The organism is Bradyrhizobium sp. ARR65, from assembly GCF_000472385.1.
Lineage (GTDB): Bacteria > Pseudomonadota > Alphaproteobacteria > Rhizobiales > Xanthobacteraceae > Bradyrhizobium.
In genome coordinates this window covers 1-55,443 of record NZ_AWZU01000011.1, presented here as the reverse complement: position 1 = coordinate 55,443, position 55,443 = coordinate 1, and the positions used below count along the sequence as shown (strand labels likewise).

Sequence of the window (55,443 nt, the reverse complement as noted above, 5' to 3'; positions counted from 1 at the left end):
CGTCCGCCAGCGTCCGAAAGGTTTCGCCTTCAGGCTCGATCGCGGACATCGTCGCCTTCTCCGGCAGAAATGCCAAGCCGTGACCGCAGCGGGTGCACGTGCGGTTTTCGAAATAAAGGACGTTGCCGCAGGCCTGACAGACGAACAGCTTCACGGGACCGATCCGGCAGGTGAATAATTTGCAGCGCGCGCCCGGCAAAGACGCGGATCGGGCCGACATGGTTCCGTTGCCGCGGAACGATTTGCCAAGGCCTGCGTTTTCTTGTGTGCGTTTCCCCAACGCAAGAAGAAGGCCCCGCCGATGGCGCTCCCAGGCAGAGCGACGGCGGGGCTTATGTTTGGCGTATCTCATTTTGATGGATTGCACCGATGGCGCTTTACCGAGTGAGGCCGACGCGGACTGACGAGGAAATCGCGAAGGCGATTTCGCGCCACGCCAGCCCCGCTTACGAAAAGGCTGCCGAAACACTGTCCTGGGGCGCCGACGAGCATGTGCTGATCGCGCTCGCCGCGGGCTTTTGGCTGTATGCGCGAGGCTGCGGCGAGCGCGCGCGGGTGAGCAGCAATCACCTGTTGTTAACCACTGCCGTGGCGACGGTGCTGCCACATCTTCTGAAGAGCGTGTTCGACCAGGAGCGGCCCGACCGGCGCATCATCCGCGGCCATCTTCACGGCATCCCGTTTTCCGGCAAACCGTTCGACGCCTTTCCATCCGGCCACGCCATTCATGTCGGCGCGCTTGCCTCCGCCGCGACCGAGCTGCCGCCGCGCCAACGTAACCTGGTATGGGGCATCGGCGCGGCCCTGGTCCTGACGCGGGTGGTGCTGCTCGCGCACTGGCTGAGCGATGTGCTGGCGGGGCTTGCCATTGGAGGGCTGACCGAAAGGCTGCTCCGGTTCTGGACCGGGTACAGTTCCAAACCCGAAGCATGACGGATAGAACTGCGCCTGCAATTGTGTGACTATTACCCCTCCGGGGGACAGCGCATGAGCAATGCGGACAGCACTAAAGAGATTCTGGCCGAAGCCGCCGCCGCCGAAAAGTTGCGGCTGCACTTGCAGGAAATTGCCCGCGAGCGCGACAGAGCCCATCGCGCGCTGCAGGAGCGCGAGGCTGAATTGGCGCGCATTCAGCGCATCGCGCGCGTCGGCGGGCTGGAAAGCGACCTGCGCGAGGGCGTTCGCAATCAGCGATCGCCCGAATACCTCCTGATCCACGGCCTGCCGCCGGAAGCGGCCAATGAGACCTATCAGGACTGGGTCAAGCGCATCCACCCTGACGATCGCGCAGCGACGGAAAGGCGTTTTCTAGAGGCCATCGCGGGCACGGCTGAGGACTACACAGCGGAATACCGCATCGTGCGGCCGAATGACCGCCAGGTCAGGTGGATTCGCGTGGTCGCCAAAATCGAGCGCGATGCCGAAGGGCGCGCGATCAGGCTCGTTGGCGCCAATATCGACATCACGGACCGCATGCTCGCGCAGGCGACCTTGCGCGAAAGCGAGGAACGCTTCCGTCTCATCGCCAATAGCGCGCCGGTGCCGATCTGGGTCACCAAGCTCGACAGGACGCGTTCCTTCGCCAACCAGGCCTATATCGACTTTCTCGGCCTGCCTTACGAAGAAGCGATCAAATACGACTGGCGCAAGGCCCTGCATCCGGATGATCTGCCGCGCATACTGAAAGAACAGGTCGCCGGCGAATCCTCGCTCAAGCCGTTCGTGCTGGAGGCGCGTTACAGGCGTGCCGACGGCGAATGGCGTTGGCTGCGTTCGGAATCGCAGCCGCGCTGGGATCCGACCGGCAAGCATATCGGTTTCATCGGCGTTGCGCATGACGTTACGGTCGCCAAGCACGCCGAGATCGAGCTGCGGCGGCTGAACGAGACGCTGGAGCAGCGCATCAAGGAGCGCACTGCGCAGCTCGAAGCCAACGAAGCCAGGATGCGGGCTATCCTCGAGAGCAGCCATCAATATCAGGGCCTGCTGAGCCCCGAAGGCATTGTGCTCTACGCGAACAGGACCGCGCTTGCCGGCATTCGCGCCACAACCGCCGACGTGATCGGCAAGCCATTCTGGGAAACACCCTGGTTCACCGCGACGGAAGGCGCACCTGAAACAATCCGCGATGCCTTTGCCAGGGTGATGCAGGGCGACGATATCCGCGCCGAGATGACGCTGCGCCTGCCGATCGGCGAGCGCCATTTCGATTTCACCATGCGGCCGGTGTTCGATCAGCATGGCGCCGTCACCGGTGCCGTGCCCGAAGCGGTCGACACCACCGAGCGCCGCCAGGGCGAAGAGGTGCTGCGCCAGGCGCAAAAAATGGAGGCGATCGGTCAATTGACCGGCGGCGTCGCCCACGACTTCAACAATCTTCTCACCATCATCCGCTCCGCCACGGATTTCCTGCGCCGGCGCGATCTGCCGGAGGAACGGCGCCGCCGCTATGTCGAGGCGATTTCGGAGACGGTGGAGCGCGCTTCCAAGCTCACCACCCAATTGCTCGCCTTCGCCCGGCGCCAACCGCTCAAGCCGCAGCTCTTCAACGTCGGTACCGAGGTCGAAAACGTGGCCCAGCTCATTCGTCCGCTGGTGGGCAGTCGCATTCAGATCACGACCGAAATCGCCGATGCCAAAAGCTTCGCTGTCGCCGACATCGCCCAGTTCGAGACGGCATTGATCAATCTCGCCGTCAATGCCCGCGACGCCATGGATGGCGAAGGCCACCTGAAGATCGCGGTCAGTACGGTCGGGCTGATCCCGGCGTTGCGCGGCCAGGCCCAGCGTCACGGCGACTTCATCGCCATTTCGGTTGAGGATACCGGCGCCGGCATTGCGCCGGACCATCTCACCGCGATCTTCGAGCCGTTCTTCACCACCAAGGAAGTCGGCAAGGGCACCGGTCTCGGCCTCAGCCAGGCCTTCGGGTTTGCCAAGCAGTCCGACGGGGACATCGCAGTTGCCAGCACACTGGGCCAAGGCGCAACCTTCACCATCTATCTGCCGCAGGCGGAGGCGCCAGCCGACGCCGCGCAGACCGCCGGCCTCGGCAACGAGCCCGCAACCAGCGGCCGCGGCTATCGCGTGCTGGTCGTCGAGGACAATGAAGAGGTGGGGCGCTTCTCCACCGAACTTCTGGAGGATCTCGGCTATGCGGTCAGCCGCGCTGACAATGCGGCCACGGCACTGAGGATCCTTGCCGAAGACGAGTTCACCGTCGATCTCGTGTTCTCCGACGTCATCATGCCCGGGATGAACGGCGTCGAACTCGCCGGCGCCATCCGCGATCGTTATCCGGGATTGCCGGTCGTGCTGACGAGCGGCTACAGTAACGTTCTGGCCGAGAACGCCCATCGCGGATTCGAGCTGATTCAAAAGCCTTATTCTGTCGAAGCGCTGTCTCGCATCCTGCGCAAGGCCGTGGCAGGCAAGATAGCGGCCGTGCGTTGAGAGCGCTCGCCCTGGAACAGAACGCGGATGTCTGAGGCGCAAGAGCAGCAATGCCCTCCCTTCGCTCCCGACTGCTGGCTCTGTGGATCATGCTGGTCATCTCCGGCGCGGCGACGGCCTACCTTCTCGTCGAATCCTTTCAGCAGACGGCAAATGCACGCGTCGCGCGCGCCGAGGAGCTGGTGGCGCGGGCCTGCCGCGACATCGCCGACCGATATCAAGCCTCCACTTCGGATCGGATCGGCCCGGCGATCGATGACAAGCTCAAGCAACAGCTTGCGGCCTTGGTCCAGGCGGCTCTCGCGACGGCCATTGGAGTCGAAGGCGGCATCTGGCAGGCGGACGCAGGCTCGCTCGCCTATGCCTTTCCGTCCTATGAAGGCACCGGCCCGAAGACCGATCTTCCCGCGGCCGAGCTGAACACGATTCGCGAGATCAACGCCGAAGCGCTGCGATCCGGGCAGCCGGCCGGGCTACGACAGCCGTCGCGCTCGCAAACTCTCCTCGTGCATGCCTGTCCACTGCGCGGACCGTTGCAAGGCGCTACCGCCTGGACGATGACGCGCGTGTTCTCCGCGGCGGGTCCGGCCTACACGCAGTTGCTGGCCGGGCTGATCGTCCTCGCGCTGACCATTTTCGGTTCAGCCGTCTGGCTCGCGCGCGTGCTTGTGTCCTGGTCACGGAAGATCGCGCTGTTGGAGGCGGCGCTTGGCAAGAGCGACAGCGGCGCGGTCGATCTGCCCAAGCTTCCGCACACGCATGAACAGGAACTCGACCGGCTGGTCGACGCGCTGAATGAGACCGGCGAACGGCTTGCGCTGGAGCGCCGGCGTGCCGCCACGGCTGAACGGCTGGCCGCGGTCGGGCGGTTGTCCGCCGGCCTTGCCCATGAGATTCGAAATCCCATTGCCGCAATGCGGCTCAAGGCCGAAAACGCACTCGCCTCTTCGGACGACCGCCGCAAGACCACGGCGCTGCAAACGATCCTTGCCCAGGTCGCGCGGCTGGATGCATTGCTGCGCAATCTCCTGCAAATGACTCAGGCAGGCGATCTCAAGCCGCAAGATATCGAGCTCGCCGCCTTCGTCCAAGGCACGATCGAACCCCATCAGGAGCTCGCGACGGCAAAGGGCGTCACCTTGCAGGCCGGAACTTTGGATGCCGACAATCCACTACCCCGCTTCGATCCCTTCCAGATGCAGCGGACTCTCGATAACTTAATCCTCAACGCGATCCAGAACACCCAATCCGGTGGTCGCATCACTATCGACGCGCTCCATCGCGGCGATAAACTGGTGTTGCGGGTCACCGACACCGGCCCCGGCGTCAGCGAAGACATCCGCGAGCGCCTGTTCGAACCGTTTGCGACCGCGCGGGCCGATGGGACTGGTCTCGGACTGGCGATCGTGCGGGAAATCGCGGGCGCTCACCGCGGAGAAGCACGGCTTGCGCCGACAGCATCCGGCGCATGTTTCGAGATCGAGGTGCCATGGCGAACGTCCTGATCATCGACGACGATGCAGCCTTGCGCGAGGGACTCGCGGAGACGCTGAGCGATCTCGGCCACGAAGTGCAAACGGCCTCCTCGGGCCGCGAGGGTCTGGCCGCGCTCTCCGACGAAGTGGATGCCGTGCTGCTCGACGTCAACATGCCGGGCATGGACGGCATCGAGGTGCTCAGGCGGATCCGATCGCGCGAGGCCCCGCCTGCGGTCGTGGTGTTGACCGCCTTTGCCAGTGCGGAGAACACGATCGAAGCGATGCGGCTCGGCGCATTCGATCACCTCACCAAGCCGATCGGACGCGAGGAGCTGAAGCAGCTCCTGGAGCGCCTGCCTTCGCGACGGCGCGCAGCGGCGATCGCCGGCAAAACCACTCTTGATGCGCTGATCGGCCTGAGCGAAGGCATGCGACGGGTGCAGAAGCAGATCGGACTTGCCGCCGACAGCCAGTCCACGGTTCTCATTCTGGGCGAGACCGGCACCGGAAAGGAGCTGGTGGCGCGCGCGCTGCATGTACATAGCGCGCGCAAGAACGGCCCGTTCATCGCGGTCAATTGCGCCGCCATTCCCGAGGACCTCTTGGAAAGCGAGCTATTCGGCCACGTAAAGGGCTCGTTCACCGGTGCGACCAGCGACCGCTCGGGCGCGTTCCGCGACGCCGAAAATGGCACGCTGTTTCTGGACGAGATCGGTGACATGAAGCTCGCGACGCAGGCAAAAATCCTGCGCGTGCTCCAGGAGCGGATGATCACGCCGGTCGGCGGCAAGCCGATCCGGACCACGGCCCGCATCGTCGCGGCGACACACCGCGATCTGGCAAGGCTGGTGGCGCAAGGAGCGTTTCGCGAAGATCTTTATTACCGTCTCAACGTCGTTCCCGTCGCCATCCCGCCCTTGCGCGAACGCGCATCCGACATCGTACCGCTCGCCGAGCACTTTCTCGCGCTATCCGCCTCGCCCGGACAGCCGATCAAGCAGCTTAGTCCGGCCGCGATCGACAAGCTCACGCATCACAGTTGGCCGGGCAATGTCAGGCAACTCCGCAACGTCATCGAACGGGCCTGCGTGCTGACCAGGGGTCACGTCATCGAAGTCGATGATCTCGACACCAGCGCTGCGGATCATCAGCCGGTTTCGACCGCGTTACCCGAGAGCGATCTGCCGGCGGCGGTGGCCAAACTCGAGGAAGCAATGATCCGCAAGGCGCTGGACGCTTGCGGCGGCAATCGCACCGAAGCGGCGCGACGCCTCAATATCAACCGCCAGCTTCTCTACACAAAAATGCAGCGCTACGGCCTTGTAGGGAGCGAAGCGTCAGCAAATCCGACGCCCGCCGTCGGGAAAGACGACGATTGAGCCGCCTCGCCCGCGGCTAACCCCTTGAAAAACAAATACCTTCTCTCTGGCACAGCAGTTGCTGAACCGCTTGTATCGGCGACGTCGTCGCCGCTTCGAAAAGAGGAAAGTCATGCATTGGATCGACCCCAACTGCCTGCCCGAGGTGAAAGGCGTAATCGAACGCTTCGTGCTCAATCCGCACGGCGAGATCGACGGCTTCGTCATGACCGGCGCGAACGAAGCGCTCACGCTCGTTCACACGCCCCCACATCTGGAGACCGAACTCGTGTCCCATGTGAAGCCGGGTGACGCGGTCAGAGTCCGTGGCGTGCGGCCGCGGGGCGCAGCCCTGCTCGCGGCCGTCGCGGTTACCGCGCCGGATGCCACAGAGATCATCGATCGCGGACCGGATCATGACCGCGAGCCGCCCAAGCTCGAGAAAAAGAAGATGTCGGCTGCAAGCGCGGTACGACTGTCGCTGTTCGGCCCCAAGGGCGAGCTTCGCGGCGCGCTTCTTGCCGATGGCACGGTCATCCGCATCGGGCCGAAGGAGGCCAACGAGGTAGCCGGGCTTCTCGCGCCGGGCGCGAGCGTGGCGGTCAGCGGTGATGGCGCGGAAACCAAACACGGGCGCATCATCCACGCCAAGGAAATCGGCGCCGCCTTGAGCGAGCTTCGGCCGATCACGGCCGAAAAGCCGAAGCCCAAGCCCAAACATGATGAAAAGCACGGCCACAAGCACGATCACGGCGCGCACGCCTGAGGCAGGCGCTCATCATAACTGATCCGTCGAGGGCGCGAGGTTTCAACATGGCAGCCGATTCCGTCACCAAACGGCGTGCGACCTGCGCCCTCGATGCCGCCAATTTCTTTCTCGCCGATGTGCGTGACGGGCTGGGTCCGTATCTTGCGATATATCTCTTGACCGAGCAGAAATGGGACGAGGCACACATCGGCCTCGTGATGTCGATTGCGACCGTCGCCGGCATTATCGCGCAGACGCCGGCCGGCGCGCTGGTGGATGCGACACGCGCAAAGCGTCTGGTGATGGTCGCCGCGGCCCTGATCCTCACCGGTGCCTGCCTGCTGTTGCCGTCGTTTCCGAACTTCTGGCCGGTCGCGATCTCGCAAGGCATTGCCCACGCGGCCGGCGTGATCCTCCCGCCTGCGCTGGCTGCGGTGTCGCTCGGCGTGGTCGGCACCCACGCCTTCACCGCGCGGATCGGTCGCAATGAGAGCTTCAATCATGCCGGCAACGCGACCACGGCAGCCCTCGCAGGAGGAGCCGCCTATGTGTTCGGTCCGCAGGTCGTATTCTGCCTGCTCGCCTTCAATTCCCTCGCCAGCTTCGTCAGCGTGCTCGCGATCCCGGAAAGCGCAATCGACCACGATCTCGCGCGCGGCCTGAATGAACATGGAAGCAAGGTCAGCGGCGCAAAGGGAGAGCCCTCGGGGTTGAGCATTCTCCTGACCTGCCGCCCGCTCCTGATCTTCGCCGTCTGCGTGACGCTGTTCCATCTCTCGAACGCGGCGATGCTGCCGCTGGTCGGACAGAAGCTGGCGCTGCAGGACAAGAATCTCGGCACCAGCCTGATGTCGGCCTGCATCGTCGCCGCGCAAATCGTGATGGTGCCGATGGCGATGCTGGTGGGTGCGCGCGCCGACAGATGGGGCCACAAGCGCTTGTTCCTCGCCGCGCTCCTGATCCTCCCTCTACGCGGGGCGCTTTACACCCTATCCGATGACAGGGCGTGGCTCGTCGGCGTGCAACTGCTCGACGGTATCGGCGCCGGCATTTTCGGCGCGATTTTTCCCGTCATCGTGGCGGATCTCACGCGTAACACCGGACGCTTCAACGTCGCGCAAGGCGCGATCATCACGGCACAGAGCATCGGGGCCGCGCTCTCCACCGCGCTTGCGGGCGTGGTGGCGGTCAAGGCCGGCTACAGCGCGGCGTTTCTCACCCTTGGCGCGGTGGCGGCGGTCGGCTTTGCCGTGTGCTGGCTGCTGCTGCCGGAAACGCGCGAGAGGTCCGACGAAGACGCATGCCGATTGGGGCAGACAGAGCTGCCCGCATCCGCTATCGCTGCCGAATGATTGTTCGCAACTTGCAGGAGACGACGCGAGAATGACGCCGCATGACGTGCTTTTGGCCTGGAGCATCATCATCCTGGCGACCGCGGGCGTCATCGTTAGGCCCTTCCACCTGCCGGAAGCGATCTGGGCGGTTGCGGGCGCGGTCGCGCTGGTGCTGCTGGGGCTGCTGCCGTGGGGCGATGCGCTCCGCGGCGTGGGCAAGGGCCTCGACGTCTATTTCTTCCTGATCGGCATGATGCTGACGGCCGAACTCGCACGCTGTGAGGGCCTGTTCAATTACCTCGCGGCCTTTGCCGTCGACCATGCACGCGGTTCACCCCGGCGGCTGTTCCTGCTGGTCTATGCGGTCGGCATTCTCGTGACCGTGCTGTTGTCCAACGACGCCACCGCCATCGTGCTGACGCCAGCGGTCTATGCGGCGACCCGCGCCGCCGGCGCAAGTCCCCTGCCCTATCTCTTTATCTGCGCCTTCATCGCCAATGCGGCGAGCTTCGTGCTGCCGATCTCCAATCCCGCCAATCTCGTCGTGTTCGGCGCACGCATGCCGCATCTTATCGAATGGCTGCGCGAGTTCGCCCTGCCGTCCGTCGCTTCGATCGTCGTCACCTATGTCGTGCTTCGGCTGACCCAGGCCCGCTCCTTGGCGGAGGAAAAACTCGAGATCAGTGTGCCCAAACCGAAGCTCGGCCGCGGCGGCAGATTGACGGCGATCGGGATTGCCGCCATCGGCGCGGTGCTGGTGACGGCCTCCGCGCTCGATGTGCAACTGGGCTTGCCGACTTTCATCTGCGGTGTGCTTACCGCGACCGCCGTGCTCGCGTTAAGCCGGCAGTCGCCCTGGCCGGTGATGAAAGGCATTTCCTGGGGCGTCCTGCCGCTGGTCGCAGGCCTGTTTGTCATCGTGGAAGCGCTGGCCAGGACCGGTGCGATCGGCCAGCTCAACGCCTTCCTGCATGACGCGGTCGAGATATCCGCAAGACAGACCGCGTGGGGCACAGGGCTCGTCACCGCAATGGCCACCAACATCGCCAACAACCTTCCGGTCGGACTGGTAGCCGGCTCGGTCGCCGCAAGCGATCATCTTCCGTCGAAAGTGGTCAGCGCCATGCTGATCGGGGTCGATCTCGGGCCGAACCTGTCCGTCACCGGATCGCTTGCGACCATCCTGTGGCTGGTCGCATTGCGGCGGGAGCGTATCCGCGTGACCGCCTGGCGCTTCCTGCAGATCGGCGTGCTCGTCACCCCGCCCGCTCTGATCGCGGCGCTCGCGGCAGCAATCCGCTGACGCATGATCCGGACCCGAAGAGTCAGGTTAGCGCATCGACTGATTAAGTTGTATCGGAGCGAGAAGGGAAGCGACTAAGCAGTCCAGATTGCATCCACGGAGAAAGTTTGTATTGCTTCGCCGAGCCCAACCGCGCTTCGCGCGGACCCGTTGGCTCGCAAGGACGGCGGAGTCCGCTCAAACAAGACCTCAGTCATCGTCCGATTCCATCTAACCGGATCATGATCCCACCTCACTCGGCCGGTGGCCGCAAGGGGCTTTTGACCCATCCTTCGGCTTCGCCCGATTTGAGCGGATCGGGGCCGTCACAGTCCAAGCATTGCGGCATACGCTCGCCTTTGCCGCCCGGCACCAGAGCCAGCACCATTGGCTTGCCGCATTTTGGACAACGCTTCTGGCCGGATGTGCGGGTCATTGCGACCCCACGATGGTCACTCCCGCGGGCGAACGCTGCGGCCTGACCCGCTCAAGCTTCTTATCAGGGGGGCGTCGGACTGGGCCGCCTCGCACGCGACTGTCTTTCCACGCCGACACTTCCTGTTGCAGCTTGGCCGCCCAGCGACGCTCGACGGCGTCCAGCACGTGCAGCGGCAGTTTTGTCTCATACATGCTTTCCTCCCGTTCAGGCTGCGAGCGCTCGGCTCACAGATTGCAGGCGGTTGGGTTTACCGCCCGGCGGATGCTGAGGCTTGCCGCCGCCCGGATCGCGCGGACCATCATCAAGTTCGGACAGCGCTTCCAGGATCTCATCGACCGTCACCGGCGCCTTAAGCGCGCTTGGCTCGCGCAACGCGGGGCACGAAGCGATGGCGGAAGCGTCTGAGACCCACGACGACAAAATGGCGCGCTTCTCGGCGAGGCTCAGCGTGGGATGTGACACCACATCTCGCGGATGGTCGAACACGGTACCGGGATGCAGCAGCGCGTTGAAGTTGAACACATTGCCATCGGACGCGGTGGTCGGCCGCATGTTTTCCTCCAATCATTGACCAGTTGACCTAAACCCCCGCGCACCCCGCGCGGGACGTCTCCAAGAGCGAAGTCGGATAGAAGAGGTGCCCGCAAAGCCGGCTTGCGGGCGGCCACAACAAAATTGGAACGAGGCCAAAAGGTTTCAAGATCGCGCTGAAAAATTCGTCGCGGCGGCGCAATATGCCTCCCGGCGAGGGTCGCTGTAGCGCGGTCGGGTCGTCAAGCGGCCGCCTCGTAATTGACCGCCTCCTCCGCGATCTTGGTCAGCGTGGCGTCCGTCTTCTTTTCCTCCGACAGGGTCTGATCAAGCAGCTTCACGGCATCCTTCAAGTCGAGCTTGGCCGCCCAGGACTTCAGCGTGCCATAGCGCGAGATCTCGTAATGCTCGACCGCTTGGGCCGCGGCGAGCAGGCCGGCGTCGAGCGCAGGCGTGTCGGCATATTCCTCCATCACCTCCTTGCCTTCCTCGATAATGCCCTCGATTGCCTCGCACTTCTTGCCGCGTGCGGGTTTCCCGATCAGCTCAAACACCTCCTCCAGTCGCTCGACATGCTGTTCGGTTTCGTCGTGGTGCTTCTCGAAGGCCGCCTGCAGATCCTCCGAATGGGCGGCCTTAGCCATCTTCGGCAGCGCCCTCAGGATCTGTTTCTCGGCGTAGTAGATATCCTTCAGCGTATCCAAGAATAGTTCGTTAAGGTCTTTCTCTTTCTGGGCCATCGCGCACTCCCTTCCTCTGCGCGAGACAACCGAGGCTTGCATGGAAAGTTCCGGTCAGGACGCGCGCAGGCCAGTATTCCGGCAGTGCTTCGAATTTTGGTCGGATCGATCTGCTGTTGAAATCGCATCCGCTCTCGATCTACTTCATCCGCGCGCTTTGCTGTCCGGCAACTTGCGGTCGCTGGCAACACCGAGCTGCCGGGCGGCCCCGTTCCGCCGGGTGTGGCGCAGCAGGCGCCGCAGCCACCACGCCGAGACGGCAACAACGAGCCAGGCGACGCAAGCCACGAAGAGCGTGAGCACGGCCCCTTGGCGCGCCAGGAGCCATACGACGAGCCCGAAGACGGCAAGCGCGATGCTGCCCCAGCCGGCGCCCGCGGAATCGAGCGCGGCCGCCTCCTGCCCTCGCCGGCGGCCAGCGAGGCCTTTTTTCTCCTTGCGCTTACGCTCATGCTTTTCGATCAGTGTGGCGCTGGCGCAAAAGATGGCCGGAAAGGCGAGAAACAGGCCGCCCGTGGCAGGCCCATCGATTTTCGCCACGATACCGGCCAGCACCGTGGCGAGCCCGCCGAGCCCGAAACGCACGACGTGCTCGTACCAGCGGCTCTCCTGCAAACCCTGCGGCTTGAGATGAACGGGCATCGCCTACCCCAGCAAGGCGAGCTTGAGCGCAAAGGCCACGCCGAACCAGACGACTGCGGACGTCAGCGTCGCCGCGAGCGCCGACCGGCGCCAGCGCATCAGGAGCTGGCAGACCGCAAAACTATACGCCGCAAGCGCGACTGCCCCGAGCGCCATCGAGCGCCCCTCGATCGCGGCATAGCCTGCGCCATCTTTCCAGAACGCTAGCGCCAACGTCGCAAGCGCAATCGAGGGCGCCGCGCCAAACAGGCCGGCAAAGCTCTTCGGCCGCAACATGTCGCCGAGCACAGCGAAAGCGGACACGACAGCTCCACCGACCAGGAAGCGAAAGACGTACTCCAAAGCGAGTTCCCTCCGAACAAGCTTTGAAGCTCAACGTCCCGCCGAAATCGCGGTTCCGGCCGGCCGTCATAAATGCGTCACGGACGCTCGACCCGTGGACAGAGGTCAACCCGCGTGATGCAGGTAAGCCGCGCTGAACAGGCCGGTATTTTTCAGCGCATCGAGATCGTTGATTGTCAGCATCCGCTCGCGCAGCACGATCAGGCCGGCCGCCCGCAATTCCTGCAGCGTGCGATTGAGATGCACGACCGACAGGCCGGTCGCGTCGGCAAGATCCATCTGGGTAATCGGAAAAGCGCAGCTCGTGCCGTCGACCTGCCCGATGGCCTTCAGCCGCTCGAATATCTCGCAGAGCAAATGCGCGACGCGCTCCAGAGCGACCCGCCTGCCGATGTTGAGCGTCCATTCGCGCTGAATGGAGTTGTTGGCGAGCCATTCGCACCACAAGGCTTCCGTTAAGGTGCGGTCGCTCGCGATCAATTCTTCAAAGCGCTCCCGTTCGATTTCGGAATAGATCACCGGCGTGAGCGAGCCGATCGAATGGTCGATGCGGGACAGCAGATAGGAATAGGCATCGCAGACCTCGCCGGGCAGAATGAAATTGACGATCTGTCGTCGCCCGTCCTCCAGCGTCTTGTAGCGAGCGAGCCATCCCGACAGGATGAAGCGGATCCGGTCGGGCCGATCACCTTCGGAGATCAGGTCCTGCCCCGCTCCCAGGCGCAGCATGCGCTCGCGCACCGCCTTGTCCACGGCTGTGGCCGCCGGCCCGGACAATGGCCGGAAAGCGGCCAGCCGACGCAATACCACCTGCGTCTGCGTTCCATCGAAGCGCGCCGGGCTCATTAGCTCTCCATCGCCGGGCTATGCACAACCCGGCGGCTGAGCGGTATCTCGATCGTGCACCGGACGCCGGATGGATCGTACTGCAGCGAGGTCCTCGCCTTGAACTCGAACGCCAGCGTCCGCTCCAACATCTCGGTCCCAAAGCCCTTTCGCTGTGGCGGGGATACGGGCGGCCCGCCCCGCTCGTGCCATTGAAAGATCAGTTCGGGCGGATTGCCGGCCTCCACAATACGCCAGGTGATATCGATGCGTCCCGACGGCTGGCTCAGAGCGCCGTATTTTACCGTGTTGGTCGCTAATTCGTGAATCGCGAGCGCAAAGGTCTCCGCCGATTTCGGCTGCAGGCGTATCGTTGGCCCGGAAATACGCACCTGTTCGCCCTCCCGGGCATTGTAGGCCATCAATTCCTCGGCCACCAGATATTCGAGATCGACGCCGCCCTCCGGGTCGCGCGTCACCATGGCCTGCGTGCGCGCGAAAGCGTTCAAGCGCCCGTCGAGATGGGCGGCATATTCCTCGACCGTGCCGCTGGTCAGCGCCGAGCGACGGGCGATCGAGCGCACCACCCCGAGCGTATTGCGCACCCGGTGCTGGAGCTCCGAGAGCAGAAGCCGTTGCCGCTCTTCGGCGCGGGCGACGGCGGTCACGTCGATGAAGGTGATGACGACGCCTGCGATGAAATTGTCAATGCTGCGATACGGTAAAATCCGCACGATATAGCGCGTGCCGCTGTCGGGCGCGGTGAGCTCGCGCTCGGCGCTCGCCAGCGTCCTCAGCACGCGGCGGACGTCGTCGTAAAGCTCCTCGATCGGTATTTTCGCCTTGATATGCGAGACCGGGCGGCCAATGTCGGTTTCCACCAGGTGCAACACCTGGGTAATGGCCGGCGTGAAATTCATCACCCGCATGTCGTTGTCGAGGAACACGGTTCCGATCTGGGTGCTCTCCAGGAAATTCTTCAGGTCGCTGGTGGCGCGGGTCAATTCCTGCACCCGATGCGCCAGCTCGCCGTTAACGGTCGTAAGCTCCTCGTTGACCGATTGCAGCTCTTCCCGCGAGGTCTCCAGCTCCTCGTTGGCCGATTGCAGTTCCTCGTTCAGCGACTGGTATTCCTCGTTTGAGGATTTCAGCTCCTCATTGGTGCTCTCGAGCTCTTCGATGGTGGCCTGCAGGCGCTCGCGCGTGGCGCGGAGCTCGTTTTCCAACCGCTCGACATGCTCGCTGCGGACCAGCGCATTGCCGTTGCTGTTCGGGCGGTTCGTGCCGCGGACCGGTCCGTCTTTGAACAGCACCACGAAATGGCGATGCGTTTCGGCTCCCTCCTGAACAGGCTCGACCGTGATGTCGACCAACACGGTGTGCCCGTTCACACCAAGCGGGACCTGCTCGGCATGGGCGGTATCGTTGGTTTCGCGCGCGCGGCTCAGTGCGGTGCGCAGTTCGAGTCGCAGATCGCGATGGACGAGATTGAGCAGCTCGAGCGTTGCGGCGCCCGCGGTCGGCTCGATGTAGCGGCCTGCCCGGCCGGAAAAGTGCAGGATCTGGAAATGGTCGTCGGTGATGACATAGGCCGGCGCGTATCGCTCCGCGATGCGCTGGGCGCGCCGCTCGAGGCTCACATCCGGGCCGTAACTCCGCACCGGCGGCACCTCGACAGGCACCCGCCCCGCCGTCGTCGTGATCGGAAACTCAGGCGGTAGCCGTACATCCGTTTCGAGCTTCCGGAAAATGCGCGCGCGGCGGTCGACCGGCGCGAACAGTTTCGGGTGCCGTGTGACGTTCTCGGAATTGCCGAGAAACAGGAAGCGTCCGGGCAGCAGCGCGAAATGAAACAGCGGAATCACGCGATTCTGCAGCTCGGAGTTCAAATAGATCAAGAGATTGCGGCAGGAGACGAGATCAAGCTTGGAGAACGGCGCGTCCTTGATGATGTTGTGCTGCGAGAAGATGCACATCTCGCGCAATTCCTTGACGACGCAATAGGTGTCGCCTTCGCGCACGAACCAGCGCGCGAGCCTTTCGGGCGACATGTCGTGCTCGATATTCGTGCGATAGCGCCCGACACGGGCGGTCGCGAGCGCGCGTCCGTCGATATCTGTGGCAAAGATCTGCGCCTGCGGCGGCGCTTCCAGCTTCGCCATGTGCTCGCGCAGCAGAATCGCGATCGAATAGGCCTCCTCGCCCGTCGCGCAGCCGAGCACCCAGATCCGCACCTGCTGGCCCGCGGACTTGTCCTCGAAGATCTTCGGGATCACCTGGGTTTCCAGCACTTCGAATTCGCGCTTGTCGCGGAAGAATTCGGTGACGCCGATCAACAGATCGTTGAAGAGATGCTGGACTTCGTCCTTGTCGCTGCGCAGAAAGTCGACATAAGCCGCTATGTCCTCGATCTGCACGACCTGCATCCGCCGCTGCACCCGCCGCAGGAAGGTGTTCTGCTTGTAGCCGTGAAAATCGTTGCCGGTCTTGTTGCGCAAGATGTTGGCGATGCGCGTCAGCGAAGCGGAGGCGGCGGCAAGGACTTCGTCAAAACCCTGCCTTTGCTCGATCCGGCGCAGGTGCCGGGCATAGATCTGGATGTGCTCGGGAATCTTCTCGGACGCGAGCACGAAATCGGCAATTGCAGCGGGCGTGTTGAGTTCCGCGAGATGATCGGCGCTCGCCTGCGAGGTCCGCTCTGCGATAGCCAGCCCGCCGTGGTCCTTCAATGTCGCAGCGCCCAGCGTGCCGTCACCACCCGTCCCGGCCAGGATGACGCCGATCGAATGCTCTGCCCGATCTTCGGCGAGAGAGACCAGAAAACTGTCGATGGTTGCGCGTTCCCCGGGCGCCTGCTCGGCCTCGCGGACGACGAATTTGTCACCTTGCAGCGTGGTGATCATATTGACGGGACAGAGATAGACGGCCCGGCCCTCGATCTGCGCTCCGTTGCTCGCTTCGATCACTTTGACCCCGTCGAGGTGCCCCAGCCGCTCCCGAAGCCACGCGGGATCGAGGGCCTCCCGATGCTGCAAGACGAGCACAACGGCCTGGTCAGGACCCAGCGCGAGCCTGGAGAAGAACGCCTCAATGCTGTCCTTAGCGCTGGCTGACGCGCCGACGCCAATGATGAGTGGCTTGCGCGTCTTTTGGCCGTCTCCGGTTTGCGTTTCAACACCGTTGCTCATCGGCGCCCATTTGATTGAAAAAATCCACCATTGGAAAGGCTTGCAAGGTTAGCCGAACAAACCTGTCGGCGGAACAGGGGTGTCGGCATGGACCGCCCGCCACCGTTGCGTGCAGGATCGTTGAAGCAGCTAACGGCGTTCGGAAGACATCGGTCCATGATGGCGTTTGGTCTAGAGCAGCACCTCTTACCATGCCGCGTCTAGACTATTTTCTTCATGGCTGAAGCATTGACCCGGTCTCCGGATGCAGCCGGACGAGCTGGCTGGTGGAGGGCAGCTGCGCCCGCCCTTTCCACAATCGTGAGACAGGTTGGGCGGCAGGAACCTGCCGCTGGAATGGATCGCGGAACTGCGGAAGGCAAGATGAATTACCCCGCGTGGTGAAGATACGCGATCCGCTGTTCGATGAGCGCACGGTGACGCTCCCACTCGACCAGGGTGCGTTTGAACAGCTCCAACAGCCGTTCCGCCTGTGCGCTGTTCTGGCCGGAGGCTCGCAGCGACGTCACCAGGTCTTGCTGATTGCGGAGCCGCTCCCAGCCCTTCAGGATATCCGCCTGCGCCTTGAGCAACGTCCGTCGCTCCACCTCGATCTCCCGAGCCCTCTCCGCTGCGTTTGGTTCCGGCATTTGGGCCCCGCGCCTAATCGTTGGAGGGCTTCGGATCGAGCGATTGTAGCATAACGCGTCGGATCATGTCGGCGTATCCACGGTATTCGGCGGCCCTGGCATCGTACATCTGCGCCACCGCAAGCCGCCCGCTCCGGCGGCCGTCTTCCGCCATGCGGTGGACGAGTTCGGCTCGCTCCTCGATGATGCGCAAAGCGACGCGCAGAGCCTCATCGACGCGGTTTTCCTGATCCTTCGCCAGCGCCTCGGCGGTATAGGCGTGACCGACCTGGCAGCGAAAACGCAGCGGGCTGCCCGCTTTCAGCGTAGACAGCACGCCGCCGCAACTCGGGCATGTCAGCGGTGCCGGATCGGCGATCTGCTCGATCCCCTCGCTGTCGATGCGCTCGCCGGCGGCGATTTCCACCTCTAGCCTGATCTCGGGCGGGATCGGCAACGGCGTGCCGGCCTGCTCGCGAACCAGGTCGGAGAGGACATCGCCAAGCCGTGCTCCCGGAACGCAGAGATCGACCATCGTCGTCTCCAGCGCCCGCCGCGGCATTTCATCCGCTGTCGCGTCCGAGGGATCCTGCACCAGCGCCATCCCACCGCAGCGCTTGATGGCATTGAGACCGGCGGCCCCGTCCGAGAGCAGCCCGCTCAACACCACGCCGATCACCCTTGGACCGTAATGAAGGGCTGCCGAGCGAAACAAGGGATCGATGGCCGGGCGAACCATGTTCTCGCGCGGTCCGCGTCCAAGCATCATACGACCATCGACAAGCAGGAGATGATGGTCCGGCGCAGCGAGATAGATATGGCCGTTCTCGATTTGCAGTCCGTTTTCGGCCTCTCTAACCGGCAATTGGCCGGCCGCTGCAGCGACGGTACGGAGAATGCCAATTCCCCGAGCCGGAATGTGCAGCACAACAAACACCGCCGCCGGCAAGTCGGGCTGAAGCCGACCGAGAATATGCTTCAGGGGCGCTGTCGCTCCAGCCGACCCCCCTATGACGATGATATCGCGGTTGGCCAAGGCACTTACTCGCCTGCAAATCGTAGGCCGTTGGAACCCAAGTAGCGCTAGGTCGTTCTCCAAGAAGCCCCCGCAACGGGTGGATGTTCCTAATCTGTTTTCGGCTGACTCGAGAATTGGAGCGCCAGATGTCGTCAATCGGCACGACCGCGCCGGCTGCGCGCGCACCGTTGATCGGACGACGGGTGCTGGTCATCGAGGATGAATATTTCATAGCCGACGACATCACCCGTGAACTCGCCTCGCTTGGCGCCGAAGTCATCGGCCCGCTCGGCGAAATCGAAGAGGCGCAGCGCGTTCTGAGTGCCTGCACGGTCATCGACGCCGCACTGCTCGACATCAACATCAGAAGCTCGATGATCTTTCCGTTGGCGCGCGAGCTAAAGGCCCGCAACGTGCCATTCGTGTTCACGACGGGATACGAAAAGGCCTCGCTCTCTCCCGAGTTCCAGGACGTGCCCGTGTTCGAAAAGCCACTGGATCTGCCCGCGATGAGCCGCTCATTGGTGGGAATGATCCTCCAGGGCGGAGCAGCCTAGCGGCAGGACGATGCGGCACTCAAGAGCGCTGTTGTCGATAGGCCCGCATCAAGACACATGCGCGGCGCGGTCACACCCGTCCTGATCCCCGGGCTTCTTCGCGCTGTTCCTCTCGTTAGAACGGGGCAAGCTGCATCCACGCCACCGCGGCAACCAGGACTATGAACCCCGTCATGGCGACGACGAGGAAAGATCGTTCAACCCAATCCATTTGCACCCACCCAATTGAAAGTCACAGGCTGTCGCGCCTCTCGCCGCGCGTCTGTCTCATTTGTGACTCTTACGAAAAAGATTTTGCGCGCCTTGCGCATGAGAACCAAGGTTTCTCCGACGGAACACAGGTTCCGAACATGGCTCGCGTGCCCGCCAGCAGCAAAGGCCACGTCTTACCGCTTCAGCGTTAGTCCAGCGCAGGCCATCGCCGAAACACCCACGTAGGTCGGCTTACCCTCGGAAATTTTACAAGGCTCGTTTCACCCGCAACCAGGCGCGACATTGCTTTCTTTCCGGATGCGGGAACGGCGCAGCAACTGGCAGGTTGATCGCACGTCTAAGCTCTTGAACGCATGGTCGAACGTGAACACCAGACAGCGATCCGCCCCCTCCGAGACCCGTCCAGCCGTGATGGTAGTCGAGGACGAGGTTCTCTTACGCATGATGATTGCCGAGGAACTTCGTAGATCCGACTTGCAAGTCATCGAATGCGGGACTGCGGATGAAGCGCTCGACGTACTGCATAGCGGTACGCCCGTTTCGACCGTCTTGAGCGATGTCCGCATGCCCGGTTCGCTGGACGGGGTAAAGCTTGCCAAGGCAGTGCATGAGGAATTTCCCGGGCTGCCGGTCTTTCTGACCTCAAGCTTGGCTCCCCCGCTCGACACTGCGCCCCACGAAGGCTTCTTTCAGAAACCGTACGATCCGCGCGTGGTGGTGCGCACGATCAAATCCACCATGCGATAGGAACGCCCGGCGCCGGGCGCCGTTTGGCCGGCATGGAAGTCAGGCATGAACGACCGGATGGACAGTGGGTACTGCTTGCGGAGGACGACGTGCTCCTGCGCATCCACCTGGCGCAATATCTGCGCGACTGCGGCTATAAGGTCGCGGAGGCCATCAGCGCATACGAGGCGATCACCATCCTCAAGCGCAACCATCCCGGTATCGAGGCGGTGATCAGCAATATAGAGATCGCGGGCGACGGTTTCGGGCTTTCGCAATGGCTGAGGCACAATCGAGCAGGGCTGCCGATCTTGCTGACCGGCACTGCCCAACGTGCCGCCGAAGCCGCTTCGCGACTATGCAGGCGCGGGTCCGCCGCGACAGCATCGGAATCGCCGAATGTCCTCCTGCATCGAATCCAGCAGGCGCTCGCGAAGCGGAAGCAGTAAACGCATCAGGACGAGCATAGCCCGTTGCTTTGAACGAGCCGTGCATGTCGCATCGGCAATGAGTTATGAATGGCGCAAGCTGCAACAGCGGCGTGGCCGAACGCGACCGAGATCTGGTGCAGGTCGGTGACGACATCGCCGATCCCGTAGAGCCGATCGACACTGCTCCGTTGTTTCGCATCCACATTCAGGAAGCCGTCGCAGGTGTGATCAGCACCAAGCTGAAGCGCCAGCTCGGAGCGGACGTCGGCCCCCATCGCCGGGTAGACGACCTCGAACCGTTCGCGCGAGCGGTCGGCGAGCACGGCTTCGATCGCACGTTCGCTCCTGTCGAGGCGGTGCAAGGGCGCAGTCACTCGTACCCCGGCCTTCGCCAACCGCTGCAACGCTGTTTCATCGCGGCTGCCGTCGACCGGTATCAACGTGATATCGGCGCTGTAGACGCGCATGAACAACGCCTTCCCCGCCGCATGGTCCAACGGGCCGATAATGGCGATCCGTCTGTCGATAGCTTCGAAGGCATCGCAGATCGGGCAATATCTCAGGAGACCCTGCTGTACGGCCTGAACCCAATCAGGCAAAGGGGTCTGCTTGTCGATAATGCCGGTGGCCAGGATCACCCGGTCGGCCCAAAGCTCGCCACCGGCATGGCGGGCAAGGAACGCTGTCTCCGCCTTCTCCAGTGAGGTGACGGAGGCGCGGACGATCCGCACGCCGAGACGCCTCACCTGCTGCTCCATGCGCGACAGCAATTCGCGGCCCGGAATGCCGTCTGGAAATCCCGGCAGATTATGGCTGCGCGGGATCAGCGCCGCCCGGCTCGCACCATCGTCGACAATGCTCACCTGCCGGCGGAAGCGCGCCAGGTAGATTGCCGCCATCAGCCCGGCTGGTCCTCCGCCGATGATCAAGACCTCGGCATGCGTTTTGGATCCTGTCACTTGTGAAACCTTATCCTCGACGGATGCACGTGCGGCGCCGCCTGTCGCGCGCCTGATCGGTTAAGCCGCACCACCGGCGGAAGGTTCACATCCGGCGCTGATTGCGGCGACCAAGCCGTGGGAGTCGGCGCAATACGGGAATGGCCAGGATCGGCGGAGCTTTGGCCAGGATCGACGGATGTCGCGCGTTGCAGCCGGGCTCCCGCGCTTTTAAGTCTCCGCTCGTCAACTCAATCGCCGCGAAGCCAACCGATGTACCAGCTTCACTACTTTCCCCGGCAATGCAAACGCCGCGCCTCACATGGCGCTGGAAGAGATCGGCCAGCGCTACGAGCTGGTTCTGGTCGATCTTCCACGAGCGCGCGAAGCGACGAGCCAGCTCGTAACGATAGTGACCGCTGCAAGCAGATGTAGGGCGCAGTCTTTTAAGGGCGCGCCAGCAATGAACTCATGCCTCTAGACCGAAAGGAAAATCCGATGGACGACAAGGTTAAAAGGGCGTTTCTGACCCACGCCTCCGGCGCGCCCGTGGCCGACGCTGTCTCGCCTTGGCGACTAATTCGTTGTCTGACCCAGATATCGAAATAGAACGTCTTTCCACCAGTCCGACTGTTCCGCCTCGAGCAGTTCGACATTCAGTTCCTTTCGCAATGGGCTGTCGCTGCGCAGTGCGATCGCATAGTCCTGCGGCTCAAACCTCACCTCGCTAAGATCCGCGGACAAGCCACCCTGGCGGATCATCCAGGCCAGGATGGGCCGATCATAGGCAAATGCGTCGATCGTTCCCTTTCGCAGGGCCTCGAATCCCTCTTTGGGCGACGCAACCGTCCTGTATTTAACGCGCATCCGCGACAGCGCGTCCTCCGTCGCGGTGCCCTTCACGATGCCGACGCGCACGGCGGAAAGATCGCCAACGCTGTTCACCATGCCATGCAGGCGCTTCGTCGTCAGTGTCGAGGTGATGCCGGCCGTGAACACCGCAATCGCGATCACCGACACCACCATCCAGATCACGGCGATGATCCGCCCGGCCAGCGTGACCGGAATGATGCTGGCATCGACCCGCTGCGTCATCGCGTTGGCCGACCAAAACACGCCTGAACTAAGACCGCGCACCACGCCGCCGCCAAATCCCTCATTGTTGCGGCGTTCGAACAGCCAGATCAGGACGCCTGCAAGGAGAGCCAACCCAAGCAAGGCGCCTATCGCCTGCATGAAGCTGTAGGAGGTGATCGAACGCACGACGGGCATCCAGCTTGCGATTCGGTCAGGCTCCACCGCAACGCCGGTTCCGGTGTGGAAGTAAGGCGTCGTGAAATCGACCTGCTGTTCGCGCGCGGGTGTCACGGTAATGGCAGCCACGGCCACATCAAAATCCCCGGCGCGGACGCCATCCAGCAGTGATGGGACCGAGGCAGCCTCCGCGAACCGATATTGCAATCCGAGCTTGCCGGCAATGCGACGCCAGAGTTCGATGCTTATTCCTTCCCAGTTTCCATTCTTGTCCTTCATCGCAAAGGGCGGCGCCTCCTTGGTGCCGACAACGAGCTCGCGATTTTGGGCTTCGCCCTCCAGCGCGGCTGCCTGCAGGAGCGTCGATAGAACCAGGACCAGGGTCAGAACAAGTATGACCGCGATCGATGCAGATCGAAGATAGCGCTTCATGCCATAGCCAATAGTCAGTTCACCGCCTGCGCCCTCGCGAACTTCCAGGTGCCGCTGAGAATTTCGTCGGGCGGGCCGTCGAGAGGGATCGTGTAGTTTCAGTTCTCGAATCGAGGATACTGATGACCGGCGCGGAAATGTGGTCGGCGCGCACCGCCGTGCGGCGAGCCGAATGAGTACTCGCCTCCCGACCTCTCCAGGGCTGGATAGCACCGCCTTGCCAATCGACCTCTTAGCGGCCTTTTCTCAAACCGACATCCCCGCGCAAACGGCTTTGCCGTTTGTCGCTGGAGGCGCGAGCCACCGGGTCCACGCGAAGCGCGGGCCGATAATAGTCTCCGCGGCGGCAGCTCAGGGTGACGGTGAGAGTTGGGTGTTCGCTTCGAACTGAGCTGATCATGCTCTCGTCAGGCGCAACCCCGCGCGATTAGTTTCTGGTCGCGTTCCGATTGCGGTACGCCCGCGGTTTTCATTCCCGCCGGTTTATCTCACCGCGCGGGTTGGCGGCCCATGGTGTTCTTGATCAGACCAATGATCGCCGTAAGGATCGCGCCGGCGACACCGCCGCCGACCGCCTGGCCGACCAGCGCGCCGATATCGACATTATCGACCGTGCCCTGCAGAACCGGCAGCAACGCAGTGAGAATTGTCCCGCCGCCTGCCCCACCGATCGCGCCGGCGATGCTGTTGCCTAGCAGGCCGAGATCCAGGTTCTTCATCGACGCGCCCGCGGCATTGCCGCCGATCGCGCCGGCAATAAGCTGGATGATGAGATTGACGATAGTTGCTGACATGAACCTTCTCCCTTTCTCCACGCCATCAGAATCCTTCCGGTCGGCCCCTTCATGAAGGTCCGCAATCAGCTCCAATCATCGAGATCTGCGATGCGCCGCCGCAAGAGGACGAGCGAGCCGGCTCCCGTCATCTCCGACAGTGCGCTGGGACAATCTTTCGGGTCCGACGGGATCTGCGCCGTCGTTGTGCAGGCGGTCGCCTCGACGGGTGCCTTGCACTTCCGGTCGGTCACCGGTGTAAGATCGATCCAGAAGTCGTTCACGCGCACGCGGTGAGAGGTCGCCTGTGCCGCACAGCGACGGTCGGAATCCAGGCGGAAGCTGCTGCCGGGACTCCAGACCATGTCCCGAGGCAGTGCACCGTTTGGCTGCCTGCTACGCTCGATACTTGGTTGCGGCATCGCGACGTCCCGCATCCGTTGGGCCGCGTCGAAGAATAGTCCTCGAAACCTTTGCTCCGCCTGACGGGGTGTCAGGCTAGGCGTACTACCCTAGGTAAGCAAGCAGATTAAATGACGTAGGCACTGACCTATTCGCAACCTATGCATTCTGCCGGTCGGCTAGCACCAACCGGAAGCCTCTCGCCCCAGTCCGTCGACCAAATCACAATCTGCTCTCCTCGGCCTCATAGGAGATGGGAGAATCCTTTCGGAAAAGAACATACAACGCCGGCAGCACCAGGAGCGTCAGCACCGTCGAGGAGATGATGCCGCCGATGACCACCGTGGCCAGAGGCCGCTGCACCTCAGCGCCGGCGCCGGTCGCAATCGCCATCGGCACAAAGCCGAGCGAGGCGACGAGCGCCGTCATCCGGCCGGGAGCTTTACGATGTGGGCAACGGCATCCTGCGCATCCGCCACGAACGAGCCTTCTCCCTTGCCCATCTCCGCCTTTACCAGAAAGCTCTTCTCGGCGACGTAGCGCTCGCCGGCTGACAGCCCGGCCTTGATCTCCACGAAGTTCGGGTCCGACTCGCCGAGTTCGACCGGCCGGGCCTCTATCTTGTCGCCCTCCTCGCGGACGAAGACGATCGTCCTGTTCTCAAGAGTCTGGATGGCGCCTGCCCGAACGGCCACCGGAACATTGCGCGCGGCCAGGACGAGCCGCGCGCCCACGAACAGACCGGGCCGGAGCCGTGCGTCGGCGTTCGGCAGCACCACGCGCGCCAGCGCCGTCTGGGTCTCGCTGATTCCGATCGAAGCGAGATAGGAGAAGAATCGCCACACTGGCCTGCTTGCGGTTGGCGCGATGGGGCGCAGCGTGCACGCCGCGGTGCGGCCGAAAAAATTTAAGCATCGACAGGCGTGCATTCCACGCAATCGGGCTGGCGAGGTCTGCCAGCCCGACTCTTTGTCGCTATTGGAATGTACCAGGAGCGGTATTGGGCATGCAGGGAGGTACAGTATAGGGATCCGAAGCAAACGCGCCGACATTTGGAGCCCGCATACAGTCCATAACGCCCGGATGGGCCTTGGCCGTGGCGTGCCGCGCCGCGACATCGCTGCGAGCAGCCATGGCCTGCGTCGTGAATACGGCGGCTGCGATCAACGCGGCCGACACGAAGGTCACTTTGGTCATTTGTCTCTCCAATATGGTGACAGAAGCCAAGGAAGCGCTCGGCTCCTTATTGTGAAGAGCGGCCGGCCTTGGGAAATATTTCATCACGCACTTTCAACGAAGCGCGATCTTCTGCGCCCGCTGCGCGGAGCGCCGATCACACCTCGCGCTGCTGCATCGAGGCTGAGCAACGGCGCTGGCAGGCGGCGATGGCATCGCTGCTATCCGCCGTAGTCTCGCCGATACAGAAGTGGTGCGGCCCTGCCGTGAACGAATGCGATGTCCGCCTCATGGAGACAGATAGCTAAGCTGCCAAACGTTTGCGTGATTGGGAAATATCCGGACTCCAATCTCGGTCTTCCTTTCGGAAACGCACATACCTCCGTTCGTGCGAGGCTCAATCAAGGAAGCCAACGTTGAAGATCACATACCTACTGGCGGCGCTACTGCTTGCGTCATCTTTCGCGACCCAAGCCACGACTCTTGTGCGAACCAACAGGAGCAGCGATCGAGCGCATGTCGGCACTCGACCGACAGTTGGCAGTCGACTGCAGGGATACAGGATCGAAGGCCGCGAGATCGTGGCTCCGCCCTGGAGCTTCGCCTGCATGAACGACCAAGGCCCACAACAATGTGACGAGCCCATGTGGGTCTATGGGAGCCCCGCCTATCTCGCGCAATTTAAGAATGCATTCTGACATTGACCCGCGCGTACGAGGAAGAAAACGTGAAACTCACGACAATAGCATTATTCGTGGCGCACCCGCTGTCTCGTGCTCGACAGTGAGGCAAATTCGGCAGAAGAAAATGCCCGATCGATTATTCGCCACTATGGTCTCGCCGGTCGCCATTAGATGATGGCCCTAAGTTGAAATCGGTCGGCTTCGGGGTCAACGGCTGCCCTGACGACTACATTGGTTTGATGGCCGGTGTACCCCAGATTGCTGACGACTTGACGCGATACCTAGCTCGGCAGCCCCGGACCAGCGGCCATTCTGGTGGACGGCAATTGTCCACGCCGACCCGTTCCGTCACCTCGGGAAATATTCCCGGCGATGCCGGGAAGACATCTCAAGTCTTCCCTCTGCCCTCTGAGCTATTGCTGAGCGTGCAGGATCTCCGCTCCGCAACGCACGAAAGAATAGCCAGGGAGGAACACTTGTGCACGTTGCCTCACCATGCCGGCTGCTCTCACGGTGCAGACGGACTCAATCGGCGTTACATGCTGAAACGGCTCATGGCCCTGGGCCTGACGGCGCCGCTCGCCACGCTCGTCCTCGATCGTAGGGCCATGGCAGCCATAAGCCTTCTCGACCGCGCGGAACTCATCGACGGCGTGACGGCGCTCATCGCCAAGGCCAAATCCCCCGAGCTCCGCGAGGCCCGCGTCTTCGATCTCTCCGGCAGCGAGTTGCCGTGGAAGGATCTCGGGATCACCCTCGCCAAGGGGCAGGAAGTGACGTTCCTGCTCGGCGGCCGCGTGTGGCTCGCCCGCGAACAGGACCTGTGGGTCGAGCCTGGCGTTGCGTTTCACGTACGCACCCGGGGCGCCCGCCCCATGTTCAATCCGATGAGCAACACCGGGACGATGACCGCCGCCGCCGACGGTCCACTCGAAATGGCGCGATCACTCGTGGAGTTCAAGGATGCGGACGGCGAACTGGCGGTGCCGAAGGACGAGTACGCCAAGGCGGACGCGCACATCTACGGCGTGGCGCTGGTCTGGCGCGACAGCGCGCTAGCCGGCCTGACAAGCCTGCTCAGCCACGGCGATGTCGACGGCATCATCGCTGCGGAAGTGGCGCGGCTCCAGTCGCCCCGCAAGCTGCCGGCGGGCTGGCACAACTTTTTCATGCTGGGCGGCGGCCCGGTCATCTTCAACGATATCGGCAATGGCGCAATTTCCGTCGAACCGCTGAAAAATGCCGGCATTCTGCAGCGCCCCGTCGGCATCGAGCTGAAGCCGCAGACGAAGCTGAGCTGGCGTTGGATCGTCGAGGAGCTGCCGTCGCGATTGCCGGAAGACCAGCTTACGTCGCACGACTATCTCTCCATCGCTGCAGAGTTCGACGACGGCCAGGACCTCACCTACTTCTGGAGCTCAAGCCTCCCTGTCGGCAAGGCGTTCCGCTGCCCGATCCCGCGCTGGACGCCGCTCGAGTCGCACATGGCGGTCCGCAGCGGTTCTGCCGATCTCGGCAAGTGGGTCAGCGACGAGCGTGACGTTTACGCCGACTACAAGGAGCACATCGGCGGCCCGGCCAAGTCCATCGTAAACGTCTGGCTGCTCGGCGTCTCCCTCTTCCAGCGCCGCAGCGGGTCGTGCCGCTTCGCCGACATGCAGCTCTCCCAGCCGGGCGCCGAAACCCAGAAGCTTTGAGACGACGCGGGAATGAACCGGCTCAGGGTGACTCCGCCTGCAAGGGGATTATTTTGCCAGGTTAAATCAAGGTTTGAAGCCCCTGACGAACGGTTGTACGGCGCGTGGCGCGGCCGCCGTTCCACGGCTCGAAATCAAGACCAAGACAGCATTTCGCGGCGCTCGCGGATCGGGGTCACATGGCGCAGCCATTACCCCTTCCGGCGCTGCGCACGCCACGCGGCGAATCGCCGAATCGGGCGCGGAACAGTCGATTGAAATGCGAAACATCCGAAAAGCCGACCTCTAGCGCGATGTCGGAAATTCGCTGCGTGCTGGTCTGAAGCTCGGTTAGCAGTTCGAACGCCCGTTGAAGACGTAGTTCATTCAGGCGGCCGGTGAACGACCTTCCCGATGACGCCATCAGGCGCTGCAGATAACGAGGAGAGATGCCCTGACAGCGGGCGACTGTCTCGAGGCTAAGCTCTGGATCTTGAAAGTGTGCTGCGATGTAGTCGAGGACTGCGCTGTGGCGCGCAGCTACCACGGCGCTCGCACTGCTCTCGCCCAAGGGAGCGCACTCGCCGATTGCGAGCGCTACCAGATCATGGATGTGAGTCAGGACCGCATCGCGCAGCGTGGGGACGGCTAGAGCACCCTCGTTAAATGCCGACTTCAGATACGTCATGAGAAGTCGGAGCGCCTCGGCTCGGTGCGAAATCGGCCGCATCGCGAGAGTGTCGACGTTCGTCACGCGCTGCGCAAGCGCGTCGTGCGGCACGGCCAAACCGAATTGCAGCCCTTGCATATAGGTGACGGTGGCGGGTTCCGAATGGAGAATTGCGACTGCATCGCCGGCGCGAAGCTCGATTTCATAGCCCCGCTGCGACATCCTGCTCCTGCTAGGAGAGCAGACGATGAGGCCGATCGAGTCATCACCATCAGCAACGCTCGTCTGCGAACGCTTGAAACGCATGGACGACCCCCTCACTGCGAGCGTGCGCAAACCCGGGATCGATCGAAGCGTTGCTTCAGCTCGAAACGGAACGTCCGACAGAGGTTCGATATCGACGTGGACTATGAGCCGCCCAAAGCTCTCGCGCCACAAAGGGATGCGCATCCTCTCCGGGAGCTCACGCGTCGAGAATTGACATGATGTGAAATCGGCTGCGCCCGTAGACATGGGGAATCTCCAGCCTTGATAAAGCGTTCGGACGAATTACCGCGACAATCTACTGCGGTATTTGCAATTTGCAGTTCGCGTACCGACTTTTTCTTGAGCGGTGCGCCGAAGTCCAAGAAGCTACACCATGTCCCTGCTAGTTTCATTCACCCGTGACCGATGCTGATGTGAACTGGCTTACGTTGCGCCCAGAAAATTAGGTCTATAGTGATTACGAAAATTGTGATGGAAAAAATCTCCTTTAAGAGGAGGCGACCCTGATGGCTCTATTTCTCGTTGTCGCCATCGGGTCCAATTTTAAAAAGATAGCTGGCGGCTGCGAGCGCAAGTCCAGCTTTACTGAGTTGTTCGCGATTGATCGAACTCAACGATCCGCGGCGCAGATGGTTCTGCAGCGTTTGGATGTCCGCTGATACCGGCTTCGTTTCGTCCTTTGGGCACGACACCGTCATCAGATTTCGTCGGACACAAACTCCCTCCGGCAATTTTGATTTTGTTTCCGCCGCGGGTGAAATGGCCGAAATCTATCGCGTAGGACGTCAATGGTGATGATCAAGCGAGGGTTCGATCATGCCCACCATATTCGACCTGCTTTACACCGAATATTGCCGTGCCCGCCTCGCCGAAATGCGAAAGCAGCTTCTGATCCCGGTTGTTTGCGACGAAAGCCTGGGAGCGGATCGGGATGGCGGCGACCCCGGTGATCGGGATAGCCGTTGGGGCGACGGAGCCACGGCGAACGAAGCCCCAACCACTACATAGCCACCACTCGTAACCCCATCGCTCGGTCGGCGACCTGCTCGGTACCTACGCAGTCCACGAGCATTGCGAGCGCGTCATCGACCTGTGTCCGACCGAGAGCGTATGCGCACGCCGGACAGGGCAGTCAGATGCATGATCGAACTCACAGCTCGAAGCCATTGGGCGGCAACGCACCGCCGGAGCTCAAGGGGCTTGGCCGCGACCTGCGGATCGATGTCTGCCGCGGCATCGCGTTGTGGTGGATCTTTCTTGACCATGTTCCCAACAATATCGGAAGCTGGCTGACACTGCGGAACTACGGCTTCAGCGATGCGGCCGAAGTATTCATGTTCATCTCGGGCGTGACCTGCGCGCTGGCCTACGGCAGGGCATCTCAGCGCGAGGGCTGGAGCGGCATGATCGGCCGCTCGCTCCGGAGGGCGTGGGACATTTATGCCGCATTTCTGCTGCTCACGCTCGCTTGCGCCATCATGGTTTACCTCGCAGGCCGCGATCATCTTGCCGACGAGAGCAATACGCGAATTTTGTTGGAACGTCCTGGCGCGACCCTCGCGCACGCTGCGGTCCTGCAATACCGTCCCGTCAACACCGACGTCCTCCCCGTCTTTGTGATCTTTCACGCTTCGTTCGCGCCGCTGCTGTGGCTGCTGCTGCGAGCACCAAACGTGACGCTTGGCGCCTCGCTGTTGCTTTATTCGCTCGTGCAGGTCTTCGGCTGGAGCGTTCCCGCCTGGCCCAACAACCGCTGGTTCTTCAATCCCCTGGCCTGGCAGTTTCTGATCGTGCTGGGCTTGTGGTGCGTCATCGAGGGGCACAAATTCCGGCCGTCGCTGACCTCTCGCACGGCGCTGGTGCTTGCCCTTCTCTATCTGGTTTTCAGCCTGATCATCACGTTGAGTTGGACTATCAAGCCGCTGGAGCCGCTGGTCCCGCAGACTGTGACGAAGCTGCTTTTCCCGCTGGACAAATCGAATCTCAGCCCGCTGCGACTGCTGCATTTTTTGGCTCTTGCAATTGTGGCGGTACGGTTCGTTCCTCACGATTGGCGAGCGCTATCGACGCCGGTGATGCGCTGCGCGAGGTGCTGTGGCCAGAACTCACTGCCAATTTATTGCCTCGGCGTTCTCCTGGCGCTCGCCAGCCATCTGACGCTGCTCGACATCTCGGATCGGCTCGCGATGCAGATCATGCTCAGTCTTGGCGGAATCCTGGTGATGATCGTCGCCGCGACGCTGCTGAACTCGATCAGCATCAAACCCGGGCGGCAGCCACGGTGGACCCAGCCGATTGAGCCCGTTACCGCGACATTCTCAAACAAGTAGGATTGCGCGAATGGGCCGCTGCCCTGTAGCGGCCATGTCCGAATCGGATCACGATCCGCGGTCGAACCCTAGCCGCGGCAAAATCCCTGCAACGTGAACATGTGCTCGCTGAAGTCTCTTGGCTTCATCGCTGCTTGCGCCACGAAATCAAAAAACTTCAATTCGAAGAATTCAGAATTGTGACAATCAGACTGAAATAAGACATCGTCGTCGGCTGAGTTCGCAGGTAGCATACGGTAGAAGATCACGTGTGCAAAGAGGCCAAAGGAGCTCTCTACCTGCACGTATGGAGATTTATTTGCGCCATCGCCTGGCGGGGCGCCGATTGCGGATGAGTGACCAGGAAGATTGAGCCGCCCAACTCGCCTGGGCGGCAAGGAGGCAAGGCATGAAGATAATGACCGTAGCGTTCGCTCTCGGAGCGGCCGTGGTGCTGTGTGACCTGGGGACGCTCAGTGCCGCAGCTCAAGTCGTTCGTGAACCACGGGCGAGGCTTGTCGTCAGGGTGCCCGTGGTAAGGCCTTACTGGGATTCCTATATCGTTCCACGATATCGTTTTCGCCCTGAGGACGACCGGATCGATCCATACGGCCCGCCCGTAGTTCCGGTGATACGCTTTGGGCCTCAAGAGGTGACGCTTCCGGCGTGGAGCTGGTGGAGCTGGTAAAGACGCCGACAAACGCGCGCCGTGAGGCTGGCTTCTGGCGGAGGACCGCCTTGGGTCATGAGCTGCCGTCGAAGCGTAGCCAAAGTATGCCCGCTGCACCTGCGACAGCAGACGTACCCGAGATGCAGCCCCCTATGATCTCGCACACCGGCAGCGGCTCGCATTCAGTTGCGCAGCACGTCGCAATACGCGCCGGCTGCCATCAGCGCGGCGCATAGTTTTTTTGCCTCGCCCTGGGTGTCTTCACCAATTCTGACGCGTGCGGCGCCCATCTCGCCCAGGATTCCGCGAATCACGACATGCGGTTCGCGGTCCGCGACGATCGCCGTGTATTTCGGCTTCCATTCACGGTAGCGAGCAAGCGCCTTTGCCGGGGTCGGCCCGCCGACCACTTCCACGCCCCATGGCTTGATGGTTTCAGGTCTCGGCGAGAATGCATCCGGCTTACGCGCAATCAAAATAGAGGTCGCCGGATTGCAGGGCACAACTTCGACCGAAGTCATCGCAACCGGGTTGGTCTGGCCTGCGGCCCATTCCTCGACAGAGCGACCGGTCACGAACCGCACATAGGCCCGCGTTTCCTGCGGAAGCGGCCGCCCTCCCCCAAGCCAATCGTGAACACGTCCCGATGCGGCATTGTACGCCGCTGCCGCAAGGCCGAGATTTCCAAATTCACGACGCAGGCCAGCGAGCAGCTCACCGGACTTCGCAATCGCTTCGCGCGGATCAAACGGGTTTTCAAGGCCGCTCGATCTTGCGGTCGTCGGCATGAATTGAGCTATGCCCTGCGCACCTTTCGGGCTGATCGCGTCCGGCTTGAAGCGGTTTTCCTGCCAGATCAGACGGGTGAAGAAATCGACCGGCAGATCGTTGGCCGTCGCCGCCGTGGCGAGCACCTCACAGAGTCTTGGTGCTGACGATGGAGCGTTCTGCTCCGGCCCGTCATTTTGTTTCGTTTCCTGATGTTCTCCCGGTTGGCGGTTTTCAGCAGAGGGCTGTTGGTGCACGGCCGCCGGATCACCGCCGACCTCCGACGCGAGTGCGGGCGGCCCAATCGCCGCGATCATCGTGGACAGGAGCAGTCTCAGGAGGAAGTCGGAAGCCCGGCCGAAGCCGCCGGGTGGCGGGGCGCTGCTCACCTCAAATCTCATCACGATCGCTTTCGCGGGGCCGGGTACGTGCGAAGCCAACCTCATCGGTGCCTCCCAGAACGCGACGATCAAGATCAGGATTTCGAGGAAGGCAAAGTAAGAGACCTTTGCAACGCACAACACCGAAACACGGCATGCGTTCCGACCTCGCGGAGGCGCGGGTTTGCGCGGCGCGCAGGTAGGTCCGCCAGGCAACCCCAGTCGGGGCTTTGTGCGTTGCCACGATGGATTTTTTCGTAACGCTGAAAGCGGACACCTGCGTCATCATCGCGTTCGGCAATGGCCAAGCTCTGTAGCGACGGGACGAGTCCCCGGGGTCACCAGGCAGGAACAGGCGCGACCGATCTGCATTGGTTCGCGCGGGATCACAAATGGAATGATTGCAGGCAGGATTACGCGTTTAGAAGAGCTTCTCGCGATACAAGCTATCGCCCGCGGGAGCCGAAAGATGAAACAGCATCTATGCTTGGTCTGTGGGGCGCTTACTGGAATAGCAATCCTGCATTTCACCGCATTTGCGCAGACTGCCAAGCCCAACGCGACCGCCGTCACTGCTGCCACGTCCGCGCCACTCAAAATAAACGGACAGAGCTCGAAGGAAAAAATCTTGAAGGATTGCGAGGATGAATGGAGAGCTGACCGAGAAGCGATGATGAAACGCGGTATGACCGAAGACTCTTACGTCGAACAGTGTAGCGTGAGGGATGACGTGCCGGCCATTCCCACAGAGCCGAAGACCGCTCCGTCGGCTGCACCGAAATAAATCCCGTGGCCACAGAACGAGATGAACTGGAATTGAATCGATCCGACGATCACACCTCTCACCAGCGGGCAGAGGTGACACGTGCCATGCCGGCTCAACTCAGTTTCATCACGCTCCGGAGACGAGAGGAGTTCAGCAAGCAGACATCATGCGTGGCCGCGCCTGACACGAGGAGCAAACAGACAAACAGATCAACTCTGTGCGAGCGCCAGTTTCAGGCGACAATTTATGACGTTTCGCGCGTTATCGTGCTATGATACCGCCCGTCGCGGTAAACGACACAAAAGAAAGCGACACGTCCTGCAATCCGCAATAGGTGTGCTGATGTTGGAGCATGTGCCTATTGATCGCCGTCGCCGCGCTCTAGTGGGCGCTGCAGGAGCACTCATCCTCCAAAGGGTGCTCCAACCCATGACCGCATCCGGTCAGACGAGCCCTGGTTCCAAGGTGAAAATCGGCGTGATTGGTGCGGGCCATATCGGCGGCACGATTGGTGGCCTCTGGATCAAGGCAGGCCATCCAGTCTTCTTTTCATCGCGTCATCCCGAGGAATTGCAAGACCTCGTGGCTCGCCTTGGCCCACTTGCACAGGCCGGCACCGTCGATCAGGCCATTGCATTTGGCGACGTCGTCTTCATAGCAGTGCCTTACGGCGCGCTGCCGCAGATCGGCAAAGATTACGGCAAATCGCTAGCGGGGAAGATCGTGCTCGACGCCAACAATGCCGTGGCCAGCCGTGACGGCGCCATCGCCGACGAGGTCGAGCGCAGTGGCATCGGAGTGACGTCGCAAAAATACCTGCCTGGCGCGCGGCTGGTGCGCGCCTTCAACACGCTCTCCTACACGATCTTTGAACGCGAAGCGAACCGTCCTGCCCCCAGGCTCGCGGTTCCGATTGCGGGCGATGATCAGGAGGCAGTCCAGGTGGCAGCGCAACTGGTGCGCGATGCCGGCTTTGATCCTGTGGAGGTCGGTAAACTGGCCGATGCGAGCCGCTTCCAGCGCGGCGCGCCGGGATATGGCCAGAATGCGAGCGCAGCGGAACTCAGGCAGAAGCTATCGCTGGCACCATGATGGCTTCCGCAGCGGCTCTCGGGGGCTGGTTGCAGCGCACGGTGCCCGGTACCGCGCGCGAACGGGCGACGGCGTGGTGGTCGTTTGCGTATTTCTTCACCCTGCTTGCCAGCTACTACGTGCTGCGTCCGCTGCGCGATCAGATGGGTATTGCGGGCGGGACCAAAAACCTACCCTGGCTGTTCACGGCCACGTTTGTCAGCCTGCTCGTCGCGCAACCCGTCTACGGCGCGCTGGTGGCGAGATTGCCACGGGTCAGATTCATTCCGATTGTCTACCACTTCTTTGTCGCCAACCTGGTTCTGTTTTGGCTGTTGCTGTTTTTAGACATCGAAAAAGTGATCGTGGCGCGCGTGTTCTTCGTCTGGGTCAGCGTCTTCAACTTGTTCGCGGTCGCTGTGTTCTGGTCGTTCATGGCCGATCTGTTTACGTCGGAACAGGGCAAGCGGTTGTTCGGGTTCATCGGCGCTGGCGGAACGGCCGGCGCGCTTCTTGGCCCCATCATCACAATCTGGCTGTCGGGGCCGCTGGGGCCGGTCAACCTCTTGATCGTGACCATTGTCTTGCTCGAACTGGCAGTGCTCTGCGTGCATCGAATTGAACGCGTGGCGGAGCCGTCGACGGAAGCAGATACTCGAGGGCACCGCATTGGCGGCAGCGCGTTCGCAGGCTTGTCCGAACTGCTACGCTCACCCTACCTCCTGGGCGTGGCCGGCTGGGTCAGCTTGCTCTCGTTCGGCGCGACGATTGCCTATTTCGCGCAGGCCAATGTCGTGTCGGCAACGATGCACGGCGCGGCGGCGCAAACCCGCCTGTTTGCAGGCATCGATCTGGCCGTAGGCCTCTTGAGCCTGGCAACACAGGTTTTCGCCACGGCCGCGTTTCTCAGGCGCTTCGGCACGGGCATTTCGGCCGCAGCTTTGCCCGGCATCTATGTCGTGGGCTTCGCTGCGTTGGCGATCGCGCCGAGCCTGTCGGTCGTGGTGACGCTACAGGTCGCGCAACGCTGGATGAATTTTGCAATCGCAAATCCGGCGCGGCAGGTCTTCTTCACCGTGGTTGGGCGCGAGGAAAAGTACAAGGCCAAGAACCTGATCGACGTGGTGATCTATCGCGGCTCGGACGCGTTATATGGTTGGGTCTATGACAGCCTGCAGGTGCTGGGCCTGAAGCTTGGCGCCATCGCGCTCTGCGCGCTGCCCGTCACTGTGGGCTGGCTCGTTCTCTCAACTGCGCTGGGGCGAACGCAGGAGCGTCTTGCGGCGAAAACAGATGACGAAGGAGCGCCGGGATGGCAATCCGAATGACTCGCCCAATGAGCCGCCGCGACTTTGCCGCGCTCGCCGGCGGATTTCTGGTATCGACCAGAGCCGTTGCCCAAACGGAGACGCCGCTTCTCACCCGTGCGATTCCCGGCAGCGGCGAGCGCATTCCCGCCGTTGGCCTCGGCACCGCCTACGTTTTCGACGAGAACAACGAAGCGACGCGAAGCAAGGCCGATGCAGTCGTAAAGGCTCTGGTTAAGAGCGGCGGACGGCTCATCGACACAGCCTCAACGTATGGCGATGCGGAAAGCGTGCTGGGCGAGGTCACGACGACTGCCGGGTTGCGCGACGAGCTCTTCATCGCCACCAAGCTCGAGTCGCCCGACCCTGAAGAGCTCAAGCGATCGTTGGCCCGACTGAAGACGAAAGGCGTCGATCTGCTGCAGCTCCACAACGTCAGGAGCAAGCAGCAATCTCTCCAACGCTTCAGGGACTGGAAGAAACAAGGTATGTGCCGCTATGTCGGTATCACCTCGACATTCCATCGCGACTATTCCGTGGTCGAGGCCGTGCTTGAACGGGAGAAGCCTGATTTCGTCCAGATTGACTATTCGCTCGATAACCGTGGGGCAGAGAAAGCCATCCTGCCATTGGCGGCCGAAATCAGAGCCGGCGTGCTGACCGCGTTGCCCTACGGCAACGGCAGATTGTTCCGGGCAGTGCACGGCAAGGAATTACCGGACTGGGCGCGGGTGTTCGCGAACTCCTGGGGACAGTTTTTCTTAAAGTATTTGCTCGGCGACCCGCGTGTGACCGCGGTGATCCCGGGGACCAGCAATCCCGGCCACATGGTGGACAATGCCGGCGCGATGCGCGGCCCGTTGCCCGATCCCGATCAACGTCGTCAAATGGTCGAATTCGTGGAAGCGCTTTGATCGATGGCCGACTTGGCAGCGAAGCGCCGCCTCGCCAGCCCCGCGCACGCGGGGCATCCAATACGCTGCGGCCTATCCGCTCAAGCACGAACGTTCTGGAATGCTGGATCGTCCGGTCAAACCGGACGATGACAGCGCAACGAGCGGCCGGCTGCAGTGCCCTCCCACTCAATCGCCCGCGTCGCACACGCTTGCTCACGCTGTAACAAATCTGTCACATAGCAAAATTACACAGGGCACGCCCGGAATAGACCCCCATTCGTTTGCCCCAGGAGATTGTTATGCGCCGCGCCACCGTGCTGCTATCCGCCAGTCTATTCACCTTGGCCGCGAGCGCCGCCTCCGCTGCGAATAACGCCACGCCGCACAATCTGATTCTGTTCGTCCCCGATGGCCTGCGCGCGCTGAAAGTCACGCCCGAGACGGCGCCGGCGATGGCCGAGGTCCGCGACAAGGGCGTCAATTTCAAGAATCCACACTCGCTGTTTCCGACCTTCACCATGGCCAACGCCTCAGGCATGGCGACCGGACATTATCTCGGCGATACCGGCACCTTCTCCAACACCATCTTCACCGGCTACACTTCCGCGCCCGCCGGCGACACCGTGGTGCCCTTCCTCGAGAACGATGCCGTGCTCGGGGATGTCGACGAGCATTTCGGCGGCAACTACCTCAATGAAGAGACGCTGTTGAAGCTGGCGCGCGGCAAAGGTTTTTCAACGGCCACGATCGGCAAGGTCGGTCCCACCTACCTGTTCGATCACACCGACCGGGCCGACAAAGCGGGCGCGCATTCGATCGTGATCGACGACTCCACCGGGGCCAGGAACGGCGTCCCGCTGTCCGACGACATGAAGGACGCGCTCACCGAGGCCAACCTTCCCCTCACCGCGCCCTCGCGCGGCGACAATGGCAAGGCGGGCGATGCCAAGACGCCGGGCACGACGTCCGCCAACATCGCCCAGCAGGCCTATTTCGCCGACGTCGCGACCAAGGTCGTGCTGCCGATGTTCAAGGCGCGCAACAAGCCGTTCGTGCTCGTGTTCTGGTCGCGCGATCCCGACGGCACCCAGCATAACCAGGGCGACAGCCTCAACAGCATCACCCCCGGCATCAACGGGCCGACCACCATGGCCAGCATCAAGAACGCCGATGACAACTTCGCGCAGCTCCGCAAGGCCCTAGACGAGCTCGGCCTCGCCTCCACCACCGACATCATCGTCTCCGCCGATCACGGCTTCTCGACGATCTCCAAGCAGAGCAAGACCTCCCCGTCAGCGAAGGTGACCTATGCCGATACGCCCGAGGGCTTTCTGCCCATGGGCTTTGTGGCGCTCGATCTCGCCAAGGCGCTGGATCTGCCGCTGTTCGACCCGAATGATAAGAATGCGCCCGTCGGCGCCAATGCCCATCCGAAGGCCGGCAACGGCGTGCTCGGCAAGGATCCCGCAAAACCAGACCTCGTTATCGCCACCAATGGCGGCTCCGACCTGATCTATCTGCCGAACAAGGACAAGAAGCTCGCGGACCGCACCATCAAGGCGCTGCTGGAGCAGGATTATGTCAGCGGTCTTTTCGTGGACGACGCGCTCGGCCGCTTCCCGGGCACGCTGCCGATGTCGCAGATCAACATGAAGGGCAAGGCGGCGACGCCCACGCCCTCGATCGTGGTCAACTTCCGCTCTTATGCGGAAGGATGCAACGAGCCGACCAACTGCTCGGTCGAGGTCGCCGACACCGTGCTGCGCCAGGGCCAGGGCATGCATGGCAGCTTCGGGCGCGGCGATACCATGAATTTCATGGCGGCGATCGGCCCCGACTTCAAAGCCGGCTATGTCGATGCCCTGCCCGTCAGCAACGCCGACGTCGGCATGACCGCCGCGCAGTTGCTCGGTCTTCGTGCTGCCGCCAATGGCGGGCTCGAAGGCCGCGTCATCTCGGAGGCCCTGCCCAACGGCATCACGCCGAAAGCGGTTGCGGCCAAGCTGGTTTCGAAGCCGGCCGCGAACGGGCTGCAGACGATCGTGAAGTACCAGCGGGTGCTGTCGCAGCGCTATTTCGATGTTGCCGGCTTCCCCGGCCGCAGCGTCGGCCTGGATGAAGAGACCGGCAAACAGAAGACGGCGGGACGCTGATCCCGCCGTCGTGTCGGCCAGATATCAGGACGGTTTACATCCCGATGTCGAAAACGTTCGGGAGTTGCGCGAGCGGCAGCGCGGCCACGCCGACGATGGTGGCGACCATCGCCATCAGCGTGCGGTTGGTGTTGCGCTTGCCGCGCATCTGGGCCGCGACCCACTCCAGGGCTTCGACATTGAGGCCCTTGGCATAAGCGGGTGCCCAGCTCTCGATGTCGGTGTCCGGTGACAGCGCCACGTGGCGCGGCGGCACCGGCAGGCCGGACATCGCGGCGGCGTGGTGGGCCACCGCCTTCGCCAGCAGGTCGTCGAAACGGCCGTCGTCGCTGCGCTCGGTCGCGGCCTGCGCGATCTCGAACAGCGCTTCGGCCTCGGCCCGGCTGACCGGCTGACTGTCGACGGCGGCCGCGGTCAGGATGCGCGCGCACCAGGCGGCATCGTCGGCATCGAGCGAACGGGAAAAATGCACACGGCCCTTGGTCGTCGGGCCTTCGCCGGTGATCACGCCGTCGCGCACGATGGTCAGCGCGTGGGCGGCAGTATCGCGGCAGGTAGGTTCGAGGACGCTGAGTCCTTCAGCGGCCTCAACGCGAGGGGCAGACATAGTTAGGGTTCTCAGTTTCTTGTTCTCTTCAAGCATGTCCGTACGCGCATGAACGAGCGGTTAACGATTCGAAACCGTCATCCTTCAATTCGGAGATGGTTTCCGATTAGTCGCACGCACGTGCCGTTCGGTTCCGGCCTTGCGATCGGGGGCGGCGTGATGAGAGCCATAAAAGGCAACATCGGGGCAATCAGGTATTTTGCGGGGGCTGTGCTTTTTCGCCGCAATGCCTTATTTCAAAAGAGAGTGCTAGAGCTAGGCCTCACGAGAGAATGATTTTCCCTTTTGACGTTGCCCGTTCACTTGAGGTCATCCTCTGCATATACTGACGAATCCGAATTCTCCTGTAACATGAATGACATGAGGCTGTAACATGCCACTTCAGATCGGCTCTGTAGCCCCGGATTTCGAGGCCGAAACCACCCAAGGTAAAATCAAATTCCACGACTGGATCGGAGATAGCTGGGCCCTGCTGTTTTCGCATCCCAAAGATTTTACCCCGGTCTGCACCACCGAGCTCGGTGCACTGGCCAAGCTGAAGCCCGAGTTCGACAAGCGCGCGGTCAAGCTGATCGGCTTGAGTGTCGATCCCGTCGACCAGCACGCCAAGTGGTCGGAGGACATCAGGGAGACGCAAGGCGCCGCTCCCAATTATCCGATGATCGGCGACACCGACTATAACGTCTCCAAGCTCTATGACATGCTGCCGGCCTCGACCTCGGGCGATCCGAGCAAGCGCACGCCCGCCGACAACCAGACGGTCCGCAACGTGTTCGTCATCGGCCCGGACAAGAAGATCAAGCTGGTGCTGGTCTATCCGATGACGACGGGGCGCAACTTCCAGGAAATCTTGCGCGCGATCGACTCGCTGCAGCTCACCGCCAAGCACCGCGTGGCGACCCCATCCGATTGGAAGCAGGGCGAGGACGTCATCATCGCGGGCTCGGTCAGCGATGACGAGGCCAAGAAAATCTACCCCGATGGCTGGAGGGCACCCAAGCCTTATATCCGCATCGTGCCGCAGCCGCGCTGAAGAGCCGAGCCTGTCATTTCCGGGGGCCCGCGGCGGGTCCCCGGAATTATCCCGGCTCAAAACGTCAACTGTACCTTCATCGATTTCGAGCGGTCACTCGCGAGCTCAAAGGCCTCGACCGCCCGTTCGAACGGCAGAGAGGCGGTGATGAGCGGCTTCACGTCAAGCCGGCCCTCGCCCATCAACCGCAGTGCAAGCTCGAATTCGCCATCGAAGCGGAAGGTGCCGCGCAGCTTCAGCTCTTTCGTCACGATGCTGTTGACCGGAAGGGTCATCTCGCCGCCGAGCCCGAGCTGCACGATCACCGCGCCCGGGCGCACCAGATCGAACGCCAGCCGAAGCGCGGCCTGATTGCCGGAGGCCTCGAACAGGACATCGAACACGCCCTTGCCTGCGCGCCAGGGATCGATCGCTGCGGGCCGCGCGGCGACATTGAAGACCTGGCTCGCGCCGAGGCTGCGGGCGACAGCAAGCGGCGCATCCGCGACATCAGTGACGACGATCTCCGCCGCACCTGCATAGCGCGCCACCAGCACCATCAGCGCCCCGATCGGGCCGCAACCGGTCACCAGGACCCGCTTGCCCATCAACTGCCCGGCCTGATTGGCCGCATGCAGGCAGACCGCAAGCGGTTCGGCCATCGCGGCCTCGGCCAGCGACAGCCTGTCCGCGATCGGGACCGCCTGCGCCGCGGCGACTGTGACATGCTTGCGGAAGCCACCTTGCACGTGCGGATTGCGCATCGCGCTGCCCATGAAGCGCATGTCGAGGCATTGGTTGCGCATGCCCTCGCGGCAGTGAACGCAAACGCCGCAAGGTTGGCTCGGGTTGACGGCGACGCGCATGCCCGGCGAGAGGTGCCGTACGCCCTCGCCCACTGCGGCGACCACGCCGGCGATCTCATGACCCAGCGCCATCGGCTGTTGAATCCGCACCGTGCCGAACCCGCCATGGTGGTAGTAATGGAGATCGGAGCCGCAGATGCCGCCAGCCTCTATCCCGACGCGAACTTCGCCCGCTCCGGGTGCCGGATCCGGAAAATCTTCGATCCGCAAATCCTTCGGTGCATGAATGACGACGGCGCGCATGGCTCATTCTCCCGTGGCTGTTCCGGCAAAAGCAATCGCGACAATCACATCGCGGCCAGCATGCCTCCGTCCACATAGATGGTCTGGCCATTGACGTAGTCCGACGCCGCCGAAGCCAGAAAGATCGCCGCTCCCACCAGTTCGTCCGGCCGTCCCCAACGCTTGGAGGGAATCCGCGACATCAGCCAGGCATTGAAATCGGCGCTGTCCACCAGGGCCTGATTCATATCGGTCAGCATATAACCGGGGCCGATCGCATTGGCTTGTATGCCGCTCGCCGCCCATTCGACCGCCATCGACTTTGTCAGATTCTTGATCCCGGCTTTCGCCGCGGTATAGGGAGCGATGGTTGGCCGCGCGAGTTCGCTGGCAAGCGATGCAATATTGATGATCTTACCGCGCTTGCGCGGGATCATCCGCTTCGCGGCCTCGCGGCCGATGACGAAGGCACTCGTGAGATTGGTCTCGATCACCTTGCGCCAGTCCGCGCTGGAAAACTCCACCAGCGGCTTGCGCATCTGTATGCCGGCATTGTTGACGAGAATATCGATCTCGATCCCGGCTTTGTCGAATCCTTCGAACGCGGCGACGATCGCGGCCTCATCGGTGACGTCGAAGGCTGCGCCTTCCGTGGCAAAACCAGCGGCACGCATTTCGCCGACGGCGGCCTTCACGCGCGCCTGGTCAGTGCCGTTGATGATCAGTCGCGCGCCGGCCTTCGCCAAGCCCTCGGCAATGGCGCGGCCGAGCCCACGCGAGGAACCCGTCACCAGCGCAGTGCGGCCTTTGAGATCGAATAGCGAGAGCGTCATGCCAATTCCTCACAGCTTGCTGCGGCGTACGACGAGATCGGAGCGGTCGAACACCGCAGGCAACAGATCGACGCCAAGCCCCGGCCCTTCCATCGGATAGACATAGCCATCGCTGATCACGGGCATCGCCGTGACCAGCTCGTTGTACCAGCCTTTGTAGAAGGCTCGTACCGATTCCTGGATCAGGGTGTTGGGCTGGCTGAACGACATATGGATGGCTGCGATGAAGCCGACCGGGCCGATGCAGTCATGCGGCGCGAACGGCCGGTGATAGGTCTCCGCCATCGCCGCGATCTTGCGTCCCTCGGTCAGTCCGCCGGTCCAGCAGAGATCGGCCATCACGACGTGCATGGCGTCGCGATCGAGCATGTCCTTATAAGGATAGCGCGACCCCAGCGTTTCGCTGGCGCAGACCCAAACATCGGTCGAACGAGCATACTCGGCCAGCGCCTGCGGCGAGTTCATCTTGATCGGGTCTTCGTACCAGGTCGGCTTGTAGGCTTCGAGCACGCGCGCGATCTGCTTTGCGGTGGGCAAATTCCATAGCGAGTGAAACTCGACCATGATCTCGATCTTGTCGCCCACGGCTTTGCGGATTTTTTCGAACGGCTCGACCGCCTTCTTCATCTGCTCGGCAGTGATGAAGAGCCCCTGGTTCTCCTGCGCGGGCGGATCGAATGGCCAGATTTTCATGGCGGAGATGCCGCTCTCGAGCAGGCTCTCGGCCAGCGCGTCCGCGCGGTTCATGAAGGCGTCGAGGTCCTCGTAAGGACCGTCGGTTTCGCCAAGGCTCCAATTCGAGACGGGACGGATGTTGGTTGACCGCACGTATTTGGTGCCGGCGCAGGTGTTATAGATGCGCTGCTTGTCGCGGCAGAGCCCGCCCAGCATCTGGTGCACCGGCTGACCGCAGACCTTGCCGAACAGGTCCCACAGGGCGATGTCGATCGCTGAGGCCGCCCGATACTCGACACCGGTCGAGGACTGCGCCATCGGCAGATTGAGCAGGTCGCGGTGGAGGGCCTCGATGTGCAGGGGATCGCGACCCAACAGACGGCCGGCAAAGGTATCGTGAATCTGGGCTTCGACGGCGCCCGCGCCGTAAAAGGTCTCACCTAGCCCGATCAGGCCGGCATCGGTATGCAGGCGGACCCACAGCACGTTGGCGAATTCCTGCGTGCGCAGGGTCTCAATGGATGTGATTTTCACGCTTGTTCTCCTCCCCGCCGGGTTCTCTTTCTTGATCGCGCCGCCTTGGCAACGACCCGGCACCAAGCCATACGCACACTTGTAATATATCACAATATGTTTATGGTTGCACACAGGCCTGCGCCCAAGACGCGGCTGAGGAAACCCGAGGGCAACCCATGGCGCGTCGGAAAAGCGCTGTCAAAATCACCCAGCCGGAGCGGAACGAGGAGCCGGCAAGGCACAATCGCCTCAACCTGTTCGAGCTCGCCTGTCAGCGCATCGAGGATCTGCTGGTCAATTGCCAGCTCCCGCCGGGCCGCTTTCTCACCGTGCAGGAACTACAGAGCGCGACCGGCTTCGGTCGCACGCCCGTGCTTAGCGCGGTCAACAGTTTTGCCGCCGACACGCTGATCGTCATCCGCCCGCGCCACGGGCTGCAGATCGCGCCGATCGATCTGTCGCGCGAACGCCTGCTGCTCGGGCTGCGGCGCGACATGGAGCGGTTTGTCGTTCGGCTTGCGGCGGAGCGCGCCTCGCTGTCGCATCGCAACCAGATGCTGCATATCGAACGCGCGCTGCGCGATCGGCTGGCGACGCTGTCGATCGACGAGTTCAACAAGCTCGACCGCCGTCTCGACGCGCTCATGCTTGACGCGAGCGGCGAGCCGTTCTTGGCCCACACCATGCGGCCGCTGCACACGATCTACCGCCGCATCGGCTACATCTACCATCGCCTCCTGCCCGGACACACCGACCTGACCGGCACGATCGATCGCCATCTCGCGATCATCAGCGCGGTCTCCAATCGGCACGTCGAGCGGGCAGTCGCGGCGAGCGACACGCTGATCGAGTTCATGGATCAGATGTTTGAGGAAATGGAAGCCGGCATCGACCCTCGCCTGCTCGATTGTAGCATCGAACCTTTGCCCGGAACATAAGCCCACAGACAAGGAAAGACGGGACATGACGACAGTCGCCACCGCAGCTCCCTCACCGCACCAGCCGGTGATCCAGGACACCGTTCGGTATCTGATCAAGAACTATAGCCCCAAGGGCAACCGGGTCGGATGGTTGATGATGGCTTCCATCCTGGTGGAAGCCTGGGATCTCTATTCGATCGCTTTCGTGCTCGTCTTCATTCGCGACCAGTACAATCCCGATCCGCTGCTGCTCGGACTTGCTGCCGCCGGAACGCAAGGCGGCGCGCTGATCGGCGCACTGATCGGCGGCTGGCTCTCCGACAAGATCGGTCGCCGCGTGATGTTCCTGGCGACGATGATCATGTTCGTCGTGCTCGCATTGGCGCAAGCCTTCGTACCCGGTGTCATCTGGCTGATCGTCATCCGCTTCCTGCTCGGCATCCCGCTCGGCAGCGACATTTCGACCGGCTACACCTACATCATGGAATCCATGGCCAAGGGCGAACGCGAGGTCATGGGCAACCGTTGGCAATTCATGTTTGCCGTCGGCGAGGTGCTGACGCTCGCCGTCATCGCGGTCTTCCTGGTGCTCGACATCAATCATGAAATGGTGTGGCGGGTCACGCTCGGCCTCGGCGCCGTGCCGGCGCTGATCATCCTGTTCCTGCGCCATGACGTGCCGGAGACGGCGGTGTGGCTCGTCAAGCAGGGTCGCTTTCGCGAAGCCAAGGCGGTCGCGCGACAGATGTACAATGATCCGCTCGACATGCTGCCGGACCAGGACGTCAAATTGTCGAAGCCGCGTCCGACCGCCTTCCTCGGCGATCTACGCCAGGATCCGATCCGCTGGCGCGCCACGATCTACGGCTGGATCGCCTGCTTCGCACAGGCCAGCGAATTTTCCACCTTCGCTTTCTATCTTCCCGTGCTGTTTGCGATGGTCGGCGTCTCGACCATGCTCGGCAACAATCTGGTGACCATGCTGCTGTTCTGCTTCGCGGCACTGTCGGGATGGGTGGGGCCGCTGCTCACGCCGAGGATCGGCCATCGCGGTATTGCCATTGCCGGCTTCGGCATCGTGCTGGTGTCGCTCTTGATCGCCGCGGCCGCGCTCTATACCGGCCACAAATACATCCTGCCCTTTGCGGCGGCCGGCATGTTGTGGGGCCATTATTGGGACGCCTCGAACTGCATGACCATTCCGACCATGGTGGCAAAACCCGAATATCGGGGAACCGCGAGCGGCTTCGCCTACATGTTCGTCAAGCTGCCGTCGTTCCTGGCGATCTTCCTGTTCCCCTCGCTGTTCGCCGCGATCGGCCAGGCCAATGCCACGCTGTTCGTTGCGGTCTTCCCGCTCCTCGGCCTGTTGGCTGCGATCTTTGTCCTGCCTGAGGTCTACGGCTACGAGCATGACTGACGGGAGGCTCTGAGCAGCCGTCGAGCATCGGGCAAGCAGTAGGGCGAGGCGCGCCTCGCCCTACCAGTCATCCGGACAGGGATCGACGATCTTCCAGAGCTCGGTGCCGTTCTTGATCTTTTTCATCTCGGTGGTGAGGCCGCCGTTGCGGCGGATCCAGTCCTTCACCGAGTCGGGATAGTAGGACATCAGTTCGGACGTCCCCTCGGCGCTGGTAACCTTGATGCCGAAGGTGAAGGCCTTGTCGTAATAGGCCTGGTGGAAGCCGAGGCTCGCGCGCGGGGTGACGCAGATCTTGTTCATCGGCACGATGCCGAGCACCAGCGTGCAGGCCGAATTGCAGATGCCATCGATGACGACGCGCTCGCCGCTGTCGCGGATCCGTTTGTACTTGGCCTTGTATTCCTCGACATAGCCGCCGTGATCACGAGTGATGTGCAGCAGCGCATGCGCCGGCGTAGCGGCAACGAGCGAAAGCAATAACAGAGCAAGCGTCATGATGCGCATATCGAGAGTGGCTTGGTCACCTGCGGTTAAGCGGGAGCGCCGTCAGCCCGGCTCTCGAAATGTCGCCAGACTGTGTTGGGAAAGTGTTAAGCATCCGGAAACGGCCAAAAATGGGCGTGGAAGGCCCTCTTTTCGCCGAGGTTTGCACCCCGCCGGTTGCCCGCTTGCGGCGCATTTGACAGTCGGATCGGCTCGGCTAGCGTGGTACTTGTAGGAACATTCGGAGAATCGGGATGAAGACTCTCAAGCTTGTCGCAGCCGCCGCCCTCCTGTGCGCGGTCGCCAGCCTGCCAAGCGCCGCGGACGCACGGCGCCACCATCACCATCGTCATCATTACGGCTGGCGGCTGCCCTACCCCATCAGCTATGTGCACAATTATGGCCCCGGCCCCACGCCCGACAGCTTTGCCTATTATGACGGCCCCTCGACCAATCTGTGCTATCGGGGTTCAGCCGCTTACCGCGGCCAGGACGGCCGGCGCCATCCCTGCTTCTGAGATTGGATAGAACTCGCCCGATAAGTCTGCTATCGGGTTTGCAGGCGCTCGTAGCTCAGCTGGATAGAGCATCGGATTTCGATTCCGAGGGTCGGGAGTTCGAATCTCTCCGAGCGCGCCATTTTTGTCAAAATCAAAGTGCGAACAAGCATGCGATCCCGAACAGACTGAGCGGCTGGCACGCCCTCTTCCCCTGCCGTCCTAATCGGTCGAGATCTGCGCTCTCGGTCGGTAATGTCGGGCATTGTCGATAACAAACGACAAGGCTGATCTAGCATTATCCCACGCGAATGACCTCTCTCGACCTTCAGCCCGAAAGGCTCAGCGTCATTGAAGGCTTCCTACGTAGGCAGTATGCTCAACGAGAGGCTGTAAATCCTCCGCAACGCCTGCCAAGGGAGGCGCTAAATGAACTCGATATCCCGGAGGATTTTCGTCGCTGCGCTTCCGCTTATCGCCATTGGGCTTGCGTCCGCCGCTCGCGCGCAAGGCAATCCGCCAGAGAATGATGCTGGTGCGACGTTGTTCCAGAATGTGCGCATCTTCGATGGCAAAGGCGCTTCACTCTCTGCGCCGTCCAATGTGCTGATCAAAGGCAATATCATCGAGCGCATCTCGACGGAGCCGATCGCCGCAGGGCCAGGCGCGACCGCGATCGCCGGTAATGGGCGAACGCTGATGCCCGGCCTGATCGATGCCCACTGGCATGCGATGCTGATCCGGCCGAATCCTGCCCAGGCGATCGACGGAGATGTCGGATACAACAATATTGCGGCCGGCCTTGAGGCGACCGACACGCTGATGCGCGGCTTCACCACCGTCCGCGACGTTGGTGGTCCCGTATTCGGACTGAAGGCCGCCATCGACGGAGCGTTGATCGCGGGGCCCCGTATCTATCCCTCGGGAGCAATGATCACGGTGACGAGCGGACACGGGGATTTCCGCCGGTTGTCGGACCTGCCGCGAACGATCGGCGGTATGCTCAGCCGAATGGAGCGGATTGGCGGCAGCATGGTCGCCGACAGCCCCGACGAGGTCCGCGTCCGCGTCCGCGAGCAACTCATGCAAGGTGCCTCCCAGATCAAGCTAACGGCCGGCGGCGGTGTTTCCTCGCCGTTCAGTCCGATCGATGTATCGACCTTCACGGAGCCGGAACTGCGGGCGGCTGTTGAAGCGGCCGAGAATTGGGGCACTTACGTTACCGTGCACGCGTTCACGCCAACGGCAATCCAGCGGGCTATTGCCGCCGGTGTGAAGTGTATCGAACACGGCTTCCTCATGGACGATGCGACCGCCAAACTGATGGCCGAGAAAGACATATGGCTAAGTACGCAGCCTCTGCCCGAGGAATTGAGGCAAGGCTTTCCGCCAGGCTCGGTCCAGCGAGCCAAGGCTGATGAGGTCTGGCCCGGCATCGCGCGGGTCTACGAGCTGGCAAAGAAATACAAGCTCAAGACGGCGTGGGGCACCGATGTCCTGTTCTCCCAGGCACTGGCGCAAAAACAGGGGGCAATTCTGGCCTCGCTTGTCCGCTGGTACAGTCCCGCCGAAGCGCTCGCAATGGCGACCGGGACTAATGCTGAACTACTTGCATTGTCTGGCAAGCGTAGTCCGTATCCAGGGAAGCTCGGCGTCGTGGAACAGGGCGCGCTTGCCGATCTGTTGCTGGTCGACGGCAATCCACTGGAGAATATCGACCTGATCGCCGACCCCGCCAAGAACTTCAAGGTTATCATGAAGGATGGGCGGATATACAAGAATGCGCTGTGACCACAGTTACTCCGGACGGTTCATGTCCCTTGTTGGCCCATCACGTCGATCCGGGGATTGATCGAAACGGTCGCTATCAAAGGGTACCGGACCACCCCGCGCATCGGAAAGACAGCCACCGTGAGGCGTAGCGCGGGATCGTAGGCCGTCGCAGACTAAACGATTGAAGTGCTCAGCGGGCTGCAGCCTCATAGCGCCATGGCGAAGCAATAGTGCCCATCTTCATCAGCCGTGGCGCGCCACTGTTCGCCTTGACGTTCATGGAGTAGCACTATGGCCGATGCAGTGAAGGACGCCAGTTCGCTCTACGAGGTCGAGCGCCGCGTGCAATATGGAGCCCGCCCCGGTTTCCGGATCACGGAATTGCAGATCAGCCCGACGCAGAAAGTCCCGTGGCATTATCACAGCAATGTCCAGGACACGTTTTACGTGATCGAGGGAGCGCTGCAGATCTTCCTGCAGAACCCGAAGGAGCATGTTCACCTTGCGCGCGGGCAAACCTTTTCCGTGCCGCCGGGGCGCCCTCACCTCGTCACCAATGCGGGCGAGACATCGGCTGTGTTTCTCGTTCTGCAGGGCATCGGCGAATACGATTTCGTACCGCTGACGTGAGACGATCGGGGCGCACCGCCGGAAGGCTGGCGCGCCGCTCTCTGGTCGGGCAAGATCGTCATCGACGTGACGAACGCCTTCATGCTGCGGCCGGAGGTGCAGCAGGCCGAATACAGGGACGGCTCACATCCGAGGTCAACGCGGAGCGTGTGCCGGGCGCGAAGCTGGTCAAGGCCTTCAATCAACTGCCGCTCAAGGTTCTCGCCAGCCCATTGCCCGACGATGTCCGTCGAAGGATAGTGCTCGTCTCGAGCGACCATGAGGATGCGAGTGCGGCCGTCGCGGCTCTCGCGGAAAGTCTTGGCTTTGCGGCTATCGAACTCGGCAAGATTGCAGAAGGCGGCCGCCTGATCCAGGCGCGGGCACCCCTCGTATTTCAGAATCTCATCAAATACCCGCTCTAGGATTGGCCGAAAGGCGACGGTCCATCGACGCGGCTATAATCGCTGGTTAATGCGCATGCCGGCATGGGTGCCTCCTCTGCTGCTGCAAAGGAAACGCGCAACTATGCTGAGTTCCCAGGCGAGTCTCAAAGGACCAGTCCGCGCGACACACATGCGACACATGCCGTTGCTACGAAGCGCAAAGCTAGGAGGAACGCCATGGCGGATGACCATCTCGAGGATTTGTTGAAGGCACGCACAGCTCTCGTCAATAAGCGCCGCACTTGGGCTCAAACCGTCGCGGTTCCTGGTGATATCCCTGAGAACGCGATCCGAGGTATCATCGAGGTTCAGCAGGCAATCGCAGCGATCGACCTCGCTATCGAGGAGCTGGAAGAAGAGGAATTGGAGGAAGAGTTAGAAGAAGCCGAGGAAGAGGACGAAGAATGACAAGGCTCCGCCGGAGTGACCGGCGTACTTCATGAACTTTTTCGGATGCTCCGTGAAGGCGCCGACAGTGTCATCCGGCAATTTCGGTGACCAGCCATTCGCTAGCCGTTGTATCCCGCCGTGGCCCGCCATCCGCGCCTGTGCCCGGCGTCACCGGTCGCGGCGGCCAAGACGGTTGGAAAACGTCCCGATCACCAGCAGCCCGAACACGAGCAAAGCGCATAGCAGCGCATCGGAGCGAATCGCGTGACTGGACATGCCGAAGTCGTTATGGGCGACATAAGCGAGCCAAAGCGCGGCCAGGGCCGCGGAGCCGACGGCGATAGCAAGCAGGAAGGGAATTTTAGGAATGCGCATGTGGCCGACTATGCGTCGGCAGGCCGGCCGAGGCAACCCTTCGCGCAATGCGCGTAGGCGGGCGATCCCCTATCGCATTACTTGAGCCGCCGCAATCAAGAACGGTTAGACTGCCATCTGAGTCTCAATGTGGATTCCAGATGCCCAACGCCCGGCCCGCTCTTGCTTCGGACCTTGCATCATTGCTCGAGCTGTTTCGCGCCGCTGAGGTCAGTGCTGCGGCAGAGCCGAGGGCGCGGGCGGAAGCGATCTGGGCCCGGATGCTGGCGCATGAGGACGTTGCCGTGTTCGTGTCGGCAATGGACGACAGGATCGTCGCCACATGCATGCTGATCACGGCGCCCAATCTGCTGCGCGGCGGCCGCGGCTACGGCTTTCTCGAAAACGTCGTCACCCATCCCGCCTTTCGTGGCCAGGGCCATGGCCGCGCCGTCGTGAGCGCTGCGCTCGCCGCCGCCTGGGCGAAAGATTGCCATCACGTCCTGCTGCAAAGCGGCCGCAAGGACCCGCGCGTCCATCGCTTCTACGAGGGCTGCGGATTCATTCCCGGGCTTCGCGTCGGCTACGTCGCGCAGCGTCCGAGCGAATAACGCCTCGCCGAACTCCCCTGCTGGCGGCCTTGCGCTATTCGCCTACGCAGGTCTGGATGAATTCCTTCCGCTGCGGTCCGACCACCTTCTGGTCGATCGCCTGTTTCAAGCAGTCCAGGCGCGCTTGTGCCATGCAGAGTTGCATCTGATCGGCGCGATCCTGCCCCTTGAACGATTGCGCCGCGGCCCGGCAGGCGAAGCGCTTGCTCGCCGTGACGGGCGCGGCCGGGGCGGTGTTGGCCTGAACGGCCGTCGGGGGTGGCATTGTGGTCGCGGACTGGGCGAACGCTTCAATCGCGAAAATCACCGCGGCCGCCGCAAGCAACGCGCCAAGCAGATGTTTCATCGGTCACCTCCCCAATCGACGACCACTCAAGTTAGGAATGCCCGGCCTGAATGTGAAGTGAACGCTCGCTTCACGACGCATCAGGCGCGGGTCCAATTGAGCAAGTCCGGGCTCCGACACCCTCTAAAGCTCTCCGTCGCGCCAGAGCCCGGCATGTCCTGCATCATGATCCGACTAGACGGAATCGGATCATGATTTCACCTCTGAGCGTGATCTCCGCGCAAACGCTTCGCGTTTGTCGCGATTGAAAGCCGGTTTCCACTTTTCCGGATCATGCCCTAGTGATGAGCCGCAACGCTCTTGACGCAACCCGACACGAGTTCGCCATTGGCAAACTGGCCGATGTCGCCGAGGCTGACCATGCCGACCATGCGCTTGCTCTTGTTGATGACAGGAAGCCGACGGACCTTCAGGCTCTCCATGTGATGGATCGCCTTGGCGAGGTCATCATCCTCGCGACAGCAGTGAATGCCTTGTGTCATTACGTCGCGCGCAGTGGCGCGAGACGCATCGAAATTCTTGGCGGCAAGTCCTTTGCAGACGATGTCGCGATCGGTCACCATCCCGATTAGGCGGTCATTGTCGCCGATCGGAATGCAGCCGATGTCGTGGCCCTTCATCAATTTGGCGATTTCTGTGACAGGCGTATCCGGGCCGACCCAGTCGACGCCCTTATGCATCACGTCCTTCACTTTCATGGCTGACCTCCGTTGCTGAACTAAACGCGATGAAAGCAACGCGCAGCCCCCTTGGCTTGATTATACAACCAATCAACCGCGACGAAACGCGCTGCTCCGGCACTGCAATGATGTCTCTTCGGGTTGCCCCTCGACATCTTCCGCCGAGACGCCCAACCGCGACATCGCCTCATCCGGATCGCCCGCCACTGTCGGTGTTCCGATCAGGTAGGAGGCGCTATGCCTGTCGCGCGGCTGTACGGCGTCCGCGTGAAGATCCCGCCAACACCTGCTCTGGTGAAAATCGAAAGGCTTGGAATGCTTGTCATAGGGCATTCCCGCAGCGACGGGCAGAGCGGGTTCCCAAGGGCAGGCCAGGTGCCTGCCCATGGCGCATGTTGCGGGAGATCAAGCGGAAAGGTCGGCACGCGCGAAATTGTGAACGGCCCTCGCCCCGATTCCGCCGTTCGCCGCTCTATGATGCCGCCGGTTAAACGATTGAAAGCATTAGGAATTGATTGCTATGCGGATGAATGTGACGGCCATGTTGGCGGTTTTGGCGCTGTTCCTGATCTCAATCCCGGCGGCCGACGCGCGCGGCGGCCATGGTTTCCGCCACGGCGGCTTTGGTCACGGCGTCCATGCCACGGGCGGGCACGGCGCCGGCTTTTCCGGCGATCAGCGCCACGCCAATGACACCTATGTGAACGCTGCAAGCGAAGAGGAAGACAAGCTGCTGGATACAAAGATCAAGAGCATCTGTCGCGGCTGCTAAAAGCCTGGATCCAAGCGTCAGTCTGACGATTGGGCGCGGACGAGCTCACCAGAAAAAGCCGAAATGCGGCTGCTGCGCCACCTGCATCGGCTGACGACCATAACCGTAGCCGTAGCCTCCACGGTATTGGGGATACTGGGGCGCATAGGCGTATTGAGGCGCGTAGGGCGAAGGCGCAACATGTGCTCTCGCGACCTTCCGCTTCACGACCGACCTCTCCGGCTTCCTGGCCTCGGCCACAACCTGTTTGGATTGGCCGTCGGGAACCTGAGCGAAAGCCTCGCGCATCCGCGCCTTGGCGGCCGCTTCGGCAAGTGCCGGCTGCGGCACCGGACCTTGCGGCTGCGCCACGACCGTAGCCCCAGCCGGCATGGGCGCACTGGTATCAAACACGATGCGCTCCGGCCATTTGCGTTCGGATTGGATGCGGATCGCCGGTGCGTCGGAGGCGGAAGCCACGGCGCCCTCCGTTGGTGACGGCTTCGGCAGCACGGCGGCGCAGACCAAGAGCAAGGCGAGCAGCGCACCGCCGACATACACGAAATAACGAACGACCAACATCTTACTGCTCCACCCGTGCCCAGCGGGGACCACCCGGTAACATATGGTATCTGGATTTGTTCCTGGTCAGGATCGTCGGTTCAACTGGGGCGATAACTTTTTCGCTATCTAACCCTAGAGCATCAATCGACCCTGACGACATTGCGACATCTCAAGGCACCAGTCTTCCGAAAAAGCCCGCCCCGCGACGGGCGCATAGAGCGGGCTGAGGATTGAAGAAAAGGTTATGCCGCGTCGGCCCGCTTCGCCGAACGCAACGCGCATGCGGCTCTGTTCGCATCAAGGTTACCGACCTGCTCTTCACACCAGCGAGGCATGTTTTTCGAGGCGTCCGACGTGCTCCCAAATCGGGACTTAGGGGACGATCCAGCTCGCCTCTCGCTCTCCAGGGATGGCCAGCGCGACATGCGATCGGTAAAATGATGCGTGAACCGCTGCGGGCAAAACAGCCATGAGGAGACACAATGCCGATCGTCACATGGGATCATGTTCACCTGCGCAGCCCTGATCCGGAGGCGACCGCGGCCTGGCTTGAGAATGTGCTTGGCGGCGTCATCATCCGCGGCCCTGGACGTATCGACGTCAAACTCGGCGGCGCCAACGTCTTCATCGCCAAGGTCGAGCCGGGCTCCGGCGTCAACGCTCCGCCGCAGACGCCCTATCAGGGGCTCGACCATTTCGGGCTATCGGTAAAGGACATCGACGCGGTCGCCGCCGAAATCAAAGCCAAGGGCGTCGAGTTCACGACGGAACCGACCACCATCCGGCCAGGCGTGCGCATTTGCTTCATCCGCGGCCCGCAAGGCATTTCGATCGAGCTGTTGGAGCGCGATCCGAAATATACGTAAGGCGCGCCCTCACCCACCTGCCGCGCCATCCTACCGTCGCGCCGTTCGCGGCACGCAGGACATGCGCCGCGAACGAGAAACGATATTGCTGACGTTTACGTCATGCTTCCGGGCATGAAACAGCGGATCGAAATCCCGAGATAGCCGCGGATCGGCCACACCATGGTGCGTCCGATTCGATTGGGCTCGGTGATAACAGCTTCATCGGGCACCTCGATCCACTCGCCGTCGAGGCGTACCCGATAGTGACCGTTGGCCGATTCCCAATCGACATCGGCCACCGCGGTACCGTCCGCATCCGAACAGCACGGCCCTTTGCCGCTCCTCAATCCTTCGAACCATTTGTGCAACTCGGGATTTTGCGCCGCATAGCGCCCGTCCGGATCGCGCGCATGCGATGCCGGCGCGGTCAGCGTCACCAGGAGTAAAGCACAAGCGCCACGAAGAGATGCTTTCCAGCCGCCAGCGCTGCTAATCGAGTCGATTTTACCTGCATACGCGTCACAAAACTGACGCGGCTCATGGCCGCCGGAATCAATCCAGTTGCTCATTTCCGTGCTCCAGCCCCTGCCCTAGGGTGCACAGATCGGCATGCATTAAGCGGGCCAAATTGGGATTCGCTCAATACGGACGACTACGGAACACGGAGAACCACGGGGAGCCGCGCATAAGACCCGCAGAGCCCACCGAGCCGGCTTCGGCGGCCGATCTCTCGCGTTGACGCTGTTACCCGCCCATTACAAAATACTGTGATCGATGGATGCGATCTTGGGGCACATGAAGAACGGTCTGTATTCCATCCATGTCAGCCTGCTGGATGGGCGAGTCGGCAAAGGCAGCGGCGTGGTGGTGTTCCGCGACGGCAAGATCGTCGGCGGCGACGCCTATCTCTATTACACCGGCACCTACACGGTGAAGGACAACACCTTCAAGGGCGAGGTGCTGGTGCGCCGCCATACATCGAGCAAGGACGACAATCCTTTGTTCGGCGGTCCGAGCCCGGTTGGTATCGGCGTCTCCGGCACCTTCACCGACAAGGATGCCGTGATGAACGGCACCGCACTGGTCGGCAACTCCAGCCAGCTCTTCGCCGCGACGCTGCGCAGGCTCGCGGACATCGACTAGCCGGCGGTGCGCCGCCGCGCTTTGACCGAATGGTCCGTCAGACCAGAGGCGATCACACATCGGACTAGCCCAACCGCAATGAAGTGATTCGCCCGTCGCGTTAATGTGCCGCATCCCGTCGGCTTGCCGCGTCGGGCGAATCAGTCCCACCCTTTGCGCGTTCCGCACCGGCAAGAGGGGCGTACGCGTCGTCACGAACGTGGAGCGGAATGCGGTGGACGCGAAGGGGCCGACAGACGAGCGGCGCTCTTTGCGGACGGCGAAGNCGTGTGGTCCTGGCGCCCCAAGGCTGGCGCTAAGTTGGCGACGATGCGTCTCGCATCGCGCTGATGACGGTGACAACAAAGTCTGGCTCACCGAGGAGAGCACG

General features: G+C 62.2%; 57 protein-coding genes, 1 tRNA gene and 2 pseudogenes (1 of these 60 only partly in view). 31 read left to right on the top strand and 29 right to left on the bottom strand.

The annotated features are described in order from the left end of the window. On the bottom strand, positions 1–154 hold the beginning of the coding sequence (locus F758_RS0114720) for a zinc-binding metallopeptidase family protein (RefSeq protein ID WP_024508566.1). It extends 911 nt beyond the left edge of the window; the window shows 154 of its 1,065 coding nt (coding positions 1–154); it begins with the start codon at positions 152–154; its stop codon lies beyond the left edge, outside the window. 215 nt (positions 155–369) lie between these two features. On the opposite strand from F758_RS0114720, the gene F758_RS43995 reads away from it, so the two are divergent. The 7 genes from F758_RS43995 to F758_RS0114685 all read left to right on the top strand — a co-directional run bounded on the left by F758_RS43995 (position 370) and on the right by F758_RS0114685 (position 9,674). Further along, positions 370–933 (top strand): phosphatase PAP2 family protein, encoded by a 564-nt coding sequence (locus F758_RS43995; protein WP_035722027.1) that lies wholly within the window; start codon positions 370–372, stop codon positions 931–933. A gap of 54 nt (positions 934–987) precedes the next feature. Beyond that, positions 988–3,453, top strand: coding sequence for a hybrid sensor histidine kinase/response regulator (locus F758_RS43990; protein WP_035722025.1), 2,466 nt, complete (start codon positions 988–990; stop codon positions 3,451–3,453). Positions 3,454–3,503: 50 nt separating this feature from the next. Next, entirely contained in the window at positions 3,504–4,958 is a 1,455-nt protein-coding gene (locus F758_RS0114705) for a sensor histidine kinase (RefSeq protein WP_024508565.1), read from the top strand. After that, a complete protein-coding gene (locus tag F758_RS0114700; protein ID WP_024508564.1) occupies positions 4,943–6,310 on the top strand; it encodes a sigma-54-dependent transcriptional regulator in 1,368 nt (455 codons plus the stop codon). Before F758_RS0114705 ends, F758_RS0114700 begins: the two co-directional genes overlap by 16 nt. Before the next feature lie 112 nt (positions 6,311–6,422). Next, positions 6,423–7,055: a hypothetical protein gene (locus F758_RS0114695; RefSeq protein ID WP_024508563.1), complete on the top strand. Its 633-nt coding sequence runs from the start codon at positions 6,423–6,425 to the stop codon at positions 7,053–7,055. A gap of 47 nt (positions 7,056–7,102) precedes the next feature. Continuing rightward, positions 7,103–8,389: an MFS transporter gene (locus tag F758_RS0114690; RefSeq protein WP_024508562.1), complete on the top strand. Its 1,287-nt coding sequence runs from the start codon at positions 7,103–7,105 to the stop codon at positions 8,387–8,389. 31 nt (positions 8,390–8,420) lie between these two features. Further along, a complete protein-coding gene (locus tag F758_RS0114685; protein ID WP_024508561.1) occupies positions 8,421–9,674 on the top strand; it encodes an arsenic transporter in 1,254 nt (417 codons plus the stop codon). Positions 9,675–10,085: 411 nt separating this feature from the next. Here F758_RS0114685 and F758_RS49585 read toward each other — a convergent pair whose 3' ends face one another. The 9 genes from F758_RS49585 to F758_RS0114640 all read right to left on the bottom strand — a co-directional run bounded on the left by F758_RS49585 (position 10,086) and on the right by F758_RS0114640 (position 18,004). Then, positions 10,086–10,283, bottom strand: coding sequence for a hypothetical protein (locus F758_RS49585; protein ID WP_157450020.1), 198 nt, complete (start codon positions 10,281–10,283; stop codon positions 10,086–10,088). A gap of 13 nt (positions 10,284–10,296) precedes the next feature. Then, on the bottom strand, positions 10,297–10,644 hold the full coding sequence (locus F758_RS0114675; RefSeq protein WP_024508559.1) for a hypothetical protein: 348 nt from the start codon (positions 10,642–10,644) through the stop codon (positions 10,297–10,299). Positions 10,645–10,865: 221 nt separating this feature from the next. Beyond that, positions 10,866–11,363, bottom strand: coding sequence for a YciE/YciF ferroxidase family protein (locus F758_RS0114670; RefSeq protein ID WP_024508558.1), 498 nt, complete (start codon positions 11,361–11,363; stop codon positions 10,866–10,868). A gap of 144 nt (positions 11,364–11,507) precedes the next feature. Further along, a complete protein-coding gene (locus F758_RS0114665) occupies positions 11,508–12,005 on the bottom strand; it encodes a DUF3147 family protein (RefSeq protein ID WP_024508557.1) in 498 nt (165 codons plus the stop codon). A gap of 3 nt (positions 12,006–12,008) precedes the next feature. Further along, the gene (locus F758_RS0114660) at positions 12,009–12,308 is read right to left on the bottom strand and encodes a hypothetical protein (RefSeq protein ID WP_245286500.1); all 300 of its coding nucleotides are present in this window, start codon (positions 12,306–12,308) and stop codon (positions 12,009–12,011) included. Positions 12,309–12,452: 144 nt separating this feature from the next. Beyond that, entirely contained in the window at positions 12,453–13,193 is a 741-nt protein-coding gene (locus F758_RS0114655) for a Crp/Fnr family transcriptional regulator (protein WP_024508555.1), read from the bottom strand. Further along, a complete protein-coding gene (locus F758_RS0114650; protein WP_024508554.1) occupies positions 13,193–16,360 on the bottom strand; it encodes a CheR family methyltransferase in 3,168 nt (1,055 codons plus the stop codon). The genes F758_RS0114655 and F758_RS0114650 overlap by 1 nt, the downstream gene beginning before the upstream one ends. Positions 16,361–16,728: 368 nt before the next feature. Then, positions 16,729–16,932, bottom strand: coding sequence for a hypothetical protein (locus tag F758_RS0114645; RefSeq protein WP_245286499.1), 204 nt, complete (start codon positions 16,930–16,932; stop codon positions 16,729–16,731). Between the two features lie 70 nt (positions 16,933–17,002). After that, positions 17,003–18,004, bottom strand: a complete 1,002-nt coding sequence (locus F758_RS0114640; protein WP_024508552.1) for a chemotaxis protein CheB — start codon at positions 18,002–18,004, stop codon at positions 17,003–17,005. 128 nt (positions 18,005–18,132) lie between these two features. On the opposite strand from F758_RS0114640, the gene F758_RS0114635 reads away from it, so the two are divergent. From F758_RS0114635 to F758_RS43980, 3 genes are all read left to right on the top strand, one after another. After that, positions 18,133–18,543, top strand: a complete 411-nt coding sequence (locus F758_RS0114635) for a response regulator (RefSeq protein WP_024508551.1) — start codon at positions 18,133–18,135, stop codon at positions 18,541–18,543. Positions 18,544–19,053: 510 nt separating this feature from the next. Further along, positions 19,054–19,503, top strand: a complete 450-nt coding sequence (locus F758_RS43985; protein WP_024508550.1) for a response regulator — start codon at positions 19,054–19,056, stop codon at positions 19,501–19,503. Between the two features lie 32 nt (positions 19,504–19,535). Continuing rightward, positions 19,536–19,931, top strand: coding sequence for a response regulator (locus F758_RS43980; RefSeq protein ID WP_024508549.1), 396 nt, complete (start codon positions 19,536–19,538; stop codon positions 19,929–19,931). 5 nt (positions 19,932–19,936) lie between these two features. Here the strand turns inward: F758_RS43980 and F758_RS0114615 are convergent, their stop codons facing one another. The 7 genes and pseudogenes from F758_RS0114615 to F758_RS47800 form a co-directional block, all read right to left on the bottom strand. Next, the gene (locus F758_RS0114615) at positions 19,937–20,872 is read right to left on the bottom strand and encodes an NAD(P)/FAD-dependent oxidoreductase (protein ID WP_024508548.1); all 936 of its coding nucleotides are present in this window, start codon (positions 20,870–20,872) and stop codon (positions 19,937–19,939) included. A 555-nt stretch (positions 20,873–21,427) separates the two neighbouring features. Next, positions 21,428–22,537 carry a transporter substrate-binding domain-containing protein gene (locus tag F758_RS0114610; RefSeq protein ID WP_024508547.1) on the bottom strand — a complete coding sequence of 370 codons (1,110 nt, stop codon included), beginning with the start codon at positions 22,535–22,537 and terminating at the stop codon, positions 21,428–21,430. 488 nt (positions 22,538–23,025) lie between these two features. Further along, complete coding sequence (locus tag F758_RS0114605; RefSeq protein WP_024508546.1) at positions 23,026–23,331, bottom strand: hypothetical protein; 306 nt, start codon at positions 23,329–23,331, stop codon at positions 23,026–23,028. A gap of 65 nt (positions 23,332–23,396) precedes the next feature. Continuing rightward, on the bottom strand, positions 23,397–23,732 hold the full coding sequence (locus F758_RS0114600) for an SUMF1/EgtB/PvdO family nonheme iron enzyme (protein WP_035722071.1): 336 nt from the start codon (positions 23,730–23,732) through the stop codon (positions 23,397–23,399). A gap of 202 nt (positions 23,733–23,934) precedes the next feature. Further along, positions 23,935–24,159 (bottom strand): annotated as a pseudogene (locus F758_RS0114595) (efflux RND transporter permease subunit); the annotation flags it as partial. Continuing rightward, positions 24,138–24,542 (bottom strand): annotated as a pseudogene (locus tag F758_RS43975) (efflux RND transporter periplasmic adaptor subunit); the annotation flags it as partial. The pseudogenes F758_RS0114595 and F758_RS43975, both read right to left, overlap by 22 nt. 145 nt (positions 24,543–24,687) lie before the next feature. Next, on the bottom strand, positions 24,688–24,909 hold the full coding sequence (locus F758_RS47800) for a hypothetical protein (protein ID WP_084305420.1): 222 nt from the start codon (positions 24,907–24,909) through the stop codon (positions 24,688–24,690). A gap of 1,216 nt (positions 24,910–26,125) precedes the next feature. Here F758_RS47800 and F758_RS0114580 point away from each other — a divergent pair. Then, positions 26,126–27,268 (top strand): DUF3047 domain-containing protein, encoded by a 1,143-nt coding sequence (locus F758_RS0114580; RefSeq protein WP_245286498.1) that lies wholly within the window; start codon positions 26,126–26,128, stop codon positions 27,266–27,268. A 175-nt stretch (positions 27,269–27,443) separates the two neighbouring features. Here the strand turns inward: F758_RS0114580 and F758_RS0114575 are convergent, their stop codons facing one another. Next, positions 27,444–28,367 carry a helix-turn-helix transcriptional regulator gene (locus F758_RS0114575; RefSeq protein WP_245286507.1) on the bottom strand — a complete coding sequence of 308 codons (924 nt, stop codon included), beginning with the start codon at positions 28,365–28,367 and terminating at the stop codon, positions 27,444–27,446. 323 nt (positions 28,368–28,690) lie between these two features. Between F758_RS0114575 and F758_RS49580 the strand changes: the two genes are divergently transcribed. Further along, a complete protein-coding gene (locus tag F758_RS49580) occupies positions 28,691–28,843 on the top strand; it encodes a hypothetical protein (RefSeq protein ID WP_157450018.1) in 153 nt (50 codons plus the stop codon). Between the two features lie 477 nt (positions 28,844–29,320). Next, complete coding sequence (locus tag F758_RS0114565; RefSeq protein ID WP_024508540.1) at positions 29,321–30,514, top strand: OpgC domain-containing protein; 1,194 nt, start codon at positions 29,321–29,323, stop codon at positions 30,512–30,514. Between the two features lie 831 nt (positions 30,515–31,345). Here F758_RS0114565 and F758_RS43970 read toward each other — a convergent pair. Next, complete coding sequence (locus tag F758_RS43970; protein WP_157450017.1) at positions 31,346–32,377, bottom strand: lytic transglycosylase domain-containing protein; 1,032 nt, start codon at positions 32,375–32,377, stop codon at positions 31,346–31,348. 403 nt (positions 32,378–32,780) lie between these two features. Between F758_RS43970 and F758_RS0114550 the strand changes: the two genes are divergently transcribed. The 5 genes from F758_RS0114550 to F758_RS0114530 all read left to right on the top strand — a co-directional run bounded on the left by F758_RS0114550 (position 32,781) and on the right by F758_RS0114530 (position 38,504). Then, positions 32,781–33,095 (top strand): hypothetical protein, encoded by a 315-nt coding sequence (locus F758_RS0114550; protein WP_157450016.1) that lies wholly within the window; start codon positions 32,781–32,783, stop codon positions 33,093–33,095. Between the two features lie 324 nt (positions 33,096–33,419). After that, positions 33,420–34,169: an NADPH-dependent F420 reductase gene (locus F758_RS0114545; RefSeq protein ID WP_035722022.1), complete on the top strand. Its 750-nt coding sequence runs from the start codon at positions 33,420–33,422 to the stop codon at positions 34,167–34,169. Continuing rightward, positions 34,166–35,476, top strand: coding sequence for an NTP/NDP exchange transporter (locus F758_RS0114540; protein ID WP_198026493.1), 1,311 nt, complete (start codon positions 34,166–34,168; stop codon positions 35,474–35,476). Before F758_RS0114545 ends, F758_RS0114540 begins: the two co-directional genes overlap by 4 nt. Before the next feature lie 8 nt (positions 35,477–35,484). Then, entirely contained in the window at positions 35,485–36,369 is an 885-nt protein-coding gene (locus F758_RS0114535; protein ID WP_024508534.1) for an aldo/keto reductase, read from the top strand. A 281-nt stretch (positions 36,370–36,650) separates the two neighbouring features. Further along, the gene (locus F758_RS0114530) at positions 36,651–38,504 is read left to right on the top strand and encodes an alkaline phosphatase family protein (protein WP_024508533.1); all 1,854 of its coding nucleotides are present in this window, start codon (positions 36,651–36,653) and stop codon (positions 38,502–38,504) included. Between the two features lie 34 nt (positions 38,505–38,538). Here the strand turns inward: F758_RS0114530 and F758_RS0114525 are convergent, their stop codons facing one another. Further along, positions 38,539–39,111, bottom strand: coding sequence for a hypothetical protein (locus F758_RS0114525; protein ID WP_024508532.1), 573 nt, complete (start codon positions 39,109–39,111; stop codon positions 38,539–38,541). 373 nt (positions 39,112–39,484) lie between these two features. Between F758_RS0114525 and F758_RS0114520 the strand changes: the two genes are divergently transcribed. Continuing rightward, positions 39,485–40,144 (top strand): peroxiredoxin, encoded by a 660-nt coding sequence (locus tag F758_RS0114520; RefSeq protein ID WP_024508531.1) that lies wholly within the window; start codon positions 39,485–39,487, stop codon positions 40,142–40,144. Positions 40,145–40,200: 56 nt separating this feature from the next. Here F758_RS0114520 and F758_RS0114515 read toward each other — a convergent pair whose 3' ends face one another. Genes F758_RS0114515 through F758_RS0114505 form a run of 3 tightly spaced genes read right to left on the bottom strand, consistent with a single transcriptional unit; the run spans position 40,201 to position 43,253 of the window. Then, the gene (locus F758_RS0114515; protein WP_024508530.1) at positions 40,201–41,232 is read right to left on the bottom strand and encodes an L-idonate 5-dehydrogenase; all 1,032 of its coding nucleotides are present in this window, start codon (positions 41,230–41,232) and stop codon (positions 40,201–40,203) included. A 44-nt stretch (positions 41,233–41,276) separates the two neighbouring features. Next, positions 41,277–42,044 (bottom strand): SDR family oxidoreductase, encoded by a 768-nt coding sequence (locus tag F758_RS0114510; protein WP_024508529.1) that lies wholly within the window; start codon positions 42,042–42,044, stop codon positions 41,277–41,279. A 9-nt stretch (positions 42,045–42,053) separates the two neighbouring features. Beyond that, positions 42,054–43,253, bottom strand: coding sequence for a mandelate racemase/muconate lactonizing enzyme family protein (locus F758_RS0114505; protein WP_024508528.1), 1,200 nt, complete (start codon positions 43,251–43,253; stop codon positions 42,054–42,056). A 158-nt stretch (positions 43,254–43,411) separates the two neighbouring features. Between F758_RS0114505 and F758_RS0114500 the strand changes: the two genes are divergently transcribed. Next, a complete protein-coding gene (locus tag F758_RS0114500) occupies positions 43,412–44,173 on the top strand; it encodes a GntR family transcriptional regulator (protein WP_024508527.1) in 762 nt (253 codons plus the stop codon). A gap of 25 nt (positions 44,174–44,198) precedes the next feature. Then, complete coding sequence (locus tag F758_RS0114495; protein WP_024508526.1) at positions 44,199–45,575, top strand: MFS transporter; 1,377 nt, start codon at positions 44,199–44,201, stop codon at positions 45,573–45,575. A 60-nt stretch (positions 45,576–45,635) separates the two neighbouring features. On the opposite strand, the gene F758_RS0114490 is transcribed toward F758_RS0114495, so the two are convergent. After that, positions 45,636–46,082, bottom strand: a complete 447-nt coding sequence (locus tag F758_RS0114490; RefSeq protein ID WP_024508525.1) for a hypothetical protein — start codon at positions 46,080–46,082, stop codon at positions 45,636–45,638. Between the two features lie 233 nt (positions 46,083–46,315). On the opposite strand from F758_RS0114490, the gene F758_RS0114485 reads away from it, so the two are divergent. The 6 genes from F758_RS0114485 (at position 46,316) to F758_RS49575 (ending at position 49,794) form a co-directional block, all read left to right on the top strand. After that, positions 46,316–46,579: a hypothetical protein gene (locus F758_RS0114485; RefSeq protein WP_024508524.1), complete on the top strand. Its 264-nt coding sequence runs from the start codon at positions 46,316–46,318 to the stop codon at positions 46,577–46,579. Positions 46,580–46,623: 44 nt separating this feature from the next. Beyond that, positions 46,624–46,700: transfer RNA gene (locus tag F758_RS0114480), tRNA-Arg, on the top strand. A gap of 287 nt (positions 46,701–46,987) precedes the next feature. Continuing rightward, positions 46,988–48,349, top strand: coding sequence for a metal-dependent hydrolase family protein (locus tag F758_RS0114475; protein WP_024508523.1), 1,362 nt, complete (start codon positions 46,988–46,990; stop codon positions 48,347–48,349). Positions 48,350–48,622: 273 nt separating this feature from the next. Then, positions 48,623–48,961: a cupin domain-containing protein gene (locus tag F758_RS0114470; protein WP_035722018.1), complete on the top strand. Its 339-nt coding sequence runs from the start codon at positions 48,623–48,625 to the stop codon at positions 48,959–48,961. Between the two features lie 149 nt (positions 48,962–49,110). Then, positions 49,111–49,365 carry an NAD(P)-binding domain-containing protein gene (locus tag F758_RS43965; RefSeq protein ID WP_051386880.1) on the top strand — a complete coding sequence of 85 codons (255 nt, stop codon included), beginning with the start codon at positions 49,111–49,113 and terminating at the stop codon, positions 49,363–49,365. A 198-nt stretch (positions 49,366–49,563) separates the two neighbouring features. Beyond that, on the top strand, positions 49,564–49,794 hold the full coding sequence (locus F758_RS49575) for a hypothetical protein (RefSeq protein ID WP_157450015.1): 231 nt from the start codon (positions 49,564–49,566) through the stop codon (positions 49,792–49,794). A 150-nt stretch (positions 49,795–49,944) separates the two neighbouring features. On the opposite strand, the gene F758_RS0114455 is transcribed toward F758_RS49575, so the two are convergent. Further along, a complete protein-coding gene (locus F758_RS0114455; protein ID WP_024508520.1) occupies positions 49,945–50,151 on the bottom strand; it encodes a hypothetical protein in 207 nt (68 codons plus the stop codon). Positions 50,152–50,291: 140 nt separating this feature from the next. On the opposite strand from F758_RS0114455, the gene F758_RS0114450 reads away from it, so the two are divergent. Next, complete coding sequence (locus F758_RS0114450) at positions 50,292–50,741, top strand: GNAT family N-acetyltransferase (protein ID WP_024508519.1); 450 nt, start codon at positions 50,292–50,294, stop codon at positions 50,739–50,741. Between the two features lie 34 nt (positions 50,742–50,775). Here the strand turns inward: F758_RS0114450 and F758_RS0114445 are convergent, their stop codons facing one another. Together F758_RS0114445 and F758_RS0114440 are read right to left on the bottom strand one after the other, a co-directional pair. Further along, on the bottom strand, positions 50,776–51,087 hold the full coding sequence (locus tag F758_RS0114445) for a hypothetical protein (RefSeq protein WP_024508518.1): 312 nt from the start codon (positions 51,085–51,087) through the stop codon (positions 50,776–50,778). Positions 51,088–51,365: 278 nt separating this feature from the next. Then, on the bottom strand, positions 51,366–51,785 hold the full coding sequence (locus tag F758_RS0114440) for a CBS domain-containing protein (protein ID WP_024508517.1): 420 nt from the start codon (positions 51,783–51,785) through the stop codon (positions 51,366–51,368). A 523-nt stretch (positions 51,786–52,308) separates the two neighbouring features. Between F758_RS0114440 and F758_RS0114430 the strand changes: the two genes are divergently transcribed. Next, complete coding sequence (locus F758_RS0114430; protein ID WP_198026501.1) at positions 52,309–52,539, top strand: hypothetical protein; 231 nt, start codon at positions 52,309–52,311, stop codon at positions 52,537–52,539. A 45-nt stretch (positions 52,540–52,584) separates the two neighbouring features. Here F758_RS0114430 and F758_RS0114425 read toward each other — a convergent pair whose 3' ends face one another. Further along, entirely contained in the window at positions 52,585–53,100 is a 516-nt protein-coding gene (locus F758_RS0114425; RefSeq protein WP_024508514.1) for a hypothetical protein, read from the bottom strand. Between the two features lie 464 nt (positions 53,101–53,564). On the opposite strand from F758_RS0114425, the gene F758_RS0114420 reads away from it, so the two are divergent. Further along, positions 53,565–53,948: a VOC family protein gene (locus tag F758_RS0114420; protein WP_024508513.1), complete on the top strand. Its 384-nt coding sequence runs from the start codon at positions 53,565–53,567 to the stop codon at positions 53,946–53,948. Positions 53,949–54,043: 95 nt separating this feature from the next. Here the strand turns inward: F758_RS0114420 and F758_RS0114415 are convergent, their stop codons facing one another. Next, entirely contained in the window at positions 54,044–54,499 is a 456-nt protein-coding gene (locus F758_RS0114415) for a hypothetical protein (protein WP_024508512.1), read from the bottom strand. Between the two features lie 226 nt (positions 54,500–54,725). Here F758_RS0114415 and F758_RS0114410 point away from each other — a divergent pair, with 226 nt between their 5' ends. Beyond that, positions 54,726–55,073 (top strand): GrlR family regulatory protein, encoded by a 348-nt coding sequence (locus F758_RS0114410; RefSeq protein ID WP_024508511.1) that lies wholly within the window; start codon positions 54,726–54,728, stop codon positions 55,071–55,073. The last annotated feature ends 370 nt before the right edge of the window (positions 55,074–55,443 follow it).

What these genes read in the sequence shown, in the direction of transcription:
- F758_RS43995 (WP_035722027.1), top strand. Translation starts at nt 370, where the DNA reads ATGGCGCTTTACCGAGTGAGGCCGACGCGGACTGACGAGGAAATCGCG.
- F758_RS43990 (WP_035722025.1), top strand. Translation starts at nt 988, where the DNA reads ATGAGCAATGCGGACAGCACTAAAGAGATTCTGGCCGAAGCCGCCGCC.
- F758_RS0114705 (WP_024508565.1), top strand. Translation starts at nt 3,504, where the DNA reads ATGCCCTCCCTTCGCTCCCGACTGCTGGCTCTGTGGATCATGCTGGTC.
- F758_RS0114700 (WP_024508564.1), top strand. Translation starts at nt 4,943, where the DNA reads ATGGCGAACGTCCTGATCATCGACGACGATGCAGCCTTGCGCGAGGGA.
- F758_RS0114695 (WP_024508563.1), top strand. Translation starts at nt 6,423, where the DNA reads ATGCATTGGATCGACCCCAACTGCCTGCCCGAGGTGAAAGGCGTAATC.
- F758_RS0114690 (WP_024508562.1), top strand. Translation starts at nt 7,103, where the DNA reads ATGGCAGCCGATTCCGTCACCAAACGGCGTGCGACCTGCGCCCTCGAT.
- F758_RS0114685 (WP_024508561.1), top strand. Translation starts at nt 8,421, where the DNA reads ATGACGCCGCATGACGTGCTTTTGGCCTGGAGCATCATCATCCTGGCG.
- F758_RS49585 (WP_157450020.1), bottom strand. Translation starts at nt 10,283, where the DNA reads ATGTATGAGACAAAACTGCCGCTGCACGTGCTGGACGCCGTCGAGCGT.
- F758_RS0114675 (WP_024508559.1), bottom strand. Translation starts at nt 10,644, where the DNA reads ATGCGGCCGACCACCGCGTCCGATGGCAATGTGTTCAACTTCAACGCG.
- F758_RS0114670 (WP_024508558.1), bottom strand. Translation starts at nt 11,363, where the DNA reads ATGGCCCAGAAAGAGAAAGACCTTAACGAACTATTCTTGGATACGCTG.
- F758_RS0114665 (WP_024508557.1), bottom strand. Translation starts at nt 12,005, where the DNA reads ATGCCCGTTCATCTCAAGCCGCAGGGTTTGCAGGAGAGCCGCTGGTAC.
- F758_RS0114655 (WP_024508555.1), bottom strand. Translation starts at nt 13,193, where the DNA reads ATGAGCCCGGCGCGCTTCGATGGAACGCAGACGCAGGTGGTATTGCGT.
- F758_RS0114650 (WP_024508554.1), bottom strand. Translation starts at nt 16,360, where the DNA reads ATGAGCAACGGTGTTGAAACGCAAACCGGAGACGGCCAAAAGACGCGC.
- F758_RS0114635 (WP_024508551.1), top strand. Translation starts at nt 18,133, where the DNA reads ATGTCGTCAATCGGCACGACCGCGCCGGCTGCGCGCGCACCGTTGATC.
- F758_RS43985 (WP_024508550.1), top strand. Translation starts at nt 19,054, where the DNA reads ATGCGGGAACGGCGCAGCAACTGGCAGGTTGATCGCACGTCTAAGCTC.
- F758_RS43980 (WP_024508549.1), top strand. Translation starts at nt 19,536, where the DNA reads ATGGAAGTCAGGCATGAACGACCGGATGGACAGTGGGTACTGCTTGCG.
- F758_RS0114610 (WP_024508547.1), bottom strand. Translation starts at nt 22,537, where the DNA reads ATGAAGCGCTATCTTCGATCTGCATCGATCGCGGTCATACTTGTTCTG.
- F758_RS0114605 (WP_024508546.1), bottom strand. Translation starts at nt 23,331, where the DNA reads ATGTCAGCAACTATCGTCAATCTCATCATCCAGCTTATTGCCGGCGCG.
- F758_RS0114600 (WP_035722071.1), bottom strand. Translation starts at nt 23,732, where the DNA reads ATGCCGCAACCAAGTATCGAGCGTAGCAGGCAGCCAAACGGTGCACTG.
- F758_RS47800 (WP_084305420.1), bottom strand. Translation starts at nt 24,909, where the DNA reads ATGACCAAAGTGACCTTCGTGTCGGCCGCGTTGATCGCAGCCGCCGTA.
- F758_RS0114580 (WP_245286498.1), top strand. Translation starts at nt 26,126, where the DNA reads ATGGCCCTGGGCCTGACGGCGCCGCTCGCCACGCTCGTCCTCGATCGT.
- F758_RS0114575 (WP_245286507.1), bottom strand. Translation starts at nt 28,367, where the DNA reads ATGCGCATCCCTTTGTGGCGCGAGAGCTTTGGGCGGCTCATAGTCCAC.
- F758_RS49580 (WP_157450018.1), top strand. Translation starts at nt 28,691, where the DNA reads ATGGCTCTATTTCTCGTTGTCGCCATCGGGTCCAATTTTAAAAAGATA.
- F758_RS0114565 (WP_024508540.1), top strand. Translation starts at nt 29,321, where the DNA reads ATGCATGATCGAACTCACAGCTCGAAGCCATTGGGCGGCAACGCACCG.
- F758_RS43970 (WP_157450017.1), bottom strand. Translation starts at nt 32,377, where the DNA reads ATGAGGTTGGCTTCGCACGTACCCGGCCCCGCGAAAGCGATCGTGATG.
- F758_RS0114550 (WP_157450016.1), top strand. Translation starts at nt 32,781, where the DNA reads ATGAAACAGCATCTATGCTTGGTCTGTGGGGCGCTTACTGGAATAGCA.
- F758_RS0114545 (WP_035722022.1), top strand. Translation starts at nt 33,420, where the DNA reads ATGTTGGAGCATGTGCCTATTGATCGCCGTCGCCGCGCTCTAGTGGGC.
- F758_RS0114540 (WP_198026493.1), top strand. Translation starts at nt 34,166, where the DNA reads ATGATGGCTTCCGCAGCGGCTCTCGGGGGCTGGTTGCAGCGCACGGTG.
- F758_RS0114535 (WP_024508534.1), top strand. Translation starts at nt 35,485, where the DNA reads ATGAGCCGCCGCGACTTTGCCGCGCTCGCCGGCGGATTTCTGGTATCG.
- F758_RS0114530 (WP_024508533.1), top strand. Translation starts at nt 36,651, where the DNA reads ATGCGCCGCGCCACCGTGCTGCTATCCGCCAGTCTATTCACCTTGGCC.
- F758_RS0114525 (WP_024508532.1), bottom strand. Translation starts at nt 39,111, where the DNA reads ATGTCTGCCCCTCGCGTTGAGGCCGCTGAAGGACTCAGCGTCCTCGAA.
- F758_RS0114520 (WP_024508531.1), top strand. Translation starts at nt 39,485, where the DNA reads ATGCCACTTCAGATCGGCTCTGTAGCCCCGGATTTCGAGGCCGAAACC.
- F758_RS0114515 (WP_024508530.1), bottom strand. Translation starts at nt 41,232, where the DNA reads ATGCGCGCCGTCGTCATTCATGCACCGAAGGATTTGCGGATCGAAGAT.
- F758_RS0114510 (WP_024508529.1), bottom strand. Translation starts at nt 42,044, where the DNA reads ATGACGCTCTCGCTATTCGATCTCAAAGGCCGCACTGCGCTGGTGACG.
- F758_RS0114500 (WP_024508527.1), top strand. Translation starts at nt 43,412, where the DNA reads ATGGCGCGTCGGAAAAGCGCTGTCAAAATCACCCAGCCGGAGCGGAAC.
- F758_RS0114495 (WP_024508526.1), top strand. Translation starts at nt 44,199, where the DNA reads ATGACGACAGTCGCCACCGCAGCTCCCTCACCGCACCAGCCGGTGATC.
- F758_RS0114490 (WP_024508525.1), bottom strand. Translation starts at nt 46,082, where the DNA reads ATGCGCATCATGACGCTTGCTCTGTTATTGCTTTCGCTCGTTGCCGCT.
- F758_RS0114485 (WP_024508524.1), top strand. Translation starts at nt 46,316, where the DNA reads ATGAAGACTCTCAAGCTTGTCGCAGCCGCCGCCCTCCTGTGCGCGGTC.
- F758_RS0114475 (WP_024508523.1), top strand. Translation starts at nt 46,988, where the DNA reads ATGAACTCGATATCCCGGAGGATTTTCGTCGCTGCGCTTCCGCTTATC.
- F758_RS0114470 (WP_035722018.1), top strand. Translation starts at nt 48,623, where the DNA reads ATGGCCGATGCAGTGAAGGACGCCAGTTCGCTCTACGAGGTCGAGCGC.
- F758_RS49575 (WP_157450015.1), top strand. Translation starts at nt 49,564, where the DNA reads ATGGCGGATGACCATCTCGAGGATTTGTTGAAGGCACGCACAGCTCTC.
- F758_RS0114455 (WP_024508520.1), bottom strand. Translation starts at nt 50,151, where the DNA reads ATGCGCATTCCTAAAATTCCCTTCCTGCTTGCTATCGCCGTCGGCTCC.
- F758_RS0114450 (WP_024508519.1), top strand. Translation starts at nt 50,292, where the DNA reads ATGCCCAACGCCCGGCCCGCTCTTGCTTCGGACCTTGCATCATTGCTC.
- F758_RS0114445 (WP_024508518.1), bottom strand. Translation starts at nt 51,087, where the DNA reads ATGAAACATCTGCTTGGCGCGTTGCTTGCGGCGGCCGCGGTGATTTTC.
- F758_RS0114440 (WP_024508517.1), bottom strand. Translation starts at nt 51,785, where the DNA reads ATGAAAGTGAAGGACGTGATGCATAAGGGCGTCGACTGGGTCGGCCCG.
- F758_RS0114430 (WP_198026501.1), top strand. Translation starts at nt 52,309, where the DNA reads ATGTTGGCGGTTTTGGCGCTGTTCCTGATCTCAATCCCGGCGGCCGAC.
- F758_RS0114425 (WP_024508514.1), bottom strand. Translation starts at nt 53,100, where the DNA reads ATGTTGGTCGTTCGTTATTTCGTGTATGTCGGCGGTGCGCTGCTCGCC.
- F758_RS0114420 (WP_024508513.1), top strand. Translation starts at nt 53,565, where the DNA reads ATGCCGATCGTCACATGGGATCATGTTCACCTGCGCAGCCCTGATCCG.
- F758_RS0114415 (WP_024508512.1), bottom strand. Translation starts at nt 54,499, where the DNA reads ATGAGCAACTGGATTGATTCCGGCGGCCATGAGCCGCGTCAGTTTTGT.
- F758_RS0114410 (WP_024508511.1), top strand. Translation starts at nt 54,726, where the DNA reads ATGAAGAACGGTCTGTATTCCATCCATGTCAGCCTGCTGGATGGGCGA.